The sequence below is a fragment of the Marinimicrobium sp. LS-A18 genome, from assembly GCF_000463525.1.
In the GTDB taxonomy this organism is placed as follows: domain Bacteria; phylum Pseudomonadota; class Gammaproteobacteria; order Pseudomonadales; family Cellvibrionaceae; genus Marinimicrobium; species Marinimicrobium koreense.
The window spans coordinates 115,344-173,014 of the sequence record NZ_AWEP01000006.1; the positions used below are offsets into that span (position 1 = coordinate 115,344).

46 protein-coding genes and 1 tRNA gene (2 of these 47 cut by a window edge) are annotated in these 57,671 nt (G+C 59.1%); 12 read left to right on the plus strand and 35 right to left on the minus strand.

Features of this window, described 5'->3' with window-relative positions; all coding sequences use genetic code 11:
• The 5 genes from N645_RS0111910 to N645_RS0111930 all read left to right on the plus strand — a co-directional run.
• Positions 1-446 carry the 3' portion of a TRAP transporter small permease subunit gene (locus N645_RS0111910; RefSeq protein WP_024461742.1) on the plus strand. The gene continues 139 nt to the left of window position 1, outside the view, so only the last 446 of its 585 coding nucleotides appear in the window; the start codon falls outside the window, past its left edge; it ends in the stop codon at positions 444-446.
• Complete coding sequence (locus tag N645_RS0111915) at positions 440-1,810, plus strand: TRAP transporter large permease subunit (RefSeq protein ID WP_081666099.1); 1,371 nt, start codon at positions 440-442, stop codon at positions 1,808-1,810. The genes N645_RS0111910 and N645_RS0111915 overlap by 7 nt, the downstream gene beginning before the upstream one ends.
• 47 nt (positions 1,811-1,857) lie before the next feature.
• Entirely contained in the window at positions 1,858-2,250 is a 393-nt protein-coding gene (locus N645_RS0111920; RefSeq protein ID WP_024461744.1) for an acyl-CoA thioesterase, read from the plus strand.
• Between the two features lie 165 nt (positions 2,251-2,415).
• Positions 2,416-2,982: a cytochrome b gene (locus N645_RS0111925; RefSeq protein WP_024461745.1), complete on the plus strand. Its 567-nt coding sequence runs from the start codon at positions 2,416-2,418 to the stop codon at positions 2,980-2,982.
• A gap of 36 nt (positions 2,983-3,018) precedes the next feature.
• Complete coding sequence (locus tag N645_RS0111930) at positions 3,019-3,600, plus strand: YceI family protein (protein ID WP_024461746.1); 582 nt, start codon at positions 3,019-3,021, stop codon at positions 3,598-3,600.
• 79 nt (positions 3,601-3,679) lie between these two features.
• Here the strand turns inward: N645_RS0111930 and N645_RS0111935 are convergent, their stop codons facing one another.
• The 9 genes from N645_RS0111935 to N645_RS0111975 all read right to left on the minus strand — a co-directional run bounded on the left by N645_RS0111935 (position 3,680) and on the right by N645_RS0111975 (position 17,665).
• Complete coding sequence (locus N645_RS0111935; RefSeq protein WP_024461747.1) at positions 3,680-4,867, minus strand: TRAP transporter substrate-binding protein; 1,188 nt, start codon at positions 4,865-4,867, stop codon at positions 3,680-3,682.
• A gap of 47 nt (positions 4,868-4,914) precedes the next feature.
• On the minus strand, positions 4,915-7,113 hold the full coding sequence (gene uvrD, locus N645_RS0111940; protein ID WP_024461748.1) for a DNA helicase II: 2,199 nt from the start codon (positions 7,111-7,113) through the stop codon (positions 4,915-4,917).
• Positions 7,114-7,261: 148 nt separating this feature from the next.
• A complete protein-coding gene (locus tag N645_RS0111945; RefSeq protein ID WP_024461749.1) occupies positions 7,262-8,716 on the minus strand; it encodes a cryptochrome/deoxyribodipyrimidine photo-lyase family protein in 1,455 nt (484 codons plus the stop codon).
• On the minus strand, positions 8,713-10,023 hold the full coding sequence (locus tag N645_RS0111950) for a DASH family cryptochrome (protein WP_024461750.1): 1,311 nt from the start codon (positions 10,021-10,023) through the stop codon (positions 8,713-8,715). The genes N645_RS0111945 and N645_RS0111950 overlap by 4 nt, the downstream gene beginning before the upstream one ends.
• A 59-nt stretch (positions 10,024-10,082) precedes the next feature.
• The gene (locus N645_RS0111955; protein WP_024461751.1) at positions 10,083-11,048 is read right to left on the minus strand and encodes a sensor domain-containing diguanylate cyclase; all 966 of its coding nucleotides are present in this window, start codon (positions 11,046-11,048) and stop codon (positions 10,083-10,085) included.
• Positions 11,045-12,067, minus strand: a complete 1,023-nt coding sequence (locus N645_RS18545) for a response regulator (RefSeq protein WP_024461752.1) — start codon at positions 12,065-12,067, stop codon at positions 11,045-11,047. Before N645_RS18545 ends, N645_RS0111955 begins: the two co-directional genes overlap by 4 nt.
• A 120-nt stretch (positions 12,068-12,187) precedes the next feature.
• Positions 12,188-15,679 (minus strand): HEAT repeat domain-containing protein, encoded by a 3,492-nt coding sequence (locus N645_RS0111965; RefSeq protein ID WP_024461753.1) that lies wholly within the window; start codon positions 15,677-15,679, stop codon positions 12,188-12,190.
• Positions 15,680-15,846: 167 nt separating this feature from the next.
• On the minus strand, positions 15,847-16,614 hold the full coding sequence (locus tag N645_RS0111970) for a TlyA family RNA methyltransferase (RefSeq protein ID WP_024461754.1): 768 nt from the start codon (positions 16,612-16,614) through the stop codon (positions 15,847-15,849).
• 1 nt (position 16,615) lies between these two features.
• The gene (locus tag N645_RS0111975; RefSeq protein ID WP_024461755.1) at positions 16,616-17,665 is read right to left on the minus strand and encodes a metal-dependent hydrolase; all 1,050 of its coding nucleotides are present in this window, start codon (positions 17,663-17,665) and stop codon (positions 16,616-16,618) included.
• A gap of 344 nt (positions 17,666-18,009) precedes the next feature.
• On the opposite strand from N645_RS0111975, the gene N645_RS0111980 reads away from it, so the two are divergent.
• Entirely contained in the window at positions 18,010-19,695 is a 1,686-nt protein-coding gene (locus N645_RS0111980) for a glycosyl hydrolase family 18 protein (RefSeq protein WP_024461756.1), read from the plus strand.
• A gap of 45 nt (positions 19,696-19,740) precedes the next feature.
• Here the strand turns inward: N645_RS0111980 and N645_RS0111985 are convergent, their stop codons facing one another.
• From N645_RS0111985 to mnmG, 21 genes are all read right to left on the minus strand, one after another.
• Positions 19,741-21,030: a hypothetical protein gene (locus tag N645_RS0111985; RefSeq protein ID WP_024461757.1), complete on the minus strand. Its 1,290-nt coding sequence runs from the start codon at positions 21,028-21,030 to the stop codon at positions 19,741-19,743.
• 92 nt (positions 21,031-21,122) lie between these two features.
• Positions 21,123-22,130 carry a GNAT family N-acetyltransferase gene (locus tag N645_RS0111990; protein ID WP_152521698.1) on the minus strand — a complete coding sequence of 336 codons (1,008 nt, stop codon included), beginning with the start codon at positions 22,128-22,130 and terminating at the stop codon, positions 21,123-21,125.
• A gap of 94 nt (positions 22,131-22,224) precedes the next feature.
• A complete protein-coding gene (glmS, locus tag N645_RS0111995) occupies positions 22,225-24,054 on the minus strand; it encodes a glutamine--fructose-6-phosphate transaminase (isomerizing) (protein WP_024461759.1) in 1,830 nt (609 codons plus the stop codon).
• A gap of 367 nt (positions 24,055-24,421) precedes the next feature.
• Entirely contained in the window at positions 24,422-25,186 is a 765-nt protein-coding gene (locus tag N645_RS0112000; RefSeq protein WP_024461760.1) for a DeoR/GlpR family DNA-binding transcription regulator, read from the minus strand.
• Between the two features lie 185 nt (positions 25,187-25,371).
• Positions 25,372-28,452 (minus strand): TonB-dependent receptor, encoded by a 3,081-nt coding sequence (locus tag N645_RS0112005; protein ID WP_024461761.1) that lies wholly within the window; start codon positions 28,450-28,452, stop codon positions 25,372-25,374.
• Between the two features lie 141 nt (positions 28,453-28,593).
• Complete coding sequence (locus N645_RS0112010) at positions 28,594-31,167, minus strand: family 20 glycosylhydrolase (protein WP_024461762.1); 2,574 nt, start codon at positions 31,165-31,167, stop codon at positions 28,594-28,596.
• A gap of 92 nt (positions 31,168-31,259) precedes the next feature.
• Positions 31,260-32,717, minus strand: coding sequence for a phospholipase D-like domain-containing protein (locus N645_RS0112015; RefSeq protein ID WP_024461763.1), 1,458 nt, complete (start codon positions 32,715-32,717; stop codon positions 31,260-31,262).
• A gap of 32 nt (positions 32,718-32,749) precedes the next feature.
• Positions 32,750-34,120 (minus strand): bifunctional UDP-N-acetylglucosamine diphosphorylase/glucosamine-1-phosphate N-acetyltransferase GlmU, encoded by a 1,371-nt coding sequence (gene glmU, locus N645_RS0112020; protein ID WP_024461764.1) that lies wholly within the window; start codon positions 34,118-34,120, stop codon positions 32,750-32,752.
• Between the two features lie 127 nt (positions 34,121-34,247).
• Positions 34,248-34,679, minus strand: a complete 432-nt coding sequence (locus N645_RS0112025) for a F0F1 ATP synthase subunit epsilon (RefSeq protein WP_024461765.1) — start codon at positions 34,677-34,679, stop codon at positions 34,248-34,250.
• 54 nt (positions 34,680-34,733) lie between these two features.
• Positions 34,734-36,119: a F0F1 ATP synthase subunit beta gene (gene atpD / locus N645_RS0112030; protein ID WP_024461766.1), complete on the minus strand. Its 1,386-nt coding sequence runs from the start codon at positions 36,117-36,119 to the stop codon at positions 34,734-34,736.
• A gap of 103 nt (positions 36,120-36,222) precedes the next feature.
• Positions 36,223-37,089 (minus strand): F0F1 ATP synthase subunit gamma, encoded by an 867-nt coding sequence (atpG, locus tag N645_RS0112035; RefSeq protein WP_024461767.1) that lies wholly within the window; start codon positions 37,087-37,089, stop codon positions 36,223-36,225.
• 52 nt (positions 37,090-37,141) lie between these two features.
• Positions 37,142-38,686, minus strand: coding sequence for a F0F1 ATP synthase subunit alpha (gene atpA, locus N645_RS0112040; RefSeq protein ID WP_024461768.1), 1,545 nt, complete (start codon positions 38,684-38,686; stop codon positions 37,142-37,144).
• Between the two features lie 16 nt (positions 38,687-38,702).
• On the minus strand, positions 38,703-39,239 hold the full coding sequence (locus N645_RS0112045; RefSeq protein ID WP_024461769.1) for a F0F1 ATP synthase subunit delta: 537 nt from the start codon (positions 39,237-39,239) through the stop codon (positions 38,703-38,705).
• A 12-nt stretch (positions 39,240-39,251) separates the two neighbouring features.
• Positions 39,252-39,722, minus strand: a complete 471-nt coding sequence (locus N645_RS0112050; protein ID WP_024461770.1) for a F0F1 ATP synthase subunit B — start codon at positions 39,720-39,722, stop codon at positions 39,252-39,254.
• Positions 39,723-39,819: 97 nt separating this feature from the next.
• Positions 39,820-40,056, minus strand: a complete 237-nt coding sequence (atpE, locus tag N645_RS0112055; protein WP_024461771.1) for a F0F1 ATP synthase subunit C — start codon at positions 40,054-40,056, stop codon at positions 39,820-39,822.
• A gap of 48 nt (positions 40,057-40,104) precedes the next feature.
• On the minus strand, positions 40,105-41,037 hold the full coding sequence (gene atpB / locus N645_RS0112060; protein ID WP_024461772.1) for a F0F1 ATP synthase subunit A: 933 nt from the start codon (positions 41,035-41,037) through the stop codon (positions 40,105-40,107).
• A 28-nt stretch (positions 41,038-41,065) separates the two neighbouring features.
• Entirely contained in the window at positions 41,066-41,413 is a 348-nt protein-coding gene (locus N645_RS0112065; protein WP_024461773.1) for an ATP synthase subunit I, read from the minus strand.
• A gap of 239 nt (positions 41,414-41,652) precedes the next feature.
• A complete protein-coding gene (locus N645_RS0112070; RefSeq protein ID WP_024461774.1) occupies positions 41,653-42,555 on the minus strand; it encodes a ParB/RepB/Spo0J family partition protein in 903 nt (300 codons plus the stop codon).
• Between the two features lie 45 nt (positions 42,556-42,600).
• Positions 42,601-43,401: a ParA family protein gene (locus N645_RS0112075; RefSeq protein ID WP_024461775.1), complete on the minus strand. Its 801-nt coding sequence runs from the start codon at positions 43,399-43,401 to the stop codon at positions 42,601-42,603.
• 414 nt (positions 43,402-43,815) lie between these two features.
• Positions 43,816-44,454, minus strand: a complete 639-nt coding sequence (gene rsmG, locus N645_RS0112080; RefSeq protein ID WP_024461776.1) for a 16S rRNA (guanine(527)-N(7))-methyltransferase RsmG — start codon at positions 44,452-44,454, stop codon at positions 43,816-43,818.
• Positions 44,451-46,346 carry a tRNA uridine-5-carboxymethylaminomethyl(34) synthesis enzyme MnmG gene (gene mnmG, locus N645_RS0112085; RefSeq protein WP_024461777.1) on the minus strand — a complete coding sequence of 632 codons (1,896 nt, stop codon included), beginning with the start codon at positions 46,344-46,346 and terminating at the stop codon, positions 44,451-44,453. Before mnmG ends, rsmG begins: the two co-directional genes overlap by 4 nt.
• 597 nt (positions 46,347-46,943) lie before the next feature.
• Here mnmG and N645_RS0112090 point away from each other — a divergent pair.
• Positions 46,944-47,019: transfer RNA gene (locus N645_RS0112090), tRNA-Thr, on the plus strand.
• A gap of 35 nt (positions 47,020-47,054) precedes the next feature.
• The gene (locus N645_RS0112095; RefSeq protein WP_238559248.1) at positions 47,055-47,615 is read left to right on the plus strand and encodes a DUF924 family protein; all 561 of its coding nucleotides are present in this window, start codon (positions 47,055-47,057) and stop codon (positions 47,613-47,615) included.
• A gap of 5 nt (positions 47,616-47,620) precedes the next feature.
• Here N645_RS0112095 and mnmE read toward each other — a convergent pair whose 3' ends face one another.
• The 5 genes from mnmE to rpmH are packed head-to-tail and all read right to left on the minus strand — an operon-like array spanning position 47,621 to position 51,495.
• Positions 47,621-48,985 (minus strand): tRNA uridine-5-carboxymethylaminomethyl(34) synthesis GTPase MnmE, encoded by a 1,365-nt coding sequence (mnmE, locus tag N645_RS0112100; RefSeq protein ID WP_024461779.1) that lies wholly within the window; start codon positions 48,983-48,985, stop codon positions 47,621-47,623.
• Positions 48,986-48,996: 11 nt separating this feature from the next.
• Complete coding sequence (gene yidC / locus N645_RS0112105; RefSeq protein WP_024461780.1) at positions 48,997-50,676, minus strand: membrane protein insertase YidC; 1,680 nt, start codon at positions 50,674-50,676, stop codon at positions 48,997-48,999.
• A 2-nt stretch (positions 50,677-50,678) separates the two neighbouring features.
• Positions 50,679-50,927: a membrane protein insertion efficiency factor YidD gene (yidD, locus tag N645_RS17830; RefSeq protein WP_081666103.1), complete on the minus strand. Its 249-nt coding sequence runs from the start codon at positions 50,925-50,927 to the stop codon at positions 50,679-50,681.
• Positions 50,928-50,931: 4 nt separating this feature from the next.
• Positions 50,932-51,315 carry a ribonuclease P protein component gene (gene rnpA, locus N645_RS0112110; protein WP_024461781.1) on the minus strand — a complete coding sequence of 128 codons (384 nt, stop codon included), beginning with the start codon at positions 51,313-51,315 and terminating at the stop codon, positions 50,932-50,934.
• A gap of 45 nt (positions 51,316-51,360) precedes the next feature.
• Positions 51,361-51,495, minus strand: a complete 135-nt coding sequence (gene rpmH, locus N645_RS0112115) for a 50S ribosomal protein L34 (protein WP_024461782.1) — start codon at positions 51,493-51,495, stop codon at positions 51,361-51,363.
• A gap of 375 nt (positions 51,496-51,870) precedes the next feature.
• Between rpmH and dnaA the strand changes: the two genes are divergently transcribed.
• From dnaA to gyrB, 4 genes are all read left to right on the plus strand, one after another.
• Entirely contained in the window at positions 51,871-53,412 is a 1,542-nt protein-coding gene (gene dnaA / locus N645_RS0112120) for a chromosomal replication initiator protein DnaA (RefSeq protein ID WP_036161325.1), read from the plus strand.
• Positions 53,413-53,473: 61 nt separating this feature from the next.
• Complete coding sequence (dnaN, locus tag N645_RS0112125) at positions 53,474-54,577, plus strand: DNA polymerase III subunit beta (RefSeq protein ID WP_024461784.1); 1,104 nt, start codon at positions 53,474-53,476, stop codon at positions 54,575-54,577.
• Between the two features lie 22 nt (positions 54,578-54,599).
• Positions 54,600-55,709, plus strand: coding sequence for a DNA replication/repair protein RecF (recF, locus tag N645_RS0112130; protein ID WP_024461785.1), 1,110 nt, complete (start codon positions 54,600-54,602; stop codon positions 55,707-55,709).
• A gap of 15 nt (positions 55,710-55,724) precedes the next feature.
• Positions 55,725-57,671, plus strand: the 5' portion of a protein-coding gene (gene gyrB, locus N645_RS0112135) for a DNA topoisomerase (ATP-hydrolyzing) subunit B (protein ID WP_024461786.1). It continues 474 nt past the right edge of the window; 1,947 of the gene's 2,421 nt are visible here — the first part of the coding sequence; the start codon lies at positions 55,725-55,727; its stop codon lies off the right edge, out of view.

Here is a 57,671-nt window from a genome sequence, read left to right on the forward strand (position 1 = left end):
TATTGCTGCGCTACGGCCTGGGACAGGGCTCGGTGGCACTGCAGGAGTCCGTCACCTACATGCACGCCGCGCTGTTCATGCTCGGGGCGGGCTACGCGCTCAAGTACCACAAGCAGGTACGGGTCGATATTCTCTATCGTCGCTTCAGCCCCGAGGGGCGCGCCTGGGTGGATGCCCTGGGCAGCCTGGTGTTTCTGATCCCCCTGGCGATTTTTATTGGCTGGATCAGCCAGGACTTCGTGCGCAGCGCCTGGCGCATCCGGGAAGTCTCGGCCGACTCCGGTGGCCTGCCCTGGGTTTATCTGCTCAAGAGCCTGATTCCTCTACTGGCGGTGACGCTACTGCTGCAAGCGGTCGCAGAAGTCCTGCGCAATCTCTTGCGACTGATGGGCTATCCGGCCCCCGACAGCGCGCCAACCGCTGAGGCCGGGGAGGAGGAATGCTGATCGAGCTGATTCCGCTGCTGATGTTCGCCGCGGTCTGCGCCGTGTTGATGCTCGGCTATCCGGTGGCCTTTACCCTGGCCGGTGTGGCCCTGGTGTTTGCCGGGTTCGGCATCGTGACCGGCGTCTTTGAACCCAACCTGTTGCGCACTTTTCCCAGCCGCATCTACGGCATCATGGCCAATTACACCTTGGTGGCTGTGCCCCTGTTCGTCTTTATGGGCACCCTGCTGGAAAAATCCCGGCTGGCGGAAGAGCTTCTGGAAAATATGAGTCGCGCCTGCCGAAGCCTGCCCGGCGGACTGGGCCTGTCGGTCATCATTGTGGGGGCGCTGCTCGCCGCCAGTACCGGTATCGTGGGCGCCACCGTGGTGACCATGGGCCTGATTTCCCTGCCCACCATGTTGCGCCAGGGCTATCACCCGTCGCTCGCCGCCGGCACCATCTGTGCCACGGGTACCCTCGGGCAGATCATCCCGCCCTCGATCGCCCTGGTGTTGCTCGGTGACGTCCTGTCCAATGCCTACCAGCGGGCCCAACTCTCTCAGGGCGTCTTCAGCCCGGAGACGCTTTCGGTGGGGGATCTGTTTGTTGGCGCACTGATTCCCGGGCTGGTACTGGTCAGCCTCTATCTGCTGTATATGCTTCTGGTCGCCCGCTGGCGGCCGACGCTCGCGCCCGCCGCACCGAGTGAGGAGCGGATTTCCACCGGTCGTCTGTGGCTCAGTCTGGTGCCCGTATCGGCGCTGATCATTCTGGTGCTGGGCTCTATCCTAATGGGTATTGCCACCCCGACCGAAGCCGCCGGCGTGGGCGCGCTCGGCGCCGCGCTACTGGCCCTGTTCAAAGGCAAGCTCGACCTCGCCCGGCTCAAAGAGGTGGCCCGCAGCACCACCATGACCAGCGCCATGATTTTCACCATCTTGATTGGCGCCTCGCTGTTCTCTCTGGTGTTCCGGGGTTTCGGCGGGGAAGAACTGGTGGAAGGCTTCTTCCATCAACTGCCGGGCGGGGTGTTCACCGCCATGCTGGTGGTGATGGTGATCATTTTTCTGCTGGGCTTTATTCTCGATTTTATTGAAATCACCTTTGTCGTCGTCCCCATTGTGGGCCCGGTGCTGCTGGCCATGGGGGTCGATCCCATCTGGCTGGGGATCATGATTGCCCTCAACCTGCAGACCTCTTTCCTGACCCCGCCGTTTGGTTTCGCCCTGTTCTACCTGCGTGGGGTGGCGCCCCCCTCGGTCGCCACCAGTGCCCTGTATCGTGGCGTGATTCCGTTTATTGTGCTGCAATTGCTGGTACTCTGTGCTCTGGCGCTGTGGCCGGGGCTTGCCACCTGGCTACCGCAACAACTATCCCTGTAAAATCAGCATTCCATTACTGAATTATTCGAGGTACTGAGTTCATGGCCATGCAAGGCATTGATGAGGATCCCACCCCCCACGGTGAACTGACCCTGCAAACCCTGTCCATGCCCGCCGACACCAATCCCTACGGCGATATTTTTGGCGGCTGGCTGATGACCCAAATGGATCTGGGCGGTGCGATTCTCGCTCAGGAAGTAGCCAAGGGCCGGGTCACTACCGTGGCCGTGGGCAGCATGGTGTTTTTGCGGCCGGTACCCGTCGGGGCGACCGTCAGTGTTTATGCCAGCACACTGGATGTCGGGCGCACCTCCATCCGCACCCTGATCGAAGTCTGGATCAAGGAGTGCGGTAACCGCGACATGACCAAAGTGACCGAGGGCGAATTTGTTTATGTCGCCATCGACGACAATGGCCGGACCCGGCCGGTGCCCAAATAACCACTACTCAGACGCGCGCGGCTTTACAGTCACGCCTGCTCGACCCCGCCTAAATCCCGCACTTACACGACTTTACTAACAAATCTTAACCGCTACCTTTACAGTATTCTGCTAGCTTTTAATGACCCGATGGGTTCGCGAATACAGTTGAAGGAAGACAGGTCCATGATAAAAGACGATGCTCAACGCTACGGTTGGTTGTCCATCACCGTGCACTGGCTGTCCGCTCTATTGGTGATTGCCATTTTTGGCATTGGATTCTACATGGTGGACCTGACGTACTACGACAAGGGCTATCACGAACTCCCCAAACTGCATGTCAGTCTCGGACTGTTGCTGGCCATGCTGTTGATTGTGCGAATCGGCTGGCGGGTCAGTCAGCGGGGTAAGCCACAGCCGCTGCCCAACCACAGTCGTAAGATCCGCCTCGCGGCAGCTTCAATGAAACATCTCCTGTATCTGTTGATGCTGGTGATGGTCGTGACCGGCTATCTGATCAATACCGCCAAGGGCGATCCCGCGGATTTTTTTGAACTGTTCAGTGTACCCGCCACCTGGCAGTTGAGTTCTGATGGCGTCGATCTGGTTGGAGAAATCCATGAGATCGCCGCCTGGCTGCTGATCCTTCTGGCGCTCGCCCACGCCGGCGCGGCGCTTTGGCACCATTTTGTGATCCGGGATCGGACCTTGCTGCGTATGCTTCGCCCTGGTAAATCCGACCCCAACCCGTAAGCCACCTTTGTTTCTCAACCGTTAAGGAGTAAGACCATGAAAAAGACGTTAGCCGCATTGACTCTGAGCAGTATTGGTTTGGCCAGTGTTCCGGCAATGGCCGCCGACTATGTGATCGACACCAAAGGCGCACACGCCGCCATCAACTTCAAAATTCAGCACCTGGGCTACAGCTGGCTGACCGGTCGATTTAACGACTTCGAAGGCAGCTTCAGCTACGACGCCGACAAGGTCGAAGACAGCAAAATCACCGTGACCGTCGATACCAGCAGCATCGACAGCAATCACGCGGAACGGGATAAGCACCTGCGCAGCGATGATTTCCTGAGCACCGACAAACACGGCGAAGCCAAGTTTGTCAGCAAGCGCATTGAAAATGTCGAAGACAATGGCGAAGAGTTTGATGTCGTCGGTGACCTGACCCTGCACGGTGTCACCAAAGAAATCACCATCGAAGTGGAAAAGGTCGGCGAGGGTGAAGACCCCTGGGGCGGCTACCGCGTTGGCTTCGAAGGCGACGTTGAGCTGACCCTGAAAGACTTCGGCATCGACTATGATCTGGGCCCGGCATCGCGCGTGGTCCACATGGAACTGCACATTGAAGGCATTCGTCAGTAAACCTGATTTTGCGTTGACCAAAAAAAACAGCGGGGCCTTTGTGCCCCGCTGTTTTTTTATGCCCGCGCCAATACGCTGGTTATTCTTCCCCGTCGGGCTCGACCGCGTCCGCTTTTACCTGCTCGCGAATGTCGTAATAGGTGTGTTCCGTTATTTTGTGATAGTCGGTCACGTCCGCCAAAAAGGTCCGATAGGAATCCCACACTTTTCGAAACAGCGGATCTTCCTCGGCCTGCTGTTCGAAGAGTTCCCTGGAGATATCATATAGGCGTTGAATCACATCGTCCGGTAGGCGCCGCAGCTCTGTACCCTCTTTCGCCACCATATCGTTCAGCGCGCGGGGATTTCGCGCGGTGTATTGATCCAGCATGTCCTGGTTCGCGGCGCGGGCCGCGTGGGTGACAATGGCCTGAAGGTCGTCCGGCAACGCCTCGAACGCGGGCTTGTTGACCAACAGCTCCAGCGTCGAACCCGGCTCCTGCCAACCCGGGTAGTAGTAATACCGAGCGATCTGATCAAACCCGAAGGCCTGATCGTTGGACGGCCCCACCCATTCGGCGGCGTCGATCACCCCCGTCTGCAATGAGGTATAGAGTTCGCCGCCGGGGATATTCACTGAACTGCCACCGGCGCGATTGAACACATCCCCCGCCAGACCCGGAATACGCATTTTCAGCCCGCGCAGGTCCTCAATGCTGTTAATCTCTTTGTTGAACCAGCCGGCCATCTGAATGCCGGTGTTGCCGCCGGGAAAGGGAATGATATTGAAGGGCGCGTAGACCTCTCGCCACAAATCCAGGCCGCCGCCGTGGTGCAACCAGGCGTTCATTTCCTGGGCGTTCATGCCAAACGGAATGGTGGTAAAAAACTGTGCGGCGGGGGCTTTGCCACGCCAGTAGTAGCTGCCGCCGTGGCCCATTTCCGCACTGCCATCCGACACCGCATCAAACACGCCCATGGCGGGCACGATTTCCCCGGCGCCGTACACGCGGATCTGCAAACGGCCGCCACTCATGGCCTCCACCATATTGGCAAATTCCTGCGCGGTGGTGCCCAGGCCGGGAAAATCCTTGGGCCAGGTGGTGACCATGCGCCACTGGTACACACGCTGTTCCTGCACCTCACCATCGACCATGACCGCCACTTTGTCGGTGGCCTTTTCCATGACCAACAGGGAAAACAGGGCCGCCACCAGGGCGACCAATAGCAGAATGATCAGAGGGGACCAGCGGGGCTTGGAGGTTGTGTTCTTGGAGGTTGCGTTCATAGTCACTGTGCGCTGTTATGTTTTTCTTTCGGCAGGACCTGCCTGCCCTACATGGGAACCAGTTTCGCGTATTGCAGCACCAACCACTTGCTGCCTTCATCGTCGAAATTGACCTGTACCCGGGCGTGGGCGCCCTGGCCTTCAAAGTGGAGAATAACACCTTCGCCGAATACGCCGTGGCTGACCCGCTGGCCCAGGTGGAATCCGGTGTCTTCACCGGAATCGGTCGGGCTGACGTTATTGGCCCGGCCGTAATCGCCTTTACCATAACCCATGGGTCGGGTAACGGTGGTTTTCAGGCGCACTTCCTGAATCAGTTCCGCCGGAATTTCCCGCACGAAGCGGGACAGGGCGTTGAAGGTTTCCGCGCCGTACAGCCGCCGGGTTTCGGCATAACTGATGTACAGCTTCTCCATGGCGCGGGTGATGCCCACATAGCACAGGCGCCGCTCCTCCTCGAGCCGGTCCGGGTCCTCCATGGACATTTTGTGCGGGAACAGATTCTCTTCCACCCCGGCAAGAAACACCAGTGGAAACTCCAGGCCCTTGGCCGAGTGCAGGGTCATCAACTGGACCGCGTCTTCAAACTCGTCCGCCTGGGTTTCGCCGGCATCCAGCGCGGCGGTGTCCAGGAACTGTTGCAACACCGACAGCTCGTCTTCCTCGGCGGCATCGAACACCCGGCAGGCGTTGACCAGCTCCTGCAGGTTTTCTTCCCGAGCCTGACCTTTCTCGCCTTTTTCCTTGCGATGAAATTCCAGCAGCCCGGTTTCATCCAGTACCAGCTGGGCGATGTCGCCCAGGGGTTCTTCCGTACTGTGATCGGCGAGCGAGTCGATCAGTTGCATAAAGCCTTTGAGCGCATTCGCCGCCCGGGCGGGCAGGGCGTTGTTGGCAATGATCTGCGCCGAGGCCTGCCACAGGGACAGGTTCTGATCCCGGGCGCACTCGCGGATCGCATCCAGGGTTTTGCCGCCAATACCCCGGGTGGGCGTATTGATCACCCGCTCGAAACCGGCATCGTCATCGGGGTTGGCGATCAGGCGCATATAGGCCAGGGCGTTTTTGATTTCCAGGCGCTCGTAGAAGCGTTGGCCGCCGTAGATACGATAGGCAATGCCCTCGCGCAACAGCGCTTCTTCCAACACCCGGGACTGGGCGTTGGAGCGATAGAGAATGGCGGAGCTGGAGTAGCTGTTGCCCTGCTTGACCCAGTCTTCAATGCGCTCAACGATAAACCGCGCTTCATCCTGTTCGTTGAACGCGGCGTACAGTGCGATCGGCTCGCCATCATCCCCGTCGGTCCACAGCTGTTTGCCCAAGCGACCGAAGTTGTTGGCAATCACCGCATTGGCGGCCTTCAGGATGGTGCCGGTGGAGCGGTAGTTCTGTTCCAGACGGATGGTCTGGGTGCCCGGAAAGTCATCGGTAAAGCGCTGAATGTTTTCAATGCGCGCGCCTCGCCAGCCGTAAATGGACTGGTCATCGTCGCCCACGGCGGTAACCTTGGCCGTCTTACCGGCGAGTACCCGCAGCCAGGCGTACTGAATGCTGTTGGTGTCCTGGAATTCGTCCACCAACACAAACGGAAAACGGCGCTGGTAATGTTCCAGGATGTGAGGCTTGTGTAACCACAGCTCGTGGGCGCGCAGCAACAGTTCGGCAAAGTCCACCAGACCACTGCGCTGACAGTCCTCCTCATAGGCGCGATAGATCATCAGCATGGTGCGGATAAACGGATCGCCGTTGTCCGGGATGTGCTGCGGGCGCAGGCCTTCGTCTTTCTGACCATTGATGAACCACTGGGCCTGACGGAACGGCCACTTGGACTCATCCAGTTCCAGGCGCTGATACACCCGCTTGATCAGGCGCAGCTGATCGTCGCTGTCGAGAATCTGGAAATTCTGGGGCAATCCGGCATCCTGCCAGTGCGCCTTGAGCAACCGATGCGCCAGCCCGTGGAAGGTACCCACCCACATGCTGCGGGTGTTCACCGGCTGGCCGGTATCGGACAACAGCGTTTCCAGGCGGGCGCGCATTTCCCGCGCGGCCTTGTTGGTAAAGGTGACCGCCATGATGGAGTAGGGCGAGACCTGCTCGACTTGTATCAACCAGGCGATCCGATGTACCAGCACCCGGGTCTTGCCGCTGCCCGCACCGGCCAGAATCAACTGGTTATGGGCGGGGGCTGAAACGGCCTCGCGCTGGGCGTCGTTCAGATCGTTAAGCAGGGCGGATACATCCATGGGCAGGTCGCTGGTTGGTGACTGGGGGTTTTGATGGCATTAAACGAGCGCGACAGTGTACCGGTTTTTGTGTCCCTTTTCAGGCCGCAAGCGCCTCGAATCTGGATAAACGTACAGGCTCCTGTCAGGATCGTCAAGGCGATGCGGCTCAGGAAGGCCGCACGTGACGCCCCAATACACGCTGACCTTCACGCTTCACCTCGACCCGGTTGCGCCAGCCCCACAGACGCTCCCGCGCGGCACGGGCGGCCTCGGTCAGGTCCACAATGGGCTCGGGATAGGCGAGATCAAACATCATGCGCTCCATCGGCGCCAAGGCCCAGGGTTGATGGAGCAACGGCACCGGCAACTCGGCCAACTCCGGCAACCACTGGCGAATGAAGTTGCCCTCGGCATCCTGCTGCTCCGCCTGCCGGACCGGGTTGTAGATGCGGATGGTGTTGACGCCGGTCACCCCGGCTTGCATCTGAAACTGGGGGTAATGGATACCCGGCTCAAAATCGAGAAACAGGCGCGCGAGATGCGTCACGCCCCGGCGCCAATCAATGTTCAGGTGATGGCACAGCACGCTGACCAGCATGGCCCGCATCCGGAAGTTGATATAGCCGGTCTGGTGCAGACAGCGCATGCAGGCGTCCACCAGGGGGATGCCCGTTTGGCCCTCTCGCCAGGCAGCGAGGTCGTCTTCAACACGGTCATCGGTCCGGTAAGGGAAAGCCTCGTAGGCCCGGTTGACCGGCCGGTGCTCCATGGCGCACTCACTTTCGAACTTCTGGATAAAGTGGCAGTGCCAGTGCAACCGCGAGCTGAACGCAGTCAGGGGGTAGCGCCATCCCGGCGCCTGTCGGCGCTCCAGCGTGGCCTGATACACCTGGCGCAGACTGAGATTCCCCCAGGCGAGGTGGGGCGAGAGCCGGGAGCAGTGTTCACGGCTGGCGGAGGGGCTGGAAATCGCCCGCCGGTAATCCCGCCCCCGGTGCTCGAGAAAGCTCGCCAGGGTCTGGCGGGCAGCCCGAATGCCACCGCCCTGGAAGGCCGGGTTGGCCCGGCGCCAGGCAACGGGCGGCGAACCCACCCCCAGCGCCTCGGGCAGAGCCGCCCAACGGATGCGCGCCAGCTCGGGATCCCGCGGCGCGGCACGCAGGGTCCGATACCAGTCGCGGTCCCATCGGCGACGATCGGGCAAACCGCGCTGAACAGCGCCGGTGGGTGATTCATGCCAGGGGACGCCCCGCGTCCGACACCAATCCGCGACCGCTTTGTCCCGCTCAAAGGTCACCGCCAGGCCGGTCTCCTCGTGGCTGAACAGGCCCGCCAGCGGTCGGCTGCGATCGATCTCTTCCAGCAGCGCGGTGACCGACCCCCAGAGCCGGTGAACTTTGCCGCCCAGGGGCGCCAGCACCCGATCGAGATCATCCAGCGATTGCCAGATGAACCGCCAGTGACGCTCGTCGTAGTGAGGGTCATCTAGCAATTCCGGCTCAAAACAGTAGATCAACGACAGGGGCTCCGGGCGGGCCGCCGCCTCGGCCAGAGGGGCGTGATCGGTCAGCCGCAGGTCGCGCTTCAGCCAGACCAGGTTGATGGGTTCAAGCTCAGTCACGAACGGGCAATGGGCCAGTCGGCGGCATCCACCGAATCGAGCGGGGTCAGCTCGCGGTCATCGCCCCATCGGCGCACGTAATCGCCGTCGGGGTCGAACTGGGCGGCCTGTTTCTCCAGATTGAAGTGCCGACCGCCGCGAGGGTCGGCGCCCACGCCGGCAATGTACTGCCAATTGCCCCAGTTGCTGCCGACCTCGTAATCAATCAACTGCTGTTCAAACCAGGCCGCGCCGTAGCGCCAGTCCACCTGCAGCTCGTTTACCAGGGCACTGGCGACAATCTGTCGGGCCCGATTGGATAGATAGCCCGTGCGATTCAACTGGTTCATGGCGGCATTCACCAGCGGATAGGGCGTCGTGCCCTCACACCATTTGCGAAACCGCTCCGGGTAAAAACTGGTATTTAACGAGCGCCGCGGCCGACCGCCAAACCGATAGAGATCCGCGCCATAAGCGCGGGCCATCCACTGAAAGTATTCCCGCCACAGCAGTTCGAACCGGATCCACTCGGTGGATTCATTCGCCCCGTAGTGCCGTTCATAGTTCACCAGCGCGGTATTGACCTGTCGCGGCGACTGGCAGCCTCGCGCCAGCCAGGGCGAGAACTTGGTGGAGGAGGCCCAGTCGTCCAGCGCATTGCGGGTGTGTTTGTAGTGGGCTGGCGCATCGCTGTCGAAATAGCGAATCCGGTGCATCCGGGCCGCATCTTCCCCACCGCGAAAGCGACAGCCGTTGCGCTCGGGCGGAACCGGTATCTTGCGGCCTTCGGCCGGGCTCGGCGGCAGGGCTGACAAAAAGCCCCGGGCTTCGGGAATCGGGCGCTGTTCGACGCGCCGCCGAAATTGCGAAAAGGTGGTTGGCAGCTCCGTCAGGTGAAAACCCAGTTGCTCGGCGTTGAACAGCGTCTGATTCTGAATGTCGACGAAGCTCAGTTGCGGGTAGTGGTCGCGCAGCCACTGCCAGTCACGCCGCTCGTAATAGCCCGGGTGGTCGCTGCGATAGAGGTGGGTAATACTGTAGCGGGAAATCAATGCCGGCACGATGTCCAGCGGACGCGCCCAGATGACGTTCAGATGCTGGCCCAGGCTGCGCAGACTGGTGTCCAGGGCTCGCAAGGCTTCCAGTAAAAACCGTTCACGATGGATGCCCAACGGCCGGGTCAACGCCAGAGAACCGGGCCGGAACCAGGCGGAGTCCACCACATACAGGCAGATCAACTGATCCACTTCGGCCGCAGCACGAGCCAGCCCCGGCTGATCCGATACCCGCAAGTCATCTCCGAACCAGTACAAACCTACGCGCCGCACGGTACCCCCTCCGTACATTTACCTTGAAAGATAGGTTACGGGCACCGGTCGGGGTCAGATCATTCAGAAAGGGGGGCAACCACGATCTGATTGCGGCCCTGGCGCTTGGCGGCGTAGAGCGCCTGATCCGCCGCTCCGAGCCACTGCTCGGCATCCTGGTAGTCCAGGCTCCAGGGCGCTATCCCCAGACTGGCGGTAACTTCGATGGTCTGATCGAGGCATTTGAGCGGTTGATGCTCGATCACCGAGCGAATCCGCTCCGCAAAGCACTCGGCACCTTCCAGATCGGTTTCCGGGAGAATGATTGCAAACTCCTCCCCGCCGTAACGACCGGCGATATCGGGTTGGCGCAGATTGAACTTGATCAGGCTGGTGACCTGACGAATCACTTCGTCCCCCACCATATGCCCATAGGTGTCATTGATCGGCTTGAAGTGATCAATGTCCAACATGACCAGCGCCGCCTCGGAACCGTAGCGAAAATGCCGCTCGAACTCGGTCTGCAGGAACGACTCCCAGGTGCTGCGATTGAGCAGCCCGGTGAGCCCGTCGGTCTGGCTGAGCCGCTTGAGCTGGGCATTGCTTTTTTCCAGTTGGCGCCGGCTGCTCGCCATATCGGTCACGTCATACACCAGCAGACAGACCCCTTCGACCGCGCCGCGCTGATCGGTCAGCGGGAAGAAGGTGATGTTCTGGAACATGTAGGCTTCGGTGCCGGTAATCGGGCGGCGATTGCGGAACCGGAACAGATAGGGTCGCTGCTCCCAGACGCTGAAGGTTCGGGTGTTCAGCAGGCGGACCGTGTGCAGCTTGCGCTCCAGCCACTCCCGGGGCAGGTCCGGAAACAGCTGAAACAGATCCGCGCCCTGGGCCTCGTCGGCGCGGATACCGCTGTGGTTTTCCATAAAACCGTTCCAGGAGCGCACCCGGTTGTCGCCGTCGAGCACCACGATTCCCACCTCGATGGTCTGCAACAGATCCATCAGCCAGTGCACATCGCTCAGGGTAAACTCGGTGCGGTTCACGAAGCGCCCTCCGGATCGGGCCGCAGGTAATCCAGCGTTTCCTGCAGCCGGGGAATCGAATCCTCGGTAAACAGCAGCAACAGATTGCCCAGAATATTGTGGTTTTCCACCGCAAAGGACACTTCGATGCTCAGCATCTGTTCCCAAAGATGGCTGTTGTGATGCAGCAGATCGTCCATGGTGACGTGGGTGCCGAGCACCACCGGCGGCGTGATTCTCGGCGACAGGTGCAGCTGCTCCCCCAGGCCTTTCAGAAAGGCGCCCGCCAGAATGCCAGACAGGTCCATCAGCACTTCGAGCTCCTTGTGAGGCGCGTTGTCGTCCTGATAGCCGAGCAGGGCACTCATGTCGTCGATACTGCTGTCACTGAACAGCAACAGCGCCTCGCCCGCCAGACCACCGCCCACGAATCCCTGACTGACACCGGACCACTTGTGATGGCTGCTGCCCGCCACCAACGCCATATTGAGTTCGCTGGCCGCCAGCATGCTGACTTTCGGGACCGACAGCTCCACAAAAACTCCCAGCAGGCGGGCCAGCAAGTCACCGGCCTGGCCCATGGCGATATTGGCCTGTTCCTGCAACACATCGTGCCAGGTGGTACTGCGATCGGGGCTTTCCGGGTGCACCGCCAAGCGGCGATCTTCAGAGGGATCATAGAGCCCGAACTCCACCAGAACCGTTTGCAGTTGCGCCGGGTCCAGGGGCTTGCGGATCATCTGGACGGCACCGAGATCCCGCACCCGCTGTTCCGCCTCCGGCTGAATATCCCCCGAGACGACGATCACCAGCGTCGGCCAATCACGGGCCCGAATTTCCCGCAGCACGGCGTAGCCGTCCAGCACTGGCATGTTCAGATCGAGAAACAGGATGTGGCCCCGATCGGCCTCGAGGTAGCGTAGACACTCCTCGCCATCACAGGCAAAGCTGACCAGTACATCCCAGTCGGGAGGCAGGGCTCGGAGCATTTGCTTGCGAGCGACCAGGGAGTCGTCGCAAATCAGTAGCGGGGTGGTCATAGGGACCTTGTTGTCGTTAAAAAAGACCTATGACCGGAGTATATCAGTTGAAGAGAGGCACCACAGGGGTGCCGATGGCGGAGGCGAGCTGAAGGCGCCTCCGCCAAAAACGCCTCAGGGTCAGTGCCCCTCGGCTTCCTCTTCGGTGGGTAGGGTCACCAGGTAGGCGACGATATCGCGCAGCTGGCTGCGATTGAGCAGTTGTCCCATGGGTGGCATGCCGGAGCCGGAGTACTCGGTGGACACCACCTCGGCCTTGGCCACCTCAATGCGTTCTTCGCCATCGACAATGGTCATACTGTCCTGACTCTCGGCCTCAAAGAAACCGCTGACCGTCTGACCATTGTCCAGCGTGACCGACACCCGGCCGTGACCGGCGGGAACCCGGGCGCCCGGGTCCACCAGCGCCTCGAGCAGTTGGCGACGGCTCAGCTGGTCCCCGATAGCGGTGAGCTCGGGACCCACCCGAGCGCCGCGGTGGCCGACCATATGACAGCGGATACACTGGGCACTGTTGCTGTAGCGGAACAGGTTCATCCCCGCATTCGGATCGCCGCCCTCCAGGGCTTCCCGGTACACCTCGAGGGGCTTATTGCGGTTCTTGCTCGCCTCGTAGGCTTCCAGCTCGGCGATCAGGGTCTCGTTGCCGGTGGCCTGGGCCGCCTCAATCACATCCAGTTGCACGGCGGCGGGCAGTTCACCCGTGCGCAGGGCCGCCAGGGATTCACCCAGCAACGCGTGGGCACTGGCATGATCGACATTCGCCAGGGAGCGGTAGGCCGCCTGCTGCTCGGACTGGGAACCCTTTTCCAGCAGTACGCGGTGCAGCTCAACCACTTCCTCTGTCGGCAGGTCGAGCTTGGGCAGCAGGGCCAGCGCGGCCATGCGCACGTCGGTGTCGGCGTCGTTGGTGGCGGTCAGGGCCGCCTGGCCCATGTCCGGGTAGTCCAGCGTGAACAGCGCTTCCAGAGCCGCGGCCCGGACCATCGGGCTGGCGTCGTCTTTCAGGGTTGCCGCCAGGGCGTCGCTGGCACCTTCGATGCCGAGCATGGCCAGGGCACTGGCCGTGGCTGCACGAACCGCCGGGCTGCGATCCTGCAGCAACTCGGCCGACAGGGCCATCAGGGGTTCGCTGGCCTGCTCGCTCGGATGGGATACCACTCCGCGATGACGGCCCGTCACCCGATCAAAGGCCGAGCTCTCCGGCCAGACCGACAGGGTGTGGAGGGCCTCGGCGCGCAGGACCCCGTCGATGTCGTCGCGCTGGGCGAAGCCCAGCAGGCGCTCCACCGAGGCGTCGCCTCCCACATAGAGGTTGGCGTTGATCAGGCGGCGCAGCAGAGGCTCGTTGGTAAATTCCGTGGTTGCCAGCAGCTCGGCCAGGGCCGGCAGCGCGGCATCCACGTAATGATCGTCGCTGATGCCGCGGGCGGCGTTGGTCACCACAAACTCACTGGCATCATCCAGGAAGCGGGCCAGCTCCGGGCTCTGCAGGCGTTTCAGCGCCACCACGGCGGCAATGCGCACCGCTTCGGAGGCGTGAGTCTCCAGGTTGCCCAGCGTCTCGGCATCGCCCATGCGAGCCAGGGCAATCGCCCCCGCCTGACGCAGGTAGACATCCTCATCGTTGTTCGCTTCCAGCATGGCGATTACCGCCGACTGATCCTGCGGGTTGCCGATGCGACCCAGCGCCTGGGCGGCAAAGAACCGCACCCGGGCACTGTCATCGGTCAGCAGGGGCAAGAGGTCCGGGCGGGCGTCGGCAAAGGCCACATCGCCCAACACTTTGGCCACCTGGGCACGAATTTCGGGATCGGTATCGTTCAGCAACGGCAGCAGCACGGCGGCACGGCTCGAGTCCTGACGGGTAAGCTGGCCAATGCCCCAGAGGGCGTGGATACGGGCCAATTGATGATCGCTGTTCTGCGCGACCTCCAGCAGGCTGGCCTGATCGTCACGGGCCGCGAGAGCCAATTGGGCGCGCTGACGCACCCGCATATCAGGGTGACTCAGGTGCTCTACCAGCTCATTCGCACCCAGTTCAGCGAAGTTCGCTTCCAGAAGCGCCTGGGTATTGTCCCGCTGAGCCTGGTCGACGCCTTCGGTGACATCCATTTTCCAGATACGGCCCTTGCCGTTGATGCCCCAGCCTTCGATCCAGTCGCTCATGAACAGGGAGCCATCCGGACCAAAGTCCAGGCCGGTGGCCTGAACACCGCGGAAGATGTTCTGGTCTGACGCCAGCTCGAACGAGGCGCCCTTGGGTTCCAGAGTAAAGGCGTTGATGCCGGAGCGGGCCGCCGAGCCAACAAACTCCACCACGAAGAAGTGGTTGTTCCAGCGCTCGCTCAACGCCGTGCCCGGGTTGTACACCATGCCGGTGGGGCCGGCGTGATAGGGGGCGATGGGGGGCAGAATGTGGGCGGACTGGTCTTCAAAGCGCGGCTTGAAGTAGTCCTCGTCCATCCACACCTTGTAGGTGTTGTTTTTCGGGTCCTTGTATTTCCCCAACTGCCAGTTGGTGCGCCAACCGGTGTCGGAACCGTCAATCAGATAGACCACCCGTTCGTATTCACCCTCATGGTCGCCATCGTTATCGACGGTGATCAGGTTGCCGTATTTATCGAAGGTGAATTCGTGAGTGTTGCGCACGCCATGGGCAAACACTTCAAAGTTGCTGCCATCGGGTTCACTGCGGACAATCACCCCCCGATTCGGGTGGGCGTACTCGTTGCCGTCAACGTCGGTGATATTGGCGCCAATGTCGCCGATCCCGTAGTAAATCCGGCCATCCGGTCCCAGGGTGACGCCGGACATGCCGTGGCCACTGAACCCCACGTGCACCGCGAAACCATCGGAGATGGCCTGCTTGGTATCGGCTCTCAGGTCGCCGTCGGTGTCTTTGACCCGCCAGGCGTTCGGGGCAACCCCCAGGAACAGTTCATCCAGTTCGTTGTGATAGTAGATGCCGCCCAGCACATCGGTCACTTCGCTGTGGAAGTCCTTCAGGAAGCGCCGGCTTTCGTTGGCCCGGCCATCACCACTGGTGTCCTGCAGCAGAATGACCTCTTCTTTGACCACCGCCAGGTCGCGCCAATCCCGGGAGCCGTCGTTGTTGCGGTCGTCCAGCCAGGCATTCTGCTCACTGTTTTCCGGGGCCAGCTCTTGTTTCAGAAACGCCCGCCGATCCTCGACGCTGGTCCAGGTCATGGAAGAGTGTTCCCAGTCCGGGTAGCGGCGGATATCAAACTCAGAGTTGTTGCTGCGGTTGGTCACCGCGGCCCACACCCGGCCCTGATAGTCCACACTGATCGCCACCGGGTCGGCCAGCAGTTTCTCCGACGCCCAGAGATCCGCGCTCAGGCCGTCAATCGGCTCAAGGTTCACCTGACGCATCACCCGCTCGCGGGCGGAATCGGCTTCGGTATCACTCAGGGCAATCACTGCCGCATCGGTATCGCTGAGCGGAGCCACCGCTTCAGACTGAGCGGGCGAATGACGTTGTTCCGGGGTCGGGGAGGAGGTGTTGTCATCCGGCGCGCAGGCCACCAGCAACACGGAGAGGGACGCCGCAACCAGCGGGCGACCGAAAACGGGGTCTCGTTGTTTCATTGCCTTCTCACACATCTTTATGGTTTTGGATGATTCATGCAGCTTGGGCGACCGGTTGGGAGAGCCTGCTCAGAAGCCGCGCTTACTTAGGGTGGTACAGACCACGAGGGAGTATAGGGGAGCGCTGAGAAGATTTATACGTCTTATCAGCTAAAAAATGTTTATGTTTAAAACTCCCCGGGCGTTTTTGTCGCCGATATAAAGAACTCCCGATTACCATCACCGCCCTTGATCGGGCTCGCAAACCAGGTGTTGACCGTCAGTCCCAGGGTGTCGCACTGGGCGCGAATTCGCTGCTCCACCTCGGCATAGAGACGATCGTCGCGGACAATTCCGCCTTTACCGATGCCCGCCTTGCCCACTTCAAATTGCGGCTTGACCAGGCTGAGCAGGTGCCCGCCCGGTTTGAGCAGCGCCGGGAACCCGGGCAGAATCAGCGTCTGGGAGATAAAGGACACGTCCATCACAATCAGATCAAAGCCCTCTGGCGCCTCCGCCAACAGGGTGTCCCTGGGCAGATCCCGGGCATTGATGCCTTCAAAAAACACCACCTTGGGGTGCGTTCTCAGGGCGGGTACCAGCTGATCCCGACCGACATCCACTCCGACCACCCTGGCGGCGCCGGCCTGCAACAGACAATCGGTAAATCCTCCCGTGGACTGGCCCACATCCAGTGCCACCCAGCCCTCGGGATTCAGGCCCGACTGCGCCAGCGCGCCACGCAGCTTCAAACCGCCACGGGAAGCGAACTGATCTTCATCCCCCGGCTCGACGTCCAGAACCTGATCTTCCGACACTTTGGCGCTGGCCTTGTTCAGTACCTGCCAATCGCCGCCCACCTGACAGCGGACCCGCCCGGCCTCGATCATCCGCTGGGCCTGGCTGCGGGTATCCGCCAGGCCACGGCTTACCAGAGCTTTATCCAGTCGTTCCACATTATTGCCCTTCGCTGGGTGGCTCCTGGGTAAGTGAAGACTCACCACCACCAGGTTTCACGCGGGGCGGCGACAGGGGTTGCCCCTGGGCTCTGCGAACGATCCAGCGCAGGCCGGCGCCGATATCCGGGCGCTCCATCTGCAGTTGCGGGGGAACCGGTTGCCACTGACCATCCGCCCGCTCGGCCACCACAAAGTTGAAACTGTAAAAGGGCTCCTGCCCCATGCGCAGGTCGGTAATCCGCGCCATTCCGTCCCGCGCGCTGACCTTGAAAAACCCCTTACTGAACCAGGCGATTCGCTGCACCCCCCAATCGTCCTTTAGGGATTCATACAGCGCCCGGTCGCGTTCGAAGCGATCGAACGCAATGGCACGGTCGCCATCGGCCAGGGCATAAAAGCCCTCGTAATAGTGATCCGGCGCCATGACCAACACCCGCCAGAGCAGCGTGTTGAACGCACTGGGGGTCACCAGGACCCGCTCGACCGGCCAGTCCCGATCCGCCAACTCGCGCTCGACTCGGGTTTCGACCCAACTCTGGGCCGCCATACTCCAGAGCAGATAGCCCGTGGTCAGCGCCAGGCCCCAATGGTTCGCCCGGTGCCGACCGCCCAGCGCCAATAGCAGCCCGACCAGCAATGGTAGCGTGTACAGGGGGTCGATGATAAACAGGCTGGCCACCCCGAACGGGTAGTCGGTAAATGGCTGACCGATCTGGGTCCCGTACACCGTCATAGTGTCGAGCAGCACATGGGTAATCAGTATCAGCCACAGCGCGGCCCACCATCGTCGGAAGCCTCCGGAGGGCATCCAGCGGGTGATCAGCCAGGCAAACAACGGGGAGAGCAGCGACAGATAGAACAGTGAATGGCTGGCGCCGCGGTGATAGGTGACATTGCGGATCGGATCGCCGTAGTCCACAAACGAATCCAGGTCCGGCAGGGTACCGAAAAACGCACCCACCAGTGCCGAGCGCCAGACCGGCACCCGCCGGCCCATTACCGCGACACCGACGGCGGAGCCGAGGGTCATTTGTGTCAGTGAATCCATCTTGGTCTGCGTGCCTCTCAGATCGGCTGCCGGCGATTGCCAAGCGTCGCATTTTACGCAACTGGCGCCGAATTTGTACGCCAGCGCGACTCAAAGCGACACCCGTCCGCCCCAAAAGCGCAGGAAAGCGAGATCGAGATCGCATTTACGGCGAAACGGCTTTGACGGATCCGCTTCGAACGCCTACATTTAGACAACGTTGTCCAAACACCTTGGAGACAACGCCTCGCGGACCGCCAGGGAGGCGCATCCCACCGGGCAATTCGATGTCTCTCTGCCCTCAACCGGTCCAACGATGGCCCGGCCGCACATCCCCTGAACCATAACAATCTGGGAGTCTCTTCATGAAAATCCGTCTACTTTTGATCACCCTGGCCCTGGGCCTGGCGGCCACGCCAGCCCTGGCCTACGACTGCTCCTCGGTGCCGGACTATGCACCGGATGCGACCTACGACAGTGGCGACCGCGCCCGCAACCTGGGCAATGCCTACGAATGCGAGGTCGGAGGCTGGTGCTCCACCGGCGGAGCCTATGCGCCCGGCGAAGGCTGGGCCTGGGACGAGGCCTGGAACCTGCTGGGTCAATGCGATGGCGACAACTCCAGTTCCAGCAGTTCCTCGAGCAGTTCGCTCAGTTCCAGCACCTCATCCTCCAGCAGCACCGCGACCGGCGAAGGCTGCGAGGGACTGGATAGCTGGAATTCCAGCAACGTCTACACCCAAGGTGACCGGGTTGAATACAACGTTGTCGAGTATCGCGCACGCTGGTGGACTCAGGGAGATAATCCCGAGCAATCCGGCGATTGGGGCGTATGGGAAAATCTGGGCGCCTGCGAACCAGCCTCTTCCAGCAGCTCATCGGTATCCAGCAGCAGTTCCAGTTCGGAATCAAGCAGCAGCTCCTCCAGCAGTAGCACACCCGACAATGGCGACGAGCTGGTCGTGGGCTATTTCACTCAGTGGGGCATTTACGATCGCAACTATCACGTGAAGAACATCCACACCAGCGGCTCCGCCGAGAAGCTCACGCATATCGTGTACGCTTTCGGCAACGTCCAGAACGGTCAGTGCGTCGTGGGTGACTCCTATGCGGACTACGACCGGGCCTACGGCGCCGAGGAAAGTGTGGACGGGGTGGCCGACACCTGGGAGCAGGGCGCACTGCGCGGTAACTTCGGTCAGCTCAAACGGCTGAAAGAGATGTATCCGCACATCAAGGTGCTCTGGTCGTTTGGCGGTTGGACCTGGTCCGGTGGTTTTGGCGAGGCAGCGCAAAATCCGCAACAGTTCGCCCAATCCTGCCACGACCTGGTGTTCGACCCCCGCTGGGACGGCGTGTTTGACGGTATCGACATCGATTGGGAGTACCCCAACGAGTGCGGTCTGACCTGTGACAACAGCGGCTTTGATGCCTACCGCGAGGTGATGCAGGCACTGCGCAACGAGTTTGGTGACAAACTGGTGACCGCCGCCATCGGCGCGGGCGAAGCCAAACTGAACGCGGCCGATTACGGTGGCGCTGCCCAGTATCTGGACTTCTATATGCTGATGACCTACGACTACTTCGGTGCCTGGGAGGCCCAGGGGCCCACCGCGCCACACTCACCGCTGAACAGCTACAGCGGTATCCCGCAAGCCGGCTTCTACAGCGACAACAGCGTGCAGATTCTGAAGGGCCTGGGTGTGCCGGACGAAAAAATCCTGCTCGGCATCGGCTTCTATGGCCGGGGCTGGACGGGCGTCAGCCAGGCGGCCCCGGGTGGCTCCGCCAGCGGTGCGGCCGATGGTACTTATGAAAGCGGCATTGAGGATTACAAGGTCCTGAAAAACACCTGCCCGGCCACCGGTACCGTCGCCGGTACCGCCTATGCCCACTGCGGCGATGACTGGTGGAGCTACGACACCCCCGCGACCATTCAGGACAAGATGAACTACCTGAAACAGCAGGGGCTCGGTGGTGCTTTCTTCTGGGAGCTCAGCGGCGATACCGACGACGGTGAACTGATCGAGGCGATCGACACCGGACTATAATTGCGTCACCCACGTGTGAGCTTAGACAGCAGCCCCGGCTGCTGTCTATTTCTCCCTGAGGTAGGCCTCCTCGATATCCACATAATCAACCGGCTGAATGACATAACCCCCATTCTGAAAACGCTGTAACTGCAACCGGTCTTCCCCGATCGAATGCACCACCCCCTCCAGCGTGCGCCCATTGGCGAGTCGAAGTTCCACTGTTGCATCTTTCGCGTTGCGCAGCGCCTCCATGGTGATCCGACCTTCATCGTCTTGCGCTTGCCCGGTATCACCAGACCGCTCCGCTTCACTGTCCGAATCAACGGTCCGCTCCCGGCGCGCTTCCCGCCAGGCTTGGGCTTCGGCCTCGTCCATGACCGACAGGTCCAGGCGGTTCATTGGCCCCTGATTCACCGATAGCTGCATGGGCAAGTAATAGAGCATCAGCTCCGTTGACATGCCACTGAGGTCGTCAGCGTGCAGGCTTCCGCTGGGTTTAATCTGCACACGGAACTGATCCGGGTTGGACAGAAATTCCCGATAGCCATCAACCAGGGTCGGCCCGGCGGTCAATCCAAACTGGTGCCAGACGTCCTGCCAGGCACTCAGATGTTGAGCGAGAAACGCCTCCCTATCCAGACCGGTCTGTTCGGTGCAGAAGGCCGATACGCGCTGAGCATAACCCTCATCCTGATAATCGATCACCACGCTCAGCAGCTGGGCATTGGCCATGGCCATCGCAACAGCCGGCGCATGACGTGACGGCGCGCCAAGGGAAAAGTCCATCTCGACTCGGGTGTTGTTCATCTCCCGCATCAGGGTATCAACGGTCAGGCTCAGGAGTTCGCCATCGCCCACCAGGCGATAATCCACCCGGGTATCCATCACGAATTCGGAGTAGCCCATCTTCACAATATCCAGTGCGCTGAAGGCCGTCCGATCACCACAACCGGCGGCGGCGAAGGAATCCGTGACCCCCAGATTACCGGATTCGGTCACACTGGACAGGGGGATGCGGATGCCATCAAACGACACACCCAGGCGGGTGGGTAATAACTGCTCCCGGGCATCCATGGCCAGGCGATGGACCCCCATCAGCCCACCGGTATGCAGCGAGGCCCGATCGATGCTGACAGCGCTGGGCATACCGGGTACCCGAAGCATAATGTCCTCGACCCGAATATCACCCGACAGGCCAATGACCACTTCGCGATAGTCCAGGTTGCCGCCCATCTGCCCCAACAGGCGAGCGGCATTGTCCACCCGCTGCTCCACCTGCCGCTCGTAGTAGTAGTGACCCCCAAGCGCCGCGATCGCGACGATCAGCAGTATGGCTATGAGTATTCGCTTCATGATATTCCCTGCGTATGGCACCTAGTCAGTAAACAAACCCTGTACTCTAATCGAGCCCGCGCCTTTGTGTTGAGACACCCGTCACTGCCCGATCATAAAAAGTACCGGTGCAGCAGTAACCCGGCGCACACCGCCCAGAGTCCCAGGCTGAACACGGGCAAGACAACCATGACACGCACAGTAACGGACTGCTTGCCGGTTTTACGATCGAGGTACGAGGGGATGGATGGCAACATCCCGGCCAGGGCATCATCAAAGCGGCGCAGGTTCTTCTTGTGATGATTCAGAAACGCAAGCCCTGACTTCAATTTCAGATAGAACATGATGTTCACCACAAACCCGAACACCACCAGGACACTGACAATCCAGTTGTTGGTGGTGGTTGGGTCCCGCTCCAGCAGGAAACCAAAGGCCGTGAGCAGCGCCGTCATAAAAGTGACTAACATACCCAGCTTGGTCCAGTTCAGGTTGTCCTCATGCATGTAGAGGTTGACCGTTCCCTGTTCTTTTTCGATCAGGTGCTGCACCAGCTCGGAGCGGTCCACTTGCGCCATGCGAGTCTGAGGTCGGGTGCCGGTTTTGGAATAGAACCAGATGGACCGGGTGCGAGTCACGCCATCGTAGTCGGCCGGGGGGTGCAGATCCCACAAATGGCCGAAGCCCAGTTTGCGATGGTATTCAATCGACTTGGTGTTCAGCGGCTCGTTCACAACCGCCGCCAGCGCCAGCTCGGTATCCATCTCGTCAAAGAGCGTCTGGTACAGCGCCGACGCCGCGCCGCGCACCTCACCGCTACTGCAGATCTGCTTGATCAGGGTAAATGGCTGGATCACGGAATAGCGCAGGCAGGAATTGATTACCTCTTCGGGTTTGATCGATTCACTTTTATAAGCCAGCAGAAATCCACCCAACTTGCCGTCTTCCTCGGCCACCCAGAAGTACTCGGCGCTGTCCACATACGCTTTGTAGACATCGAGGGAAAAGTTGGATATCAGAAAACCGGTATTTTCGGGGTCTTTCAGATTCTCGAGCAGAAACCGCTCAGCCAGCGCATGCAGCGCCGGCACATCATCGTAGGTGGCCCGCCGTATTGTGATCATCCTGCTGTCTACCTCTGCGTTATTGTTGGCGATCCGATCCACCAAGTTGGTACTCGATGGTTCGGATCGCCTCAGAATCTACAAAGACGACAGGTTACTCGACCGTCACACTCTTCGCCAGGTTGCGCGGTTGATCCACGTCGGTGCCCTTGATGATGGCCACGTAGTAGCTCAGCAATTGCAGGGGCAGGGTATAGAGAATCGGCGCCAGCCAGGGGTGGCAGTGGGGGACGTTGATGACCCGCATGGTCTCATCCGAGGCGAAGTTGGCTTCCACATCGGCGAACACATAGAGGATGCCCCCGCGGGCGCGGACTTCTTCCACGTTGGATTTGAGCTTCTCCAACAGTTCATTGTTCGGCGCGACCACGATGATGGGCATCTGCGCATCGATCAGCGCCAGGGGGCCGTGCTTGAGTTCGCCCGCGGCGTAGGCCTCGGCGTGGATATAGGAAATTTCTTTGAGCTTGAGCGCACCTTCCATCGCAATCGGGTACTGATCGCCCCGACCGAGGAACAGGGCGTGGTGTTTATCGGCAAACTCTTCGGCCAGGTCTTCAATGCGCTCCGCGAGCGACAGTGACTCTTCGAGCTTGGCCGGCAGACCTTTCAGGGCCTGAACCATGTCGGCCTGCTGTTCGGTACTCAGGCCATTGTATTTGCCCAGTGCCAGCACAAGCATCGCCAGACCCACCAGTTGGGTGGTGAAGGCTTTGGTGGAGGCCACACCGATTTCCGCCCCGGCGCGGGTCATAAAGGCCAGGTCGGATTCGCGCACCAGGGAGGAGCCTGCCACGTTGCAGATGGTCAAGCTGCCGAGATAACCCAGCTCCTTGGCCAGGCGCAGAGCGGCGAGGGTGTCGGCGGTTTCGCCGGACTGGCTGATGGTGACCACCAGGCTGTCGGGCTGGACCACGGATTTGCGGTAACGGAATTCACTGGCGATTTCCACGCTGCAGGAGACATTCGCGAGGGATTCCAGCCAATAGCGGGCGACCATGGCCGAATGGTAGCTGGTACCACAGGCGACGATCTGGACGTGCTTCACTTTCTTCAGCAGCTCGGCGGCCCCGTTGCCGAAGGTTTCGTCCAGCACACTCTCTTTGCCCAGACGGCCTTCGAGGGTGTTGGTGACCGCGTGGGGCTGCTCGTAAATTTCCTTGAGCATGAAGTGACGGTATTGGCCCTTGTCCCCGGCGTCGTAGCTGACGGTGGACTCATGCTCTTCGCGCTCGACGGCATTGCCGTCTTTATCAAAAATGCGCACGCTGGTGCGGGTGATTTCCGCCACGTCGCCTTCTTCCAAAAAGATAAACCGGCGGGTCACCGGCAACAAGGCTAGCTGGTCCGAGGCGATAAAGTTTTCCCCAATGCCCAGGCCGATCACCAACGGGCTGCCGGAGCGGGCCACCACCAGACGCTCGGCGTCGTTGGCGTCCATCAGTACGGTGCCGTAGGCGCCGTCGAGCTGTTTCACCGCTTTCTGCACCGCACTCAACAGATCGCCGGTCTCTTTCCGGGTTTTGTGGACCAGGTGGGCAATGACCTCGGTGTCGGTCTGGGATTCAAACTGGTAACCCGCCGCTTCAAGCTCTTTTTTCAGGGCGGTGTGGTTTTCGATGATGCCGTTGTGCACGACGGCCAGTTGGTCGTTGGAGACGTGTGGGTGGGCATTGCGCTCGCTCGGCTCACCGTGGGTGGCCCAGCGGGTATGTGCAATGCCGGTGCCGCCCGGGGTGGGGCTGGCGGCGACGGCGTCGGCCAGTTCTTTGACTTTGCCCAGCCGGCGCAGGCGTTTGAGTTCACCGTTGTTGACCACAGCCACACCGGCGGAGTCATAGCCCCGATACTCGAGGCGCCGAAGGCCTTCGACCAGAATATCCACTACATCCCGCTGCGCTACGGCGCCTACGATGCCACACATAATCTTTCTCCTTTTTAGAACGTTCTAAATGAGTTGTTGGGGTAGGAGTTGGGTACGGGCCTCATGGACACGCCGTGAATACGTCCATGTAGGCTCGGTTACCCGCCGTCCAGGCGGGTAACGGTCCATGAGGCCCGTACCCAACTCCTTTCACGCTTCCAGGTTCTAGTTACCTAAAAGCCTAAATTATTCAAAGCGTTAACTTTCTGATTGCGGTAATTCTTTAGCCCAGTACGTGACGGGGATCGGGTAGATGAGTGCGAGACCGTTACCTGCCTGGACGGCAGGTAACCGAGCCCCCATGGATGGGTTTACGGCGTGTCTCGCACTCATCTACCCGATCCCCACCCCAAAACGAGATGGAGAACTAACTCGCCCGAATGACTTCAACCCCTTGGCTTTCCAGTTGGGCTTTGGCGTCATCGGGAAAACCCGAATCCGTCACCAGATAAGCAATCCGCTCCCAGGGCAATTCAAGGTTGTGGATCTTCCGGCCCAATTTGTCCGATTCCGCCATCACGATGACTTCGCGCGCCACCTCGGCCATTACCTGGCTCAGGCTGTACAGCTCATTAAACGTGGTGGTCCCGCGTTCCAGGTCCAGGCCATCGGCGCCAATAAACAGCTGGTCAAAGTTGTAGGAGCGCAGCACCTGTTCGGCCAGCTGCCCCTGAAAGCCTTCGGATTGTGGGTCCCAGGTACCGCCGGTCATCAGCAGGGTGGGTTCGTTTTCCAGCTCACGCAGGGCGTTGGCGATGTTCAGAGAGTTGGTCATCACCACCAGCCCCTGTTTATGGGACAGCTCCGGCAGCAGGGCGGCGGTGGTGGTGCCGCTGTCGATGATGATGCGATTGTGGTCCAGAATCAGGTCCGCTGCGGCCTTGGCCATGGATTGCTTTCGTTCCGAAACTTTTTCGGTACCCGGGTCGACGATCATTTCCTGGGGCAGGGGCACGGCGCCGCCGTAGCGGCGCAGCAGCAGGCCGTTGTCCTCCAGGGCCGCCAGATCCTTGCGGACCGTCACCTCGGAGGTACCGAAATGCTGGGCCAAGTGCTCGACACTCACCTCACCCGCCTGGGTGAGCATGTCGATAATGGCGCGGCGGCGCTGCTGGGTGTTGCGTTTGTTCATGATCCACTTCAGACGACAAGTTTCGATTTGAAAGATATTCTAGTGGATCGAAAGGGTAATGCAAGGTTTTTCGCAGGTAGGAGGGGGTAGAGAGAAGAGAAAACATCAATAAAAAGCCACCGAGGGCGACCCCGGTGGCGCAACGATTGGGCCTCCTTGCCCTGCTGAGTCAGATGATGATCAACTTAGTAGGTGAAACGGGCACCCAGAGCCCAGCGGGCCTCATAGATGTTCTGGAACACTTTCTGATCCTCAAATTCGAGGTAGGTGTCCTGATACTCTTCATTGATGTTGGCGCCGTTCAGGTACACGGACCACTGATCAGTGATGTCGTAGGTGACGTTCAGATCGAGTTGGCCATAGTCATCCTGGTACAGGGCCTGTTCAGCCAGCGTGGCAGCGCCACCAATAGCGATCAGACGGGGCGAGCGGAAGTTGTACGCCAGACGGGCCGACAACCGGTCGTTCTCATACCAACCGACGATGTTGTAGGTATCCTCCGAGTTGTTCGGGAAGGGCAGCTCTTTGCCCGCCAGGCCGGTGGCGTCCTGCGAGCTTTCGGACAATGTGTAGTTCACATCAAAGCCGAAATCGGACAGGAAACCGTCGGTCAGGTCGCCAAAAGCAACTTTCGCGGCCAGCTCGAAACCATTCACCTCGCCACCGGTACCTTGAACCAAAGCTGAGAAAGGCCAGGGACCGCGGTTAATGCCATCGCTATCCGGTTCGTCCAACATGATGGTATCGGTCTGGACAAAGCTGTCGATTTCGATCCGGTACATGGCGGCACTCACCATTGAGGCATCACCCAAATACCATTCCGCGCTCAAGTCATAGTTTTTGGCGCGAGTGGGATCGAGCTCCGGGTTACCGTTCAGACTGCCATCCACAACGCGCATGCACTGACAGTCGTCATTGAAGGTGCGGCCCACACGCTTGGCACCACCCCAGTCCATCAGGTTCAATGGCTGCATGGTTTCACCGTAGCCGAGACGAACAATCACGTCATCGGTCGCGTTGATGGCGACGTTCAGGCTTGGCAAGACGTCTGTGTAGCTCCGGCGGGTCACGACATCACCGGTATCATAGGACACGCCGGAGTGCGGCACTTGAGCGCCCACTTCATTCTGAACCACGGTCAGGTCGGTTTCGATGACTTTGACCCCGAGATTACCGGTGACAAAATCGTCGTAGTTGAAGTTGACTTGGGTGAAGTAGCTGAACTCATTTAAGCCGACGCTGTAAGTTTCCCCCGGCTGTTCGTACTTGATCTGTTCACCGAAGACGCGCTCCTGGAAGGCCAGCGTATCGTCAAGCTCGCGCGGATCCACAGCCCAGACTCCGGGAATGCCGGACACGGGTCCGAAATCGTCGATCCAGACCACATCGGCATTCTGATCCAGGGTCATCGGTGGAATCAGTGTGTATGGCGCATATTCCTGATCACCGTTTTCGTCGAGAACCGGATCACCATTTTCATCGACCAGGAACTCACCTTGTTGCAGATCGGGATCACACTCCGCGGTGCCCGCGAACTGGTCTACCGCTTTCCATTGCGCCTGACAGCCGGTGTCTTCGAATTCCGCGAAGTAGGAGAAAACTTCGTGATCCACAAAGCGCTCACTTTGGCGCAGACCGACATCAACACTGGTAATACCAAAAGGCTGGTCATCAAAGGCATAGTTCCAGCGAGTGCTGAAGGTGTTCATTGTGGCTTCGTCGTCGGTATTACCCTCGGACGAGCCGGCACCGACGTGGTAGGCACTGATGTCGGCCATATAATCCGCTACCGACTGCTCGCCCAGACCACCGTCGACTGTTTGATCGAAGCCACTAAACGCCGGGTGTTCTCCGGACGCATCGTAGCGGATCTGGAAATCGTTGGTTTCAATACCATTGGGTGAGAATTGGATAAAGCAGCCACCGTCTTCACCCACCGGCTCGCCGGGAATGGCGTTGTCACCCGTGCAATCTCCCGCCGGGCGCAGGCCGCCGGGGCCGGTCACCAGGCTTCCCTGATCAATGCTGAGCAGATCGCCCTCGATATAGCCATGACGCATCTGAGCATCGGCACTGGCGCGGGTCAGTCGAACCTGACCGGTGAGAGCACCACCCATGTCAAAGTTCAACTCGGCGCTGCTGTTGTTGGACTCTTCCAGGTTGTAGTTGGTCTGGGTGAACGACTGCATCCGGTAGGGATTCAGATCGTACATGGTGGTAGTGGCCCAGCTATTGCCTTCGTACTCGAAGCGATCCTCGGTAAGACCTTCCTCCACCGGTAGCGCATAGTGGTTGAAACCCTGCCAGCGGCTATTGTGGTTAAAGCCGGCGCGCCGGTTCCAACGTTCCTGCTTGCTGTAGAAATGATCAACGACCAGCTCTACACCATCCGCAAGTTCCGCCTGGAAAGACAGGTTCAGGCCGTCCCGATGACGCTCTTCCGCTTTATTGAATGCGGTCACACCATGAGGCACGGTGTAATAAAAATCGTAGGGGGTGGCCGGACCAATTCCCCAGTAGGTATGGTTGTTGTTGTGCCAACCCAGGTTCCCGCCGTTTTCGGAGGTGTCATTCCAGCCGTTGAAGTTACTGGACAAGTTCTTCTCGGTGGTTACCGCACTGACCAGAAAGCCAACGTTGTCATTTGTCCAACCAACCAAACCACTAACCGTGGGATCGGTCTCCTCGCTGATCGAGCCCTGGTCGACCTCTGCAGAACCAGAGAAAGTCCAACCGTTATCCAGATCAAACGGGCGGCGGGTTTTCAGATCCACAGTGCCGGAAATACCCAGGGTGCTCAGGGTCGCCAGCGGGGATTTGTAGACATCGGCGCCGGAGAACAGCTGGGAGGGCAAGTCACCAAAGTCGGCGCCAGATGAATCGATGGTGGTGGCACTCAGAAAGGTTTCGCCGTTGAGCGAGGTGGCGACATTGGCCAGGCCGCGAATCTGGACCGGACCACCTTCACCGGCGGTTCGCTCCACCTGAATACCGGGAATCCGCTGGAGGGAGTCGGCGATGGTGACATCCGGCAGCTTGCCGATATCTTCGGCGGAAATGGCATCTACGACCGAGGCCGCATCGCGTTTGGTGTTCACCGCGTTGAGCTGGGAGGCGTACACGCCGGTGACCACAATTTCTTCCAGCATGGGCTCATCCTGAGCCTGCACCAATGCGGGTGCGATCAGCAGTGATGAAATGCTGGATGCGAGCAGGGTTTTTCTGAACCCCCTGGGTTTATTGAATGCTTTGCTGCGAGTTTCCATGACGACCTCCTAACGGATCTTATGTTGTTTTGATGGACGTTGTTGGTACTACTGTTTTCTAGCCTATGCTCTTTTTACGCCCGATGGGACAACATTGTCAAACACTTTTTTGTAAAAAGTTGTTCCGGTACCACCCGCCGGTCAATCCAGGCGGGTCGAACGACTGACGTTGTTGTCCAGACGGGTGCGCAACATCACCGGTGCCTGCTCGGCCGATACCGGCGCCTGGAAGGCTTGCCAGTCCAGGCCATTGGTGCTGACTTCGACCGTCAGGCCGGGCAGGGCGGTGTTCACCTGCAATTGGCCGTTTTCCCACCGAGCACCCGGAGGGGCCAGATACGCCTGGACACCGGATTCGGCGAGGCGCGGTAATTCGCGTTCCGCCAGGGTTCGGGCGAACACCGCAAATTCCCGGGCGCGAGCCTCGGCACTGGAAGAGTCCCCTTCCCATTCGGCTCTGTGCCAAGCGCGCTCGGCCAAGGCGAGCAGGCGGGGGTAGACCATGCGCTCGAGCTGCTCCGGGGTACGGATGGTTTCGGTCCAGACCTGGCCCTGAATGCCGAGGATGTTGTCCGGTTGTTTCAGGGGCGGCAGGGCGCGCCCCACTAGCGCCTCGAGGTTGTCGATGGGCGCGCCATTGCGGGTGGTGTCGGCGTTGGCGTAGAGGTGTTCGGGCATGTATCCGAACACTTTGCGGGTATCGGTGTACCGGGTGGCCCAGTAGTAGCCACGCTCTTCGGGGTGTGCCTCGTATGGATGATCGAAATAGAGGTGAGTACCGTGGGAGAGCACCACTTCATAGCCGGCGTTCGCCAGGCGGTAGGCCCGGTCGGCCACGCCCCATTCCCAGATGTTATCCCAGGCGTTGGCGATGACCCGATCGTTGTCAAACTGGCTCCGGTTGAACGGATTGTTCGCGTCGTACATCAGGCCGTCTTCCCAGCCGGCGAGGGCCAGGCCCCGCTTTTTCGCCAGCGCGGCAACGCGGCTGACAAAGTAGGGCTTCAGATCTGCAACACCGGCAATGCCTTCGCGTTCGGCAATCAGATCCCGGCAGGCGGGGGAGCCGGTCCAGGAGCCTTTGCCCACCTCATCGCCTCCCATATGGAAGATGTTCAGCTTGAGTCCGGCGTCACGGTACATCTGCTGCAGCTCGTACATCACCTTGTCCACAAAGGCATAGCTGGAGTCCAGGCAGACATCGATGGAGTTGTCGGTGTAGTTCTGTACGGTCATGTAATCCGAGGTGTCCTCGGGGTGAGACAGCAGGTACTGACGGGCGGCCTCCGGTTGCTCCGCGGCCATCAAACGGCGGTAACGGGCGTCCATGGACTTGATGGCCGCCCGGGCATGACCGGGCATATCGATTTCGGGGATAACTTCAATGTGCCTTGCGGCGGCGTACTCGAGAATCTCAATAAAATCGTCCCGGGTGTAATAGCCATTGCCACTACCACTTTTATGCGGCCCGGTGCCCAGTTGGGTGAGCAGGCAGTCGGTCTCTTCCGGATCAAAGCAGCGTTCACCTCCCACCTCTGTCAATTCGGGCAGGCCGGGGATTTCCAGGCGCCAGCCTTCGTCCTCGGTCAGGTGCAGATGCAGCTTGTTGAGCTTGTAGCGGCCCATCTGTTCGATCAGGCGCAGGGTCACAGCCTGGCCGTGGAAGTTACGGCCCATGTCGTAGTGCATCCCCCGCCAACCGGCGCGGGGCGCATCGAGCACGGTGAGATTGGGCAGGGTGACCGAATCGCTGTCCATGGTCGCCGGCAAGAGTTTCAATAAACTCTGAAGGCCGTAGAAAGCACCGGCATTGTCCCGACCGGTGATGCGGATCTGATCGTCGTCGATTTCCAGCCGGTAGCTTTCCGCCTGTTCCGGTAGATCGGTATCCTCAGACGCCACCCTCAGGCTGATTCTGGGGCCCGAGACCGATTCATGGTCCGCCGCACGCGAGAATTCAGCATCGAACAGCGTCGAGAGCTGCTCCGCCAGGTAGTCAGCCTCTGAGCTCAGACGACCGGCGTAGTGAATGGTCCAGTCCGGCGAGAGAGTCGCGCTGCCCCAATGGGTTTCCAGGGACAGCGGCTTGGGAATGATGCGCTGGCGCACCGCCTGATCGGACACCCGCTGCGAGTGGGTGGCCCGGTTGCGTTCGTAGCGGCGCTCGGCGGTAGCAATCGGCACCTGATCCTGGGCCGAGCGACGCTGCTGGGCCTCCCGGTCGAATACTTCGACAAAGCGGCTCATGTCTTCGGTGTCGGTATTGGCAAACACCGCGGGTTCGCTACCCGGGCGATGAATAAAGGCGCGGGGCATAAAATCGGTATAGGCCGCCATGGCCGAGGAGGGTTCATAGAACAGCTCCAAGGACTCTCCCGGGGCGAGGCCCGGGAAGTCCTCGGTCGGCGCTACCCGGTGTAAATCCCCCTGAACATGGGTCAAATGCAGGCCGGCCACGGTGGTGTCACTCACCCGACGCACCGAGTGGAAATACAACCGCCAGTCACCGGTGCCCTCCGGCAGCGCCACGTCGGAACGGTTGTGCAGCCGGATTCGGGCTTGTGGGCCATCTTCTCCGATGTTGCTGACCACGGCAAAACGCCATTCGGTCTGGGCCGCAAATGCCTTCAATTGGGCGTCGCTGAGTGGTTGGGCAAGGCTGCCCACACTGGCAAAAAGCGCGACTGACAGGAGCAGGACGGTACGTACTATCATTATTGATCTCCACTTGGGGCATGGTCCAAGGTGGAGCATAGCTTACAACGGACAACGTTGTCTAACTAATTATGGATTCTTTCCTGGTTAGGTCAGAAAGTGCTTATCCCAGTTGCCTCCATGGTTCGATACAGCAGTCGGGGCCACAGACTTTCATCGGCGTAGGCGGTGTAGTCCAGGCTGTACTGTTTGCCGGATCGGTTATGCCAACGATCATCAAACCATTGCGCGGCTGCGGTTAACGGCTCAGAGTCGGAAGATCCCCGCAGTACAACGCTGGTTTCGAGATTCAGGCTGTGCAGGTTGCGGCGAGTGAAATTGGTGGAGCCCAACAACATCCGTGCCCGACTTCGGCTATCTTGATGCATCAGCCATTTGGAGTGGCACTGCTCACCGTGTGTATCACACCACCGAACCTGGACCCCGGCATTGACCAGCCCGTGGGCAACGGGGCGATTGGGCACGCCATTTTTTTCGCGCCCGAAGGCGTCTTTGTTGGGGTCGAGCAACACCCGCACCTTAACGCCGCGCTGTGCGGCCTCCTGCAGAGCCCGAACCAGGTGTCGGTCCGATAAATAGAACATTGCCAGGTCCAACCGCTCCCCCGCGGCTGCGCCATTGATGATGTCCAGAGCGGCTCGCTCAACGGCACGCTCGGTCACCACCTGAACCGACAGGGCAGAACCGGCGACTTCACCCTCAGGTCGATCCAGGGACGGCCTTGGCTCGGGTCCGCCAGAGAAGGTAAGAACGGCGGCTTCACTGTCGAGCAGGTCCCACGCCGCCTGACCACCGAAGCGCAACGCGACATTGCCGTGGGCGCTGCTTCCGTCGTGGGGGTTGGCCGATGTAACCAGGGCAGTCAGCTCGTTGTCCTGATCGGCGATAATCAGTTTGCGATGGTTGGCCTTGAAGTTGATCAACGCCAGGTAACTGCGCAGAGACACCCGACCCTCCCCAAATGGATTGGGTAGCGTATCCGTTTCGGTGTTTCCCCAGGGCTGAATAAAAGGACGCCAGAACGCGGAGTAGAGGGGATTGCTGTCGCGCAGCCTGGTGAGATCGGTCAGGGTCACCGAGATGCCGGCGGCTTCTAACCGTTGGAAATGAGGGGAGGGCAAGCCACCGTACAAGGTATTCAGGGGATCACTGATCACCAGAATCTGAATCTCTGGGTGACGGCGTTTTTGGGCGATAAGCCGGTCGGTCAGCTCGTCGGACAGCGCCCGATGCGTGTCGGTCAACTGCCCCTGGTAGGCATTGAACAGAAACATGTCCACGAGAATGAACCGTTCCGCCTGATCGACCAGACGGAAGACCTCGTCAAAAATTCGCTGCTCGGTTTGTCGTTTCCCCTGCGGATCGATATAGGTCCGATCGGCGAGAAACTGGACCCGGGTTGCCCCTCGGGCGGGGGCTTCCATGCTGATACCTTCGGGGAGCGGCCTGAAAGCGCCGCACAGGCCCACCGCCAAAACCACAATCAACAGCAGCCCGAACATGCTGCGAAATGGGCGACGAATGATCGCCCCCGGTACCCATTTAGTCATCGATATTGCGTCCTTTCTGGTGACTCTTTGAGTCAGTCTTTTTTACTCGGTCTCTGCCAGCCCTGAATGTTACGCTGGCGGCCGCGGGCAATCGCCAGTTCCTCATCGGGAACGTCTTTGGTGATGATCGACCCGGCACCCACCGTCGTGTTCTTGCCCAACTTGACCGGCGCCACCAGCGCGCTGTTGGAACCGATAAAAGCATTGTCCCCGATTTCCGTGAGGAATTTGTTGACCCCGTCGTAGTTACAGGTAATCGTGCCGGCGCCGACATTCACACCGGAACCGACCTTGCTGTCGCCGATGTAGCTCAGATGGTTGACCTTGCTGCCTTCGCCAATGGTCGCTTTCTTGATTTCCACAAAGTTGCCGACCTTGGCCCCATCGGCCAGTAAGGTGCCCGGGCGCAGACGCGCAAAGGGCCCGATGGCGCAATGGCTGGATACCCGTGCGCCCTCAATCACCGAGTTGGCTTTGACTTCAGTGCCCGCGCCGATCACGCAGTCTTTCAGGTAGCAGTTGGGTTCTAGGTGCACGCCATCTTCCAGCATGACCTCGCCTTCAAACACACAGTTCACATCAATGACCACATCCCGCCCGACGGTCAGCCGGCCACGGCAGTCAAATCGAGCCGGGTCCATCAGGGTGACCCCTTTGACCATCAACTCTTCCGCCTGACGACTCTGGTAGTACCGCTCGAGGGCCGCCTGCTGTTGACGGTTGTTGATGCCTTCCACCTCTTCCGGTGTGTCCGGCTGAGCCACATGAATGCCCAGGCCACTTTGGCGCGCCATGGCAATAATGTCGGTCAGGTAGTACTCACCCTGGGCGTTATCGTTACTCAGTGCCGGCAGCCACTCGCGCAGGTGTTTGGCTTTAGCAGCCATAATTCCGGTGTTGATTTCGGTGATCCGGCGCTGCTCGTCGTTGGCGTCTTTGTATTCAACAATCGCCTCAACCTGGCCGGCAGCATCGCGCAGGATACGTCCGTAGGCCCCCGGGTCGGGAAGATTCACGGTCAGCAGGCCGATGGTGGTGTCGGTCACCGCCTGGGCCAGCTTTTCCAACGTCGTTGCCTGAGTCAGCGGCACATCGCCGTAAAGAATCAGTACCGTCGCATCGTCACGAAAATGGGGCAGGGCCTGGAGCACCGCGTGGCCGGTGCCCAGCTGTTCGGTCTGGGCCACAAAGCGGATATCGTCGGCCGCCATGCGGGCCTCGACCTGTTCGGCGCCATGGCCCACCACCACCAGAATCTGATCACTGCCCAGTGCCCGGGCGCTGTCGATCACATGCTGCACCAGAGGGCGGCCGCCCACGGGATGAAGCACCTTGGGCAGGTTCGAGCGCATCCGGGTGCCTTTACCGGCAGCGAGAATGACGATATCAAGGGGGGTGGTCATGCGGCGACTCCTTCAACAAACCGTTGATCAGGACAAATTAGGGGGAACAATCGTAGTGTGACGGACGTAAAAAAAGGGCGGCCGATCAGCCACCCTTTTCTGTTGCCAATGCCATGCACGGCGAGGCCTACTTGTTGCTGCCCAACTTCTTGCGAATGGACTGCAGAGTACGCAATTGAGCGGCGGCTTCCGCCAACTGAACCGCGGCCTTGGAATAGTCGATCTCGCCAGACTGGTTGGTGAGCTCTTTCTGGGCGGTTTCTTTGGCTTCCTGGGCGGCTGCTTCATCCATATCATCAGCGCGCAGGGCGGTATCCGCCAACACGGTGACGTGGTAAGGCTGCACTTCCAGATAACCACCGGAAACGTAGTAAATCTCTTCCTCACCATTGTCCTTGACGATGCGCACCGGGCCCGGCTCAAGGCCGGTCAGCAAAGGAGCGTGACCATAGGTCACACCCAGGTCACCCAGGGTACCGGTGGCCACGATCATCTTCACCAACCCGGAGAAGATTTCCCGCTCTGCACTGACAATATCGCAGTGAACTGTCATAGCCATATTTCTGCCTCTAACGCTTCAGGGCCAGTGGCCCGGCATTGCCGGGCCGGCGGGTTACTTTTTCTTGGCCTTGTTGGCTTTCTCGATGGCTTCTTCGATGGTACCAACCATGTAGAACGCCTGCTCCGGCAGATCGTCGTACTCGCCGTCGAGAATGCCTTTAAAGCTGCGAATGGTGTCTTTGAGGGACACGTAAACGCCCGGTGAACCGGTGAATACTTCGGCCACGTGGAACGGCTGGGACAGGAAACGCTCGATTTTACGGGCCCGGGATACGGTCAGCTTGTCTTCTTCTGACAGCTCATCCATACCCAGAATGGCGATGATGTCCTTCAGCTCTTTATAGCGCTGCAGTACGGTCTGAACACCGCGAGCCACTTCGTAGTGCTCCTGACCAATGATCAGCGGGTCCAGCTGACGAGAGGTGGAGTCCAGCGGATCAATGGCCGGGTAGATACCTTTAGAGGCAATGTCACGGCTCAATACTACGGTCGAATCCAGGTGAGCAAACGTAGTCGCCGGAGACGGGTCAGTCAGGTCATCCGCGGGTACGTATACGGCCTGTACCGAGGTGATGGAGCCGGTCTTGGTGGAGGTAATACGCTCCTGCAGAACACCCATCTCTTCAGCCAGAGTCGGCTGATAACCTACCGCAGACGGCATACGACCCAGCAGTGCCGATACTTCGGTACCCGCCAGGGTGTAACGGTAGATGTTGTCGATAAACAGCAGAACGTCCTTACCTTCGTCGCGGAACTTCTCCGCCATGGTCAGACCGGTCAGAGCAACACGCAGACGGTTACCCGGTGGCTCGTTCATCTGGCCGTAAACCATCGCTACCTTGTCCACAACCTTCGAGTCGGTCATTTCGTGGTAGAAGTCGTTACCTTCACGGGTACGCTCACCCACACCGGCGAATACCGACAGACCGGAGTGCTCTTTGGCGATGTTGTTGATCAGTTCCATCATGTTCACGGTCTTGCCCACACCGGCACCACCGAACAGACCAACCTTACCACCCTTGGCGAACGGGCATACCAGGTCGATCACCTTGATGCCGGTTTCCAGCAGCTCGTTGGACGCGGCCAGTTCTTCGTACGCCGGGGCATCGCGGTGAATCTGCATGCGCTCGTCTTCACCGATGGGGCCGGCCTCATCAATCGGGTCGCCCAGGACGTTCATGATACGACCCAGGGTTTTGGTGCCCACCGGAACCTTGATCGGCTCCTTGGTGTTGCTCACATCCAGACCACGACGCAGACCTTCAGAGGAGCCCAGGGCAATGGTGCGTACCACGCCGTCGCCCAGTTGCTGCTGCACTTCCAGAGTCAGGTCTTGCTCGGTGACTTTCAGTGCATCATAGATTTGCGGCACGGCATCGCGCGGGAATTCCACGTCGATCACGGCGCCGATAATTTGTACGATACGTCCGCTACTCATTTCCGGTTCCTCTTGGTTTCAGATCCGGCCGACTGTCAGTGAATGACGAGGGCAGCCTGAGACTGAAGGTTTTAACTCAAAAAAGGGTTCTCAGCTCTGGGCCTTAAGAGGCCACGGCGGCGGCACCGCCCACAATTTCCGACAGCTCCTGGGTAATCGCGGCCTGACGGGCTTTGTTGTACACCAGTTGCAGGTCACTGATCAGGTCACCGGCATTGTCGGTGGCGCTCTTCATGGCCACCATACGCGCGGCCTGCTCACAGGCGCCGTTTTCAACCACTGCCTGATACACCTGAGACTCGATATAACGAATCAGCAGACCGTCGAGCAGTTGCTCGGCGTCCGGCTCGTACAGGTAATCCCAGTGGTGCTTAAGCTTTTGGTCTTCTTCGGCCACCAGCGGCAACAACTGCTGAACTTCAGGTTGCTGAGTCATGGTGTTGATGAATTCGTTACCGACCAGGTAAAGCTTGTCGATCTTGCCTTCGCCAAACGCGTCCAGCATGACCTTGACGCTGCCAATCAGGGAAGCGACGGTCGGCGCCTCACCCAGATCGCGTGCGCTGGCTACCACATTGCCGCCGTGGCTGTTGAAAAACGCACCGGCTTTGGCACCCAGCAAGCAAAGATCCACTGCCACACCCTGCTCGGACCAGGACTTCATGGACTTCAGTGCGGCCTTGAACACGTTGACGTTCAGGCCACCACACAGACCGCGGTCACTGGAGACAATGATGTAACCCACCCGTTTGACTTCGCGCTCTTCCATATAGCGGTTTTTGTATTCGGGGTTGGCGTTGGCCAGGTGACCGACCACGGCACGCATGCGCTGGGCATAGGGCTTGCCCCGCTCCATACGCTCCTGAGCTTTACGCATCTTACTCGCGGCGACCATTTCCATCGCGCTGGTAATTTTCTGCGTGCTTTTAATGCTCGAAATCTGCGTCCGAATCTCTTTTGCGCCTGCCATACTCAAAGGCCCTCAAGCGTGAATGAAGCGGTGCCTTTCGGCACCGCCGGTCTTACCAGGTCTGAGTGGATTTGAACTTGTCCACCAGGGCTTTCATCTTGCCTTGCAGCTCATCGTTCCAGTTGCCGGTTTCGTTGATTTCTTTCAACAGGTCGGCACCTTCGCTTTCAGCGTAGGAGAGCAGGGCACTTTCAAAGTCCAGAACCTTGTTTACTTCCACGTCTTGCAGATAGCCTTCGTTGGCGCAGAACAGAACCAGTGCCATCTGGGCAATGCTCATCGGCGAGTACTGATTCTGCTTCATCAGCTCGGTCACACGTTCACCGTGCTCCAGCTGAGCCTTGGTGGCCTCATCCAGGTCAGAGGCAAACTGGGAGAAAGCCGCCAGTTCGCGATACTGAGCCAGAGCGGTACGAATACCACCGGACAGTTTCTTGATCACTTTGGTCTGTGCGGAACCACCCACACGGGATACCGAGATACCGGCGTTCATCGCCGGACGGATGCCCGAGTTGAACATCGAGGTTTCCAGGAAGATCTGACCGTCGGTAATGGAGATCACGTTCGTCGGTACGAACGCCGATACGTCACCGGCCTGGGTTTCAATGATCGGCAGCGCGGTCAGTGAGCCGGTTTTGCCTTTCACTTCACCATTGGTGAACTTCTCAACGTAATCGGCACTGACTCGTGCAGCGCGCTCGAGCAGACGCGAGTGCAGGTAGAATACATCACCCGGGTAGGCTTCACGGCCCGGCGGACGACGCAGCAGCAGGGAGATCTGGCGATAGGCCCAGGCCTGCTTGGTCAGGTCATCATAAATGATCAGCGCGTCCTGACCGCGGTCGCGGTAGTACTCACCAATGGTACAACCGGCGAAGGCCGCCAGGTACTGCATGGCCGCCGGATCCGAAGCGGTAGCAGCCACCACAACGGTGTGATCCATGGCGCCGTGCTCTTCCAGCTTGCGAACCACAGAAGCAATGGAGGAGGCTTTCTGGCCGATGGCCACGTAGATACACTTAATACCGGAGTCTTTCTGGTTGATGATGGCGTCTACCGCAATGGCGGATTTACCGATCTGACGGTCACCAATGATCAACTCACGCTGACCGCGACCGATCGGCACCATGGAGTCAACCGCTTTCAGACCCAGTTGAACCGGCTGGTCAACAGACTGACGCCAGATAACACCGGGAGCCACCTTTTCAATGGCGTCGGTTTCTTTGGTGTCAACCGGACCCTTACCATCGATCGGGTTACCCAGTGCATCGATGACGCGGCCTTCCAGCTCGGGGCCTACCGGCACCTCCAGAATACGTCCGGTGCACTTACAGGTCTGGCCTTCGGCCACACCCAGGTAGTCGCCCAGAATTACCGCACCGACGGAGTCGCGCTCCAGGTTCAGTGCCATACCGAAACGACCGCCTTCAAATTCGATCATCTCGCCGTACATCACGTCCATCAGGCCGTGAATACGCACGATGCCGTCGGACACGGAAACCACCGTGCCCTGGTTGCGGGCTTCGGCGGACACATCGAGTTTGTCGATGCGCTGCTTGATAATGTCGCTAATCTCGGATGGATTCAGCTGCTGCATGCTTTTTTCCTCAATCCTACGAATTGATTGCTTTGGCGAGTTTTTCTAACCGACCGCGCATCGAGCCGTCGATGACCAAATCACCTGCTTTAACGATAACGCCCGCCAGAAGCTGTTCGTCGACCTGGGCCCGGACGCTGATTTTGCGCTTGAGCTTGTCGCTGAGAGCCTGAGCCAGTTTTTCCTGCTCGGCATCCGCCAGGGTGAAGGCGGTGGTCAGCTCGACATCCACCGACTGCTCCTGGGCGTGCTTGAACGCCTCGAACAGTTGCTGAATTTCCGGCAACAAAATCAGACGCTTGTTCTGGGCCAGAAGCTGAACGTAGTTGCGCACTGGCTGGCTCAGTTCGTCACCGCAGGCCTCGATCAGAACGTCGGCCTGTTGTTGGGCCGACAGTGACGGTGACGCGATACGATCGGCCATGGTGCCGTATTGGCTGGCGCCGGCCAGAGTCGCCAGTTGCTGGGCCCAACCGCTCAGATCCTGTGCTTCCAGCGCGTATTGAAACGCCGCTTTGGCATAGGGTCGGGCGAGGGTAGTCAGTTCAGCCACAGTTCACCTCACTTAAAGATTGGCAGCCAGTTTGTCGATCATGGACTTGTGCTTGGATTCGTCAATTTCCGCTTCCAGCACTTTCTGTGCACCGAGCAGAGCCAACTGGGACACTTGGCCACGCAGCTTCTCTTTGGCACGGTTCACTTCCTGCTCCACTTCGGCTTCGGCCGCGGACCGGATACGCTCGGCTTCTACCCGAGCCTGGTCTTTGGCTTCTTCAACAAGCTTGGCGGCGCGCTTATTGGCGGACTCGACGATACCGGCCGCTTCCTGTTTGGCTTCGCGCAGGGTCTTGGCGGCTTTCTCTTTCGCCAGTTCCAGATCCTTGTCGGCGCGATCCGCGGCGGCCAGGCCATCCGCAATGCGCTTCTGACGCTCGGCCATTGCGTCGGTGATGAACGGCCACACGTACTTCATGCAGAACAGCACGAAGAAAATAAACGCGATGGACTGTCCGATTAGGGTCAAATTAATGTTCACGCCGATAACCTCTGTTCCAGTAACGCTTTTGGCTTTAACCGTGTGCGCTCACAACCGGTGATGCACACGGATCGGGTTTCTGGGAGTTCGCGAGGTCTTACGCCAGGCCCGGTACGGTAACGAACAGGATGTACATGGCGATACCTACACCAATCATCGGAACGGCGTCCAACAGACCGGCGATCAGGAACATTTTGCCCTGCAGCATCGGAGCCAGTTCCGGCTGACGAGCGGAACCTTCCAGCAGCTTACCGCCCAACAGAGCGAAGCCGATAGCGGTACCCAGTGCGCCCAGGCCAATCAACAGTGCAACAGCAATCAGTGCCATACCCATGGTAGTTCTCCTCAGTTTTAAAAAAAGATAAGTGAGTTGTTCAAAACGTTAGTGCGTAAACTGGTCTTCGTCTTCCACATGGTGCGCCATGGCCATGTACACGATGGTCAACACCATGAATACGAAGGCCTGCAGGGTAATCACCAGAATGTGGAACACCGCCCAACCCCACTGCAGGAAGCCGCCGAAAATACCGATGATCAGGCCGGCGGAATACATGGTGGCGATCAGGATAAAAATCATTTCACCCGCATAGAGGTTGCCGAACAGTCGCAGGCCCAGAGAAATCGGCTTGGCGATCAGGGCAATGGACTCCAGGGCAAAGTTGATCGGAATCAGCAGCAGGTTCACATACCACTTGTCGGTATGGAAAGGGTGCAGGGTCAGTTCTTTGACGAACCCCATAAAGCCTTTTTTGACGATACTGAAGCCGATCATCAGCAGGAATACGGTAAAGCCCATGGACAGGGTGATGTTCGGATCGGTGGTGGGCACGATCTTGAAGTAGAAGTGACTGTCGCCGGCGATCCACATCGCCAGTGAGGGAATCCAGTCCACCGGCACCAGGTCCATCAAGTTCATCAGGAACACCCAGACAAAGATGGTCAGGGCGAGCGGGGCGATCATGGCGTTTTTATGCTGGAAGCCGTCTTTGACGGTTTTGTCGATGAACTCGATGATGATTTCAACAAAGTTCAGCAGACCGGTGGGAACCCCCGCGTGGGCCTTTTTGGCCGCCCAGCGGAAAACGCCGATAAACAACAGACCGAGACCGATGGACCAGGCCATGGAGTCGAGGTGAATGGCATTGAATCCCATGGCAGACATGGCTTCGGAACATTTGGCCACCGTCCAGCCGGTGGTTTCCTGCACCTGATAGCCGTCACAGTAGGAGCCTTCCGGCAGTTTGCCATAGGTCCAGTTGGTCAGGTGGTGCTGAATATACTCGGTAGTTGTGGGAGTGTACTCTTCCGCTGCCATCCAAATAGTCTCTTTGTGTGAGTTCAACCTAGCCCTGGTGACGCGCCAGGGTGCGGGCGGTGACCAGACTGGCGCCCAGGTGTGCACCGGCAAATGCGATAAAAAATGCCGCCAGATGAATCTCTTTCACCTGCATGAACACAGCCGCAAACAATGCCGCCGTGAGTAAAAACTTAATGGTTTCCGCCCGGTAAATGGCTTGCACCGCGGCTCCGGACTGCCGGGCACCGCCCAAGCGGCGGAAACTGTACCAGGCAAAACAGGCGCCGGGGAGGGCGCTGACCGCAATTCCCCAGAGCGCTGACAGGCCCAGTCGGGTCTCAAACAGCCAAAGGCTCCCCGCTGCGATGAACAGCAGCAGCCAGAACAACAACAAGCGCGAAAGAACCGGAGGCCGGGCAATCGACTGTGTTCGGCGCTGTCGTGATGGCGTGGCGTTTATCAAAAGCTCGTCTGTTCGACCTGAGTGTCCAGCCCAGACGCCAAGCGACCGGGCCGCAGCATTATAGGGATAAAGCCCCCCCGCTTCAACCTGAGTCGGAAGCATTTACAACGCCGCTAATTATCGGATAATTCTCACTTTTTGCCGTTTTGACCGATTACTCAAAAAACCCGCTATTTGATGTGAGCGAGAATGCCGTCGAGCTCGTCCAGATTGTTGTAATTGATCACCAGCTTGCCTTTGCCCTTGGCCGTGTGTTGAATGGCCACACCGGCGCCCAATGTCTCCGAAAGCTGTTCCTCCAGGCGGCGAATATCCGCCGAGGGCGCAGCCGGCTTTACTGTGTTCTTGTGCTTCTGCTCCTGAAGATTGCGGACCAGGGTCTCGGTTTGCCGGACCGACAGGGCCTTGCCGACCACCTGACGGGCCGCGACCCGCTGATCTTCGGGCTCCAGAGTGAGCAACGCCCGGGCGTGGCCCATTTCCAGGTCGCCATGCTCGAGCATGGTTTTGACTTCCTCGGTCAGGGCAATCAGGCGCAACAGGTTGGTCACCGTGGTGCGGGATTTGCCCACCGCTTGGGCCACTTCGCCCTGGGTCAGCTCAAATTCTTCCTGCAGCCGCTTGAGGGCCATGGCCTCTTCGATCGGGTTGAGATCTTCGCGCTGGATGTTTTCGATCAGCGCCATGGCAATGGCGGCTTCGTCGGGCACATCCCGGATGACTGCGGGAATCTTGTCCAGACCCGCCAGTTGAGTGGCCCGCCAGCGACGTTCACCGGCGATGATTTCGTATTTTTCCGGGGCGATAAGCCGGACCACGATCGGCTGCATCACGCCCTGGGCTTTGATGGAGTCCGCAAGTTCTTCCAGTGCCTCGGGGTGCATGTCGCGACGGGGTTGGTAGCGCCCGCGCTGAATCATTTCCACCGGAATGTGGGCGAGCCGGCCATCGGCCAGTGCTTCCTCGACGGCCTGAGGCGAATCCGGAGTGGGTGTATCCGCCGGAGCCGGCGTCACGCCCGCCCCCAGAAGGGCATCCAAGCCTTTGCCTAAGCCTTTGCGTTTTCCCGCCATTACCTTGCCCTGCTGATGATTTGCTGTAATTCAGTGATGGTTGCTTCAGGAGTGCGCTGCGTGAGCAGCGGCCTTCTCGTCGTTTTCGTTGCGCCGGATGATTTCCCCCGCCAGTGCCAGGTAGGCGATTGCCCCCTTGGATTGGCGGTCGTAGCTGAGCACCGGCTGCCCGTAACTGGGCGCTTCGGCCAGACGCACGTTGCGCGGAATGCAGGTCCGGTAGAGCCGGTCGCCAAAGTGCTGGGAGAGCTGGGCGGAAACGTCGTTGGTCAGGCTGTTGCGCGGGTCATACATGGTGCGCAGCAGGCCTTCGATTTTCAGGTTGGGGTTGAGCAGTTCCTGAATCCGGCCAATGGTGTTCATCAGGGCCGAGAGTCCTTCCAGCGCGTAGTATTCACACTGCATGGGGATGATCACGCCGTCGCAGGCGGTCAGGGCGTTGACCGTGAGCATGTTGAGCGAGGGCGGGCAGTCGATGATGATGTAGTCGAATTCGTCTTTAATCGGTTGCAGGCCGTCCCACAGGAGGCGTTCTTTGCCGTCGAGAGAGAGCATTTCCACTTCGGCGGCGGTGAGGTCGCCGTTGGCGGGCAGGAGTTTGAACTGTCCGGATTCGGAGGTCTGCAGGCATTCGCGGGCGTCGGCCCGGCGGGTGAGTACGTCGTAGACGGTCAGTTCCAGTTCGCTTTTGTCCACACCACTGCCCATGGTGGCGTTGCCCTGGGGGTCCAGATCCACCAGCAGGACGCGTTTTTTCGTCGCCACCAGGGAGGCGGCCAGGTTGACGCAGGTGGTGGTTTTGCCCACCCCGCCTTTCTGGTTGGCTACCGCGTAGATTCGGGTCAAAGCGTTATCCTTTGGATTATTCGAGAAACAGGATCAAAGCCGGGTATTGTGTGGCAAGCGAGGGCTGGGGACAAGTCCGGATGTGGACGTAAACCGTCGAGGAGGCATCACGACCGGTTGGGAGTGGAGTTTTACTTCACAGGACACGCCGTAAACCCATCCCTGGGGGCTCGGATCGCGGGTCCCCCGCTCTACGGTCCTGTGAAGTAAAACTCCACTCCCAACCTCCCTGCCAAGATCGGAACTTTGGGAGAGCGCGAAACACGTGAATATTGCCAATGAGGGCCGCTACGGGGTACACCCTTCCAAGACCGTGGAGCGGGGGACCCGCGATGCGAGCCTACAGGGATGTATTCACGGCGTGTCTTGGAAGGGTGTACCCCGTAGCGGCCCGGGCGTGATGCCCTGGACGTACTAACTCAACCTCATCTCCAACAAATGCCGCTCCCCCTCATTGCCGGGGACCTGCAACGGGTGGCTCTGAACCAGCTCAACCCGATCCTCCACTTCCGCCAATTCAGCCTCTGGATACACCCCTTTCATGGCCATAAACAGGCCTTCTGACGAGAGTAAGTGCTCACACCCGGATACCATATCCGCCAAACTGGCAAAGGCGCGGCTGATCACGATGTCGAACGGTTGGTCGGGCCGGAACTGTTCGACACGGCGGTTTTCCACGCTGACGTTATTGAGTTTGAGCAGGGTTTTGATGTGGAACAGGAACCGGGTTTTCTTGCCGTTGCTGTCGAGCAGGGTGATCTGGCAATCGGGTAGGGCGATGGCCAGGGGGATGCCGGGCAGGCCGCCGCCGGTACCCACGTCGATCAGCCGCCGGGGGGTTCTGGCCTGCACATGGGCCAGTACGCTCAGGCTGTCGAGCAGGTGCCGGTCGAGCATGGCGTCGATGTCGCGTACTGCGGACAGGTTGTAGGCCCGGTTCCACTTGTGGAACTCCTGCAGGTAAGTCAGCAGTTGCTCCGTCTGGTGTTCGGTAATGGTCAGGCCCAGCTCGGCAATGCCCGCCGTCAGCCGGGCCTTCAGGGGTTCGCTCATGAGGCTTGGGAGGTCTCCCGCTGCAGCAGGCCGCGCTTTTTCAGGTGAATCAGCAGCAGCGACACCGCCGCCGGGGTCACGCCCGGTATGCGCGAGGCCCGGGCCAGGGTTTCTGGACGGGCGGCACTCAGTTTCTGCTTCACTTCGTTGGACAGGCCCTCGACCTTGTCGAAATCGAATTCGGTCGGAATCAGGGTCTGTTCGTGGGCGCGCAGGCGATTGATTTCGTCCTGTTGGCGATCGATGTAGCCCGAGTACTTGGCATCAATTTCTACCTGCAGTGCAACGCGCTCATCCGCCACCGGTTCGCCTTTCAGGCCCGCCACATCGGGGTAATTCAGCTGCGGGCGCTTGAGCAATTCAAACAGGCTGTATTCCCGGTTGAGCGGGGCGTCAATTTTGCTTTCCAGTGTCTTGGCCGCGTCGGAATCGGCCTGAACCCAGGTGGTTTTCAGACGCTCCTGCTCCTGGGCAATACCATCGCGCTGGCGGCAGAATTGCGCCCAGTGGTCGTCGTCAATCAGGCCCATGGCCCTGGCCTGTTCGGTCAGGCGCAGGTCGGCGTTGTCTTCGCGCAGCAGCAGACGATATTCCGCCCGGCTGGTGAACATCCGGTAGGGCTCCTGGGTGCCCATGGTAATCAGGTCGTCCACAAGCACGCCGATGTAGGCCTCATCGCGGCGCGGGCACCAGGCGTCCAGGTCCCGGGCGCGGCGGGCGGCGTTGATGCCGGCGAGCAGGCCCTGGGCACCGGCTTCCTCGTAGCCGGTGGTACCGTTGATCTGCCCGGCAAAGTACAGGCCGGCAATGGCCTTGGTTTCCAGGCTGTAATTCAGGTCCTGGGGATTGAAGTAATCGTACTCAATCGCGTAGCCCGGGCGGGTGATGTGGGCATTTTCGAAGCCTTTGATCGAACGCACCAGCTCCAGCTGCACATCGAACGGCAGACTGGTGGAAATGCCATTGGGGTAGAGTTCCTGGGTGTTCAGCCCCTCGGGCTCGATAAACACCTGATGCGAGGATTTGTCCGCAAACCGGTGAATCTTGTCTTCAATCGACGGGCAATAACGCGGGCCAATGCCCTCGATAACCCCGGAATACATGGGGGAGCGGTCCAGCCCGCCGCGGATGACGTCGTGGGTGCGCTCGTTGGTATGGGTGATCCAGCAGCACACCTGCTGTGGGTGCCAATCCCGCGAACCGCGAGCCGACATGACCGGTCTGGGCTCGTCGCCCCACTGCTCCTGCAGCTCACTGAAATCCACACTTTTGGCATCGATGCGCGGCGGAGTGCCGGTTTTCAGGCGATCAACGCGCAGCGGCAGTTCCCGCAAGCGGGCCGCAAGGGTCTGGGCCGGTGGATCGCCGGCCCGACCGCCGGCGTGGTTTTCCAGGCCGATGTGGATCTTGCCGCCGAGAAAGGTTCCGGTGGTGAGCACCACGGTGGGTGCCATGAATTTCAGCCCCATCTGGGTAACCACACCTTCGACGGTATCGCCATTGACGATCAGGTCATCGGCCGCCTGCTGAAAAATACTCAGATTCGGCTGGTTTTCGAGCTGGTTGCGGATGGCGCTTTTGTACAGCGCCCGATCCGCCTGAGCACGGGTCGCGCGCACCGCGGGCCCTTTGCGTGAGTTCAACACCCGGAACTGGATACCGGCACGGTCGGTCGCCATGGCCATGGCGCCACCCAGGGCGTCGATTTCTTTCACCAGATGGCTTTTGCCAATCCCACCAATGGCCGGGTTGCAGGACATCTGCCCCAGGGTGTCGACGTTATGGGTGAGCAGGAGGGTTTTACAGCCCATGCGAGCGGCCGCCAGACAGGCTTCGGTGCCGGCGTGACCGCCGCCGATGACGATGACGTCAAAGCGCTCGGGGTAAATCATAGCTGGAGGCCTCCGGGGCCGTACCGGTGAAAAAGGGCGAGCATTATAGGGCCTGAATCGGATTTGTACAAAAGTTGTTCAGTTTCTAAACAAAGTCAAATTAATCAGTTATACAGATAAGTATTAAATAAATAAGTTAATAGATAAGTTAGTTAAGTATTTAATGCTGTTACTACTAATGGTGAGCCAAAAATCTGTGTAGAAGTCTAAAAACTGTTTATCAGACAATGACTTAGCGTAATAGTAACCCACGGGACAAAGCGCGGGTAAGGGGCTGACAAGCTGACCGCAAGCTGGTGACGAAAAGCCGAGTTATACAGAAAATCGGCAAAGCTCGAGTTATCCCCAATTTCATAGCCAGCTTTTACCCCCAGACGTTCACAGGGTTATCCCCAGCAAAAGTTTGAATTCACTAAAAATCAATCGGTTATGGGTGAAACCTGTGAACAAGTGTGGATAACCGTCGTAAGTTTACGGGTTGAAGTCGGCTAGGGCTGTGGGTAACTATTGTCCACAGGTGTGAATAACTCGCCCGAGGGGGCGAACAGGCCCTTGGGGATTGATTACCACCGGAGGCTGCTATTAAATAAATTCAGCGCCGCAATAGCTCAGTCGGCAGAGCAACTGATTCGTAATCAGTAGGTCGGAGGTTCGATTCCTCTTTGCGGCACCACCTCAACCGTCTTTGCACGAGTCCCTGGAGAACCTATGTCCCCGCCGAAAATGCCACAGGTTGCCCGAACGGTATTTCAGTTCTGGTTCGAAGAGCTGACGCCCAGTCAGTGGTTCAAGAAAGATTCAGTGTTGGATCAGGCGATTGGTGCGAGGTTTGGCCACCTGCTGGAGCAGGCCAAGTATGGCGAGTTATGGGCTTGGCGAGATACGCCGGAAGGGCGTCTGGCGGAAGTGATTGTGCTCGATCAGTTCTCCCGCAATATCTATCGGGATCGTCCGGAGGCGTTCGCTCAGGATGCCCTGGCGCTGGTGTTAGCCCAGGAGGCGGTGCGGCAGGGGGCGGACCAGGCGCTGGAACCACTGGCCAGGGCCTTCTTATATATGCCTTATATGCACAGTGAATCGGCGGTGATTCATCAGCAGGCGCTGACGCTGTTCGATCAGCCGGGATTGGAGAACAACCTCAAGTTCGAGATTCGCCACTGGGAAATCATCGAACGATTCGGACGTTATCCCCATCGCAATGACATACTCGGGCGGGAGAGCACGGAGGAGGAGCGAAAATTTCTGCAGGAGCCAGGCTCGTCGTTCTGACCGGGTTATTTACCGATACAGAAGGAGGAGAAGATACGCCCGAGCAGATCATCGGGGGTGAACTGACCGGTGATTTCGCTCAGGCACTCCTGAGCCTGGCGCAGGTCCTCGGCAAGCAGCTCCCCGGCGGCGTGAAGCTGCAGTTGCTCCCAGCCGTTTTCCAGAGCGGTTCGCGCTCTCTCGAGGGCGTCCAGGTGACGGCGGCGGGCGGTAAAGGTGCTCTCGCCCGCATCTTCGAAGCCCATGACGCTTTTCAGGTGCTGTTTGAGCGCTTCCACACCCGCACCGCTGGCGGCACTGATGGCCAGGCAGACGGGGTGCTCCTGGCGCCGTCCTTCTGGCTCGCCGGTGAGGTCGATTTTATTGCGAATCAACGTCAGTTTGCCGGGGTCGGGTAGTTGCTGGACAAACTCCGGCCACAGGGCGGCCGGATCAGTGACCTCTGTGCTCTGACTGTCCACCAGCAGCAGGATCCGGTCGGCTCTATGAATTTCCTGCCAGGCCCGCTCCACCCCAATTTTCTCCACCTCATCCGGAGTGTCCCTCAGACCCGCGGTGTCGATTATATGCAGGGGCATACCGTCGATGTGGATATGTTCGCGCAGGACGTCCCGGGTGGTGCCCTCGATGTGGGTGACAATGGCACTGTCCCGTCCGGACAGGGCATTGAGCAGGCTGGATTTACCCGCGTTGGGTTTGCCCGCAATCACCACATTCATTCCGTCGCGCAATAGTGTGCCCTGACGGGCCTGGGCGAACACGGCGTCCAGCCGCTGGCGAATGTCGGCAAGGTCGCCGGCCACTTTGCCATCGCTGAGAAAGTCGATTTCTTCCTCGGGAAAGTCAATGGCGGCCTCCACGTAGATGCGCAGGGCGATCAGGGCTTCCACCAACTCGTTGACCTTGTGCGAGAAAGCGCCTTGGAGCGAGTGCAGGGCACTGCGGGCGGCCTGCTCGCTGGAGGCGTCAATCAGGTCCGCAATGGCCTCGGCCTGGGCAAGGTCCAGCTTGTCGTTGAGAAAGGCGCGCTCGGAAAATTCCCCGGGACGGGCCAGTCGCGCGCCCCGCTCGCAGGCGCTGCGCAACAGCCAGTCGAGAATCACTGGGCCGCCGTGGCCTTGAAGCTCGACAACGTCTTCTCCGGTAAAGGAGTGGGGCCCCGGGAAAAACAGGGCAATGCCCTGATCCAGGGCTTCACCCTGGGTATTCAGAAACGGAAGGTAATGTGCGTGACGGGGTTTGAGGGGCTGCGCGGTGATCTGTTCGCCGATCGCCCGGGCTTGGGGGCCCGACAGGCGGATAATACCGACACCACCGCGACCCGTGGCGGTGGCGATGGCGGCGATGGTGTCGGTGGGCGTCAGACTCACGAGTTTGCTTTTTACCCCTCGCGTTCAATCTGACGGGTAATAATGTACTGCTGGGTAATGGACAGGGTGTTGTTGGTTACCCAGTACAGTACCAGACCCGCCGGGAAGAACAGGAACAGGAAGGTGAACACAATGGGCATCAGCTGCATGATCTTCGCCTGAGTCGGGTCCGGCGGTGTCGGGTTCAGCTTGAACTGAATGAACATGGTCAGGCCCATGAGCAAAGGCAGCACATAGTAGGGGTCCTTGACCGACAAATCCTGAATCCACAGGAAGAAGGGCGCGTGGCGCAGCTCGACACTTTCCATCAATACCCAGTACAGCGCCAGGAACACCGGCATCTGAATCAGAATGGGCAGACAACCCCCCAGCGGGTTCACTTTTTCCTTTTTATAGAGCTTCATCAGCTCCTGGGACATTTTTTGGCGGTCATCCCCATAACGCTCTTTCAACTCGGCCATTTTCGGGCTCAGCTTGCGCATCTTCGCCATGGACCTATAGCTGGTGGCGCTTAGCTTGAAGAATGCTGCTTTAATAATAATTGTCAAAGCAATAATTGCTAAACCCCAGTTGTTCAGGAAGCCGTGCAACCAGTCCAAAACCGTGAACAGCGGCTTGGCGATCCACCAGAGCCAGCCGTAGTCGACGGTCAGGTCCAGGTAGGGGGAAATCTGTTCCAGTTTTTGAGTGTCTTTGGGGCCAGTGTAGAACTCGGCGGAGATCTGTCCCTGGCTACCGGGGGCGACTTCCGTGCTGGGGCTGGTAAAGCCGAGCAGGTACATGTTGCGATTACCCAACTGACGCAGATGGTAGTTGTGGGTCTGGCCAGCGTCCGGTACCCAGGCGCTGACAAAATAGTGTTGCACCATGGCTACCCAGCCACCTTCTTTCTGGGTTTTGAAGGTCTGTTCGCTCAGATCCTCAAAGTCCAGTTTCTTGTACTTTTCTTCGTCCGTGGTGATGGCGGCGCCCAGGTAGGGGTTGATGGCAAAGAGTCCACCTGGACCGGCGCCGGCGGACGAGTTATCGCGTTTGATCTGGCCGTACAGATTGGCCTGCCAGGGTTCGGCGCTCTGGTTGTCGATGAGGTATTCGAGTTTGACCAGGTATTCACCGCGCTCGAAGGTATAGCGTTTGGTGATGGTCACATCACCCTGTTGATAGGTCAGATCCACCTGAAGTTGATCGTCGCCCTCGGCCAGTTGGTATTGTTGTTGGCTGGACTGAAAGACCGGGCGTTCGCCGTCCCGGGTATCGGTGGCGTTGCGCCCGACCAACCCGCTCTGGGCGACATAAGTTTGGGCCGCGGTGTTGTTGAGCAGCACATAGGGGTTGTCCGGCTCGTTGAGCTCAGCGTAATGCTCGCGTAGGGCGGAGTACACCAGGTCACCGCCGCGCGGATCGATGTCGACGATCAGGGTGTCGGTCTCGACACGAATGGGTTGGCGGGCGGTGTTCGACTGGCTCGGGACCTCGGCATCTTCAGCCGAATCCCCCGGGGCTGAAGGCAGCTCGCTGGCGGTATCGGTTGCATCCGGAATGCCGCTGTCACTGTCGTTGGAAGCGGTCTGCTCCGAGCGGGTCTGGCTGGAGGTTTCAGCGAGGTTTTCCTGAAAGTCGTTGTAGCGGATAACCAGAGTGAACACGACGGCGCACATGGCCGTGATTAACAGGGTTTTTTGCCAATCCATCTTTATTTACTGCCATCAGTAGGGTGTGAGTGATTGGGGTGGGCCGGAACAGGATCCTCGCCCCCTGGATGCCAAGGGTGGCATTTTAATAGTCGGCGAACGGTCAGGTAACCCCCGCGAAGGAATCCGTGACGTGCGATCGCCTCTTCCGCGTAGTGTGAGCAGCTTGGATAGAAACGGCACTGATTGCCCACCCAGGGACTGAGTAGGTAACGGTAGAGCCAAATCAGTCGAAGTGCCAGCCAACGCATGGGATCAACCTGTTGATTCGGGGGCGGAAGCCGCCAGTGCTTTGCGGGCAATGCGCAACCACTGTCGGTCCAGTTGATCGATTAGGGTGCGGTTATCCAGACTGTCCATGCCCTTTCGCGCCAATACAATAACATCAATACCGGAAAAGTTCGGTGGTTGGCGACGAAAAGTTTCCCGAATAAGACGTTTCATCCGATTGCGTTCGGTGGCGTGGCGGATGTGTTTTTTGGCGATGATCAACCCGAGGCGAGCAGCGGTGTGCTTATTGGGTCGTGCCAATATCAGGAAATGCTTGTGGGAGGCGCGAAACGGGGCGTCCGCGAAAACCGCTTGAAAGTCGTCAGAGGTAAGCAGCCGATGTGCTTTGGGAAAAGCCTGGGAAGCCACTTAACTCTGACAACTATAAACGGTGCAGCGCAAAGGCGGGCACGCTTATACGGCCAGAGCCTTGCGACCTTTGGCACGACGACGAGCCAGTACAGCGCGACCGTTTTTGGTGGCCATGCGAGCACGGAAACCGTGGGTGCGCTTACGCTTCAGTACGCTGGGCTGAAATGTTCTTTTCATGGAAGTAACCTGCCGTTCGAATTCCTGGTAAACCCGCACCAGGCGGGAAAAGAGGCGCGATTTTATAGAAAATCGGGGCTAAAGGCAACGGATTGATGGGGGTTTCTCGGTTTTTCTGCCTAAATAAAACAGGGTATGCAGTTATTCCCGGTTATGCGGTGCTTGTCAATAGGATAATAACAGGTTATCCACAGTATGTGGTTAAAAAATGACCGGTTTTTAAGGCTGTATCTGTGGGTAAAGGTAGAACGGTTGCTCAGATAACTTATTGAAAAGACACTGTTAATAACAAAAATTATGCGGAAAAAAAGATTCCCGGACTGTGGATAACTACTTTTATAGAGAGTACACTAGCATCCGTTTTTTTGGATAATAATGCACCGGGGGGAAGCGGTTTTGCCGGAATCTGTTTGGAAACTTTGCGCGTCGAGTCTACAGGATGAGCTGCCTCCCCAGCAGTTCAATACCTGGATACGGCCGCTGCAGATAGATGCCGATGCGGAATCCGGGCAGCTCAGGCTTTTGGCGCCCAACCGGTTCGTGTGCGACTGGGTCAACGAGAAGTTTCTGCACAGAATTCGCGAGCTGGTTGAGGATTTTCAATCCGACCAACCCCTCAGTGTAGAGGTGGGTATCGGTTCCCGCCCCGGGGGCGTCGGGACACGACGCCCGGTCAATCAATCCTCGACCAGGCCGGTGTACCCGCAGGGACAACCCGGCACCGGAGCCTCCTTTGGTGAATCCCAGGGAGCGGAACCGTCGGGTTTTGGTCGAATGGGCGGATCCGCACCCAGTGAAGCGCCGGCGGGGCAGAGGCCCGAGGCTCCACCGGTTGCCGAACCCGCCCCTCAACCATCGGTCAATAACACGGTTGAGGTAGAGGGGGCACTCAAGCACAACAACAACCTCAACCGGACGTTCAACTTCACCAGCTTTGTTGAAGGTAAGTCCAACCAATTGGGGTTGGCCGCAGCACGGCAGGTGGCCGAGAACCCTGGCGGTTCCTATAACCCCCTTTTTATATATGGCGGTGTCGGCCTGGGTAAAACCCACTTGATGCAGGCAGTGGGTAACGCGCTTGTCGACAAGAATCCCAACGCCAAGGTGATTTACCTGCACTCGGAGCGGTTTGTGGCCGATATGGTCAAGGCGCTGCAGCTCAATGCCATCAATGACTTCAAGCGCTATTATCGTTCTGTCGATGCACTGTTGATTGACGATATCCAGTTTTTTGCCGGCAAAGAACGGTCCCAGGAGGAGTTCTTTCACACCTTCAACTCGCTGCTTGAAGGTGGCCAGCAGATCATTTTGACCTGCGATCGCTATCCCAAGGAAATCAATGGCCTGGAAGAGCGGCTGAAAAGTCGTTTCGGCTGGGGGCTGACGGTGGCGGTGGAGCCGCCGGAGCTGGAAACCCGGGTGGCGATTCTGATGAAGAAGGCCGATCAGAGTCACATCGATTTACCCCACGAAGCGGCGTTTTTTATTGCCCAGCGTATTCGCTCCAATGTTCGTGAGCTGGAAGGCGCTTTGAAACGGGTGGTGGCGAACGCCCAGTTCACCGGGCGGCCCATTGATGTGGATCTGGTGCGCGAAGCGCTGAAGGATCTGCTCGCCTTGCAGGACAAGCAGGTGGGCATAGATAATATCCAGCGGGTGGTGGGTGAGTACTACAAGATCAAGCTGAACGATCTGCTGTCCAAGCGACGCAGCCGCTCTGTGGCTCGCCCGCGCCAGGTGGCCATGGCCCTGGCGAAGGAGTTGACCAACCATAGCCTGCCGGAAATCGGCGAGGCGTTTGGGGGGCGGGACCACACCACCGTTTTGCACGCCTGTCGCAAAATAAAACAGATGCAGGAAGAGGATGCGGATATCCGGGAGGATATGAAGAATCTGCTGCGCTCCCTGACGACTTGATTGTTCACCGTGAATCCTTGATTCAGGAAAACACCTAACAGGAATAACAGGAAGAGACCCAATGAAATTTGTCGTGTCCCGCGAAGCTTTGTTGAAGCCCCTGCAACTGGTGGGAGGGGTGGTAGAACGCCGCCAAACGCTGCCGGTGTTGTCCAATGTGTTGATGGTGATTGATGGTGAACAGTTGTCCCTGACCGGCACCGACCTGGAAGTGGAAATCGTCGCCCGGGTGCCGCTTGAGGCCCCGGCCGATGCCGGTGAGGTCACGGTTCCTGCGCGCAAATTGGTCGATATCTGCCGCTCTCTGCCGGAAGGTGCCAGCATTGAGTTCGCACAAGATGAGCAGCGGATGGTGGTAAAGAGCGGCCGTAGCCGGTTTACCCTGTCAACCCTCCCGGCCAGTGACTTCCCCAACGTGGAAGATGGCCCCAGCGATCTGCAGTTTGCCTGCCCCCAGCGGGAGATCAAGCGGCTGATCGAGCGCACGGCGTTTGCCATGGCACAACAGGATGTCCGCTATTATCTGAATGGCATGCTGTGGGAGGTCAAAGAGGGTCAGTTGCGGGCCGTGGCCACCGATGGTCACCGGATGGCGATGTGCACCCGCCCGGTGCCGGTGAGTGTTGAAGATACCATTCAGGCGATTCTGCCCCGTAAGGGTGTGTTGGAACTCTCCCGTCTGGTGGATGATATCGACGATACCGTGGATGTCACCTTGAGCGCCAACCATATCCGGGTGGCGACCGGCGATTACACCTTTACCTCGAAGCTGGTGGACGGCAAGTTTCCCGATTACGAGCGCGTGCTGCCCCGCGGTGGCGACAAGGTGGTGTTCGGGCCCCGGTCCGAGCTCAAGCAGGCCTTTGGTCGCACCGCCATTCTGTCCAACGAGAAGTACCGCGGTGTACGCTTGTTGCTCGACGATGGGGTAATGACCATTGTGGCCAATAACCCCGAGCAGGAAGAAGCGGAAGAGCAGGTGGCGGTGGATTACAGCGGCGACTCCCTGGAGATGGGGTTCAACGTGAGCTACCTGCAGGATGTGGCCAATGTCATTTCCGCAGATCACATCAAGATGACCCTGTCCGATGCCAACAGCAGTGCGCTGCTTGAGGAGCCCGAGGATGGAGATTCGCTTTACGTCGTAATGCCGATGCGCCTCTGATAGAGGCGTCTCGGCGCCCTTTATGTCTGTATCCCGCCTGAGTATCCAATCTTTGCGAAATCTGGAGAGTGTGAGCCTGACTCCCTCTCCACGCACCAACCTCATTTACGGTCAAAACGGCTCCGGTAAAACCAGCGTACTGGAGGCGGTTCATACCCTGGCCCTTGGCCGCTCGTTCAGAAGTCACAAGCACAAGCCGCTGATTCAGTGGGGCAGGGAGCAATTTACGGTGTTTGCCGAGATTCAACACCAGGGAAGCCGCATCCCGGTGGGCTTGCAACGCGCGTTGACCGGAGAGGTCAACTTCAAGGTAAATGGCCGGGCGGTCGGCTCTCTGGCGGAATTGGCTGCGGTACTTCCTCTTCAGGTCATCGACGCCCATACCTTTCTGCTTCTCGAGGGAAGCCCCAAGGTCCGTCGGCAGTTTATGGATTGGTTGGTGTTCCACGTGGAACCTTCGTTCTTTCCCGCCTGGAAGGCCGCACAGCGCTGTCTGAAACAACGCAATAGCCTGTTGCGACGTGATAGAATAGAAACCAGTGAGTTGAGCGTTTGGGACCGTGAGTTGTCCAATCTCACTCAACAGATCCACGAGTGCCGTGAGAAAACCATTGAGCGATTCCGGCCGGTTTTTCTCAGGTTGCTTGAAGAGTTTATTCGCATCCCCGGCGTCAGCCTGTCCTATCAGAGAGGGTGGGATAAAAACCGCTCCTACCAGGAAGTGCTTGCGGATAACTTCGAACGGGACCGCCAAATGGGGTATACCCAATCCGGCAGTCATCGGGCTGATCTTCGAATCAATGTCGAAGGGCAACCGGCGGGGGATATTTTGTCTCGAGGTCAGCAGAAGCTGGTGGTCTGTGCGCTCAAAATCGCACAGGGTTACGTTTACGCGCAGGAAACCGGCGGTCGGTGTATTTACCTCGTCGATGATCTGCCGGCAGAGCTCGACGGGGATCACCGGGCTACGTTGGTGGATTGGCTCGATAAGCTTGAGACTCAAGTATTTATTACCGGTGTTGATAAGCCGTCGCTTTTGGCGGATTGGCAAGACCGGCCAGACGCTATAACCAGAGTGTTCCACGTGGAACAGGGGACTGTCACCGCGGACGTGAATACCGAACAGCAGTGAAATCGGAGCTAGTTTATGTCAGAAGAGAAAAATTACGACTCGTCCAGTATTAAGGTCCTGAAGGGCCTGGACGCGGTCCGCAAACGGCCCGGTATGTACATCGGCGACACGGACGATGGTTCCGGCCTGCACCACATGGTGTTTGAGATCGTGGATAACTCCATTGACGAGGCGTTGGCCGGTCACTGTTCGGAAATTCGCGTTGTCATCCACCCGGATGAGACTGTCTCTGTCTCCGATAACGGTCGCGGTATTCCCACCGAGATGCACGAAGAGGGTGTATCGGCGGCGGAGGTCATCATGACTGTCCTCCACGCAGGCGGCAAATTCGATGACAACACCTATAAAGTGTCTGGTGGCCTGCACGGTGTTGGGGTTTCGGTGGTTAACGCCCTGTCCGAAGAGCTGAAGCTGACCATCCGCCGTGGCGGCAAGGTCCATGAGCAGGTGTATAAGCACGGCGTTCCTCAGTCGCCCCTGGCCATCGTGGGTGAAACTGATAGTTCGGGCACCGAACTGCACTTCAAACCGTCGGCGGAAACCTTTACCAATATCAAGTTTGAGTATGAGCTGCTGGCCAAGCGCCTGCGGGAACTGTCGTTCCTGAACTCCGGTGTTCGCATTGTTCTGAAGGATGAGCGCTCCGGGAAGGAAGAGGTTTACCAGTATGAAGGCGGTCTGAGAGCCTTCGTTGAGCACCTGAACGCCAACAAAACCCCGATCAACAAGACCGTCCACATTGTCTCTGCTGAGCGGGAAGACGGTATTGGGGTGGAAATCGCCCTGCAGTGGAACGATTCCTTCCAGGAAAACCTGTTCTGCTACACCAATAACATTCCCCAGCGCGACGGCGGCACCCACCTGGCGGGCTTCCGCGCGGCACTGACCCGTACCCTGAATGCCTATATTGAGCGCGAGGGCCTGTCCGCGAAAGCGAAGGTATCCACTACCGGCGACGATGCCCGGGAAGGCTTGACCGCGATCATTTCCGTGAAGGTCCCGGACCCGAAATTCTCCTCCCAGACCAAAGACAAGCTGGTGTCTTCCGAGGTGAAGACCGCTGTAGAGCAGGAAATGAACCAGATTTTTGGTGAGTATCTGCTGGAAAACCCGAACGAAGCCAAGGCGGTCGTGAGCAAGATGATCGACGCCGCCCGCGCCCGTGAGGCGGCCCGTAAGGCCCGGGAAATGACCCGTCGCAAGGGAGCTCTGGACATTGCCGGCCTCCCCGGCAAGCTGGCGGACTGTCAGGAGAAAGACCCGGCACTGTCTGAAGTCTACCTGGTGGAGGGTGACTCCGCCGGCGGTTCCGCCAAGCAGGGCAGGGCACGCAAGACCCAGGCGATCCTGCCCCTGAAGGGTAAGATCCTGAACGTTGAGAAGGCCCGGTTCGATAAAATGCTCTCCAGCGCCGAAGTGGGCACCCTCATTACCGCTCTGGGTTGCGGTATCGGCAAGCAGGAGTTCGATCCGGACAAACTGCGTTACCACCGCATCATCATCATGACGGACGCCGACGTAGACGGTTCTCACATCCGCACCCTGTTGCTGACCTTCTTCTTCCGTCAGATGCGCGAGCTGATCGAGCGGGGCCACGTCTACATCGCCCAGCCGCCGCTGTATAAGATCAGCAAGGGCAAGTTCGAGCAGTATCTGAAGGATGAAGCCGCGCTGACCGCGTTTTTGACCCAGTCCGCCCTGGAAGGCTCCAGCCTGCACGTCAACGCCGACGCTCCGGGCATCAGTGGTGAAGGGTTGGAGAAGCTGGTGTACGAGTATCGCTCGGTCATGGATACCATTGAGCGCCTGTCCCGTCTGTATCCGCGCGAGATTCTGGAGCAGATGGTGTACCTGCCGACCCTGACGCCGGAGCACCTGACCGACCAGGGGCATATCCAGCAGTGGTGCGATCAATTGCTGGCCCGTCTGAGCCTGGATACCCGCGATGGTAGCCAGCGGTAT

What these genes read in the sequence shown, in the direction of transcription:
- N645_RS0111915 (WP_081666099.1), top strand. Translation starts at nt 440, where the DNA reads ATGCTGATCGAGCTGATTCCGCTGCTGATGTTCGCCGCGGTCTGCGCC.
- N645_RS0111920 (WP_024461744.1), top strand. Translation starts at nt 1,858, where the DNA reads ATGCAAGGCATTGATGAGGATCCCACCCCCCACGGTGAACTGACCCTG.
- N645_RS0111925 (WP_024461745.1), top strand. Translation starts at nt 2,416, where the DNA reads ATGATAAAAGACGATGCTCAACGCTACGGTTGGTTGTCCATCACCGTG.
- N645_RS0111930 (WP_024461746.1), top strand. Translation starts at nt 3,019, where the DNA reads ATGAAAAAGACGTTAGCCGCATTGACTCTGAGCAGTATTGGTTTGGCC.
- N645_RS0111935 (WP_024461747.1), bottom strand. Translation starts at nt 4,867, where the DNA reads ATGAACGCAACCTCCAAGAACACAACCTCCAAGCCCCGCTGGTCCCCT.
- uvrD (WP_024461748.1), bottom strand. Translation starts at nt 7,113, where the DNA reads ATGGATGTATCCGCCCTGCTTAACGATCTGAACGACGCCCAGCGCGAG.
- N645_RS18545 (WP_024461752.1), bottom strand. Translation starts at nt 12,067, where the DNA reads ATGACCACCCCGCTACTGATTTGCGACGACTCCCTGGTCGCTCGCAAG.
- N645_RS0111965 (WP_024461753.1), bottom strand. Translation starts at nt 15,679, where the DNA reads ATGAAACAACGAGACCCCGTTTTCGGTCGCCCGCTGGTTGCGGCGTCC.
- N645_RS0111975 (WP_024461755.1), bottom strand. Translation starts at nt 17,665, where the DNA reads ATGGATTCACTGACACAAATGACCCTCGGCTCCGCCGTCGGTGTCGCG.
- N645_RS0111980 (WP_024461756.1), top strand. Translation starts at nt 18,010, where the DNA reads ATGAAAATCCGTCTACTTTTGATCACCCTGGCCCTGGGCCTGGCGGCC.
- N645_RS0111985 (WP_024461757.1), bottom strand. Translation starts at nt 21,030, where the DNA reads ATGAAGCGAATACTCATAGCCATACTGCTGATCGTCGCGATCGCGGCG.
- N645_RS0111990 (WP_152521698.1), bottom strand. Translation starts at nt 22,130, where the DNA reads ATGATCACAATACGGCGGGCCACCTACGATGATGTGCCGGCGCTGCAT.
- glmS (WP_024461759.1), bottom strand. Translation starts at nt 24,054, where the DNA reads ATGTGTGGCATCGTAGGCGCCGTAGCGCAGCGGGATGTAGTGGATATT.
- N645_RS0112000 (WP_024461760.1), bottom strand. Translation starts at nt 25,186, where the DNA reads ATGAACAAACGCAACACCCAGCAGCGCCGCCGCGCCATTATCGACATG.
- N645_RS0112005 (WP_024461761.1), bottom strand. Translation starts at nt 28,452, where the DNA reads ATGGAAACTCGCAGCAAAGCATTCAATAAACCCAGGGGGTTCAGAAAA.
- N645_RS0112010 (WP_024461762.1), bottom strand. Translation starts at nt 31,167, where the DNA reads ATGATAGTACGTACCGTCCTGCTCCTGTCAGTCGCGCTTTTTGCCAGT.
- N645_RS0112015 (WP_024461763.1), bottom strand. Translation starts at nt 32,717, where the DNA reads ATGACTAAATGGGTACCGGGGGCGATCATTCGTCGCCCATTTCGCAGC.
- glmU (WP_024461764.1), bottom strand. Translation starts at nt 34,120, where the DNA reads ATGACCACCCCCCTTGATATCGTCATTCTCGCTGCCGGTAAAGGCACC.
- N645_RS0112025 (WP_024461765.1), bottom strand. Translation starts at nt 34,679, where the DNA reads ATGGCTATGACAGTTCACTGCGATATTGTCAGTGCAGAGCGGGAAATC.
- atpD (WP_024461766.1), bottom strand. Translation starts at nt 36,119, where the DNA reads ATGAGTAGCGGACGTATCGTACAAATTATCGGCGCCGTGATCGACGTG.
- atpG (WP_024461767.1), bottom strand. Translation starts at nt 37,089, where the DNA reads ATGGCAGGCGCAAAAGAGATTCGGACGCAGATTTCGAGCATTAAAAGC.
- atpA (WP_024461768.1), bottom strand. Translation starts at nt 38,686, where the DNA reads ATGCAGCAGCTGAATCCATCCGAGATTAGCGACATTATCAAGCAGCGC.
- atpE (WP_024461771.1), bottom strand. Translation starts at nt 40,056, where the DNA reads ATGGGTATGGCACTGATTGCTGTTGCACTGTTGATTGGCCTGGGCGCA.
- atpB (WP_024461772.1), bottom strand. Translation starts at nt 41,037, where the DNA reads ATGGCAGCGGAAGAGTACACTCCCACAACTACCGAGTATATTCAGCAC.
- N645_RS0112070 (WP_024461774.1), bottom strand. Translation starts at nt 42,555, where the DNA reads ATGGCGGGAAAACGCAAAGGCTTAGGCAAAGGCTTGGATGCCCTTCTG.
- rsmG (WP_024461776.1), bottom strand. Translation starts at nt 44,454, where the DNA reads ATGAGCGAACCCCTGAAGGCCCGGCTGACGGCGGGCATTGCCGAGCTG.
- mnmG (WP_024461777.1), bottom strand. Translation starts at nt 46,346, where the DNA reads ATGATTTACCCCGAGCGCTTTGACGTCATCGTCATCGGCGGCGGTCAC.
- N645_RS0112095 (WP_238559248.1), top strand. Translation starts at nt 47,055, where the DNA reads ATGTCCCCGCCGAAAATGCCACAGGTTGCCCGAACGGTATTTCAGTTC.
- yidC (WP_024461780.1), bottom strand. Translation starts at nt 50,676, where the DNA reads ATGGATTGGCAAAAAACCCTGTTAATCACGGCCATGTGCGCCGTCGTG.
- yidD (WP_081666103.1), bottom strand. Translation starts at nt 50,927, where the DNA reads ATGCGTTGGCTGGCACTTCGACTGATTTGGCTCTACCGTTACCTACTC.
- rpmH (WP_024461782.1), bottom strand. Translation starts at nt 51,495, where the DNA reads ATGAAAAGAACATTTCAGCCCAGCGTACTGAAGCGTAAGCGCACCCAC.
- dnaA (WP_036161325.1), top strand. Translation starts at nt 51,871, where the DNA reads ATGCACCGGGGGGAAGCGGTTTTGCCGGAATCTGTTTGGAAACTTTGC.
- dnaN (WP_024461784.1), top strand. Translation starts at nt 53,474, where the DNA reads ATGAAATTTGTCGTGTCCCGCGAAGCTTTGTTGAAGCCCCTGCAACTG.
- recF (WP_024461785.1), top strand. Translation starts at nt 54,600, where the DNA reads ATGTCTGTATCCCGCCTGAGTATCCAATCTTTGCGAAATCTGGAGAGT.